Source organism: Niallia sp. FSL K6-0212, assembly GCF_038007605.1.
GTDB classification, from domain to species: Bacteria; Bacillota; Bacilli; order Bacillales; family Cytobacillaceae; genus Niallia; species Niallia circulans.
Genome location: NZ_JBBOXL010000001.1, coordinates 2,117,572 through 2,175,242 on the forward strand (window position 1 = coordinate 2,117,572; position 57,671 = coordinate 2,175,242).

Here is a 57,671-nt window from a genome sequence, read left to right on the forward strand (position 1 = left end):
GGTGAAAAGCACCCCGGAAGGGGAGTGAAATAGATCCTGAAACCGTGTGCCTACAAGTAGTTAGAGCCCATTTATGGGTGATAGCGTGCCTTTTGTAGAATGAACCGGCGAGTTACGATTACATGCGAGGTTAAGTTGAAGAGACGGAGCCGCAGCGAAAGCGAGTCTGAATAGGGCGAAATAGTATGTGGTTGTAGACCCGAAACCAGGTGATCTACCCATGTCCAGGGTGAAGTCCAGGTAACACTGGATGGAGGCCCGAACCCACGCACGTTGAAAAGTGCGGGGATGAGGTGTGGGTAGCGGAGAAATTCCAATCGAACTTGGAGATAGCTGGTTCTCTCCGAAATAGCTTTAGGGCTAGCCTCAAGATTTAGAGTATTGGAGGTAGAGCACTGTTTGGACTAGGGGCCCCCATCGGGTTACCGAATTCAGACAAACTCCGAATGCCAAATACTTATTCTTGGGAGTCAGACTACGAGTGATAAGATCCGTGGTCAAGAGGGAAACAGCCCAGACCACCAGCTAAGGTCCCAAAGTATACGTTAAGTGGAAAAGGATGTGGAGTTGCTTAGACAACCAGGATGTTGGCTTAGAAGCAGCCACCATTTAAAGAGTGCGTAATAGCTCACTGGTCGAGTGACTCTGCGCCGAAAATGTACCGGGGCTAAACGTATCACCGAAGCTGTGGATTGACATCTATGATGTCAGTGGTAGGAGAGCGTTCTAAGGGCGTTGAAGCTAGACCGTAAGGACTGGTGGAGCGCTTAGAAGTGAGAATGCCGGTATGAGTAGCGAAAGATGAGTGAGAATCTCATCCACCGAATGCCTAAGGTTTCCTGAGGAAGGCTCGTCCGCTCAGGGTTAGTCGGGACCTAAGCCGAGGCTGAAAAGCGTAGGCGATGGACAACAGGTTGATATTCCTGTACCACCTTTAAATCGTTTGAGCAATGGGGGGACGCAGGAGGATAGGGTAAGCGTGCTGTTGGATTAGCACGTCCAAGCAGTTAGGCTGGTAATGAGGCAAATCCCATTACCACATAAGCGGAGCTGTGACGGCGAGGGAAATATAGTACCGAAGTTCCTGATTCCACACTGCCAAGAAAAGCCTCTAGCGAGATTTAGGGTGCCCGTACCGCAAACCGACACAGGTAGGCGAGGAGAGAATCCTAAGGTGAGCGAGAGAACTCTCGTTAAGGAACTCGGCAAAATGACCCCGTAACTTCGGGAGAAGGGGTGCTCTTGCGGGTGCAAGCCTGCGAGAGCCGCAGTGAATAGGCCCAGGCGACTGTTTAGCAAAAACACAGGTCTCTGCGAAGCCGCAAGGCGAAGTATAGGGGCTGACACCTGCCCGGTGCTGGAAGGTTAAGAGGAGGGGTTAGTCGTAAGACGAAGCTCTGAATTGAAGCCCCAGTAAACGGCGGCCGTAACTATAACGGTCCTAAGGTAGCGAAATTCCTTGTCGGGTAAGTTCCGACCCGCACGAAAGGTGTAACGATCTGGGCACTGTCTCAACGAGAGACTCGGTGAAATTATAGTACCTGTGAAGATGCAGGTTACCCGCGACAGGACGGAAAGACCCCGTGGAGCTTTACTGCAGCCTGATATTGAATTTTGGTACAGCTTGTACAGGATAGGTAGGAGCCTTGGAAGCCGGAGCGCCAGCTTCGGTGGAGGCATTGGTGGGATACTACCCTGGCTGTATTGACATTCTAACCCGCACCCCTGATCGGGGTGGGAGACAGTGTCAGGTGGGCAGTTTGACTGGGGCGGTCGCCTCCTAAAAAGTAACGGAGGCGCCCAAAGGTTCCCTCAGAATGGTTGGAAATCATTCGTAGAGTGTAAAGGCACAAGGGAGCTTGACTGCGAGACCTACAAGTCGAGCAGGGACGAAAGTCGGGCTTAGTGATCCGGTGGTTCCGCATGGAAGGGCCATCGCTCAACGGATAAAAGCTACCCCGGGGATAACAGGCTTATCTCCCCCAAGAGTCCACATCGACGGGGAGGTTTGGCACCTCGATGTCGGCTCATCGCATCCTGGGGCTGTAGTCGGTCCCAAGGGTTGGGCTGTTCGCCCATTAAAGCGGTACGCGAGCTGGGTTCAGAACGTCGTGAGACAGTTCGGTCCCTATCCGTCGTGGGCGTAGGAAATTTGAGAGGAGCTGTCCTTAGTACGAGAGGACCGGGATGGACGCACCGCTGGTGTACCAGTTGTCTTGCCAAAGGCATCGCTGGGTAGCTATGTGCGGAAGGGATAAGTGCTGAAAGCATCTAAGCATGAAGCCCCCCTCAAGATGAGATTTCCCATAGCGCAAGCTAGTAAGATCCCTGAAAGATGATCAGGTTGATAGGTCAGAGGTGGAAGCATGGCGACATGTGGAGCTGACTGATACTAATAGATCGAGGACTTAACTAAAATGATTACTTGTTTCTTTTTTCTTACCATAATCTAGTTTTCAGGGAATAATTTTCTAAAATTATACTTGAAAAAATCTCAAAAACATGTATAATAAAATATGTCTTGAGAAAAGTCTGGTGACGATAGCGAGAAGGTCACACCCGTTCCCATACCGAACACGGAAGTTAAGCTTCTCAGCGCCGATGGTAGTTGGGGGTTCTCCCCCTGTGAGAGTAGGACGTCGCCAGGCATACCATTATTCCGCAGTAGCTCAGTGGTAGAGCATTCGGCTGTTAACCGAACGGTCGTAGGTTCGAGTCCTACCTGCGGAGCCATATTGGAGAGCTGTCCGAGTGGCCGAAGGAGCACGATTGGAAATCGTGTAGGCGGGTAACCCTGTCTCAAGGGTTCAAATCCCTTGCTCTCCGCCATTATAACTTTTCAAATATGGCCCATTGGTCAAGCGGTTAAGACACCGCCCTTTCACGGCGGTAACACGGGTTCGAATCCCGTATGGGTCACCAATACATACCATTATATTTTATGGAGGATTAGCTCAGCTGGGAGAGCATCTGCCTTACAAGCAGAGGGTCGGCGGTTCGATCCCGTCATCCTCCACCATTAATATTATCGCGGGGTGGAGCAGTCTGGTAGCTCGTCGGGCTCATAACCCGAAGGTCGCAGGTTCAAATCCTGTCCCCGCAATCTGGTCCGGTAGTTCAGTTGGTTAGAATGCCTGCCTGTCACGCAGGAGGTCGCGGGTTCGAGTCCCGTCCGGACCGCCATTTTTAAAAATAAATAGCATTAAGTTATGGCTCAGTAGCTCAGTCGGTAGAGCAAAGGACTGAAAATCCTTGTGTCGGCGGTTCGATTCCGTCCTGAGCCACCTTTTATGTCGGAGGGGTAGCGAAGTGGCTAAACGCGGCGGACTGTAAATCCGCTCCTTCGGGTTCGGCGGTTCGAATCCGTCCCCCTCCACCATTCATCTAGGGGTATAGTTTAAAGGTAGAACGAAGGTCTCCAAAACCTTTGGTGTGGGTTCGATTCCTACTACCCCTGCCAATTTCAAATGAATATTATGGCGGATATGGCGAAGTGGTTAACGCATCGGATTGTGGCTCCGACACTCGTGGGTTCGATTCCCATTATTCGCCCCATTTATTTTTGACACTTTTTTTATTTTATTGCATATATATAGTATTGGGCTATAGCCAAGCGGTAAGGCAACGGACTTTGACTCCGTCACTCGTTGGTTCGAATCCAGCTAGCCCAGCCATTCGCGGAAGTAGTTCAGTGGTAGAACACCACCTTGCCAAGGTGGGGGTCGCGGGTTCGAATCCCGTCTTCCGCTCCAATATATTTATGGCGGCATAGCCAAGTGGTAAGGCAGAGGTCTGCAAAACCTTTACCACCGGTTCGAATCCGGTTGCCGCCTCCATAATCGTTTATAATTTAAATTTGTTACATATCATGCCGGGGTGGCGGAACTGGCAGACGCACAGGACTTAAAATCCTGCGGTAGGTGACTACCGTACCGGTTCGATTCCGGTCCTCGGCATTACCCAAACAAATTATAAACGCGCCGGTGTGGCGGAATTGGCAGACGCGCACGACTCAAAATCGTGTTCCTTCTGGAGTGTCGGTTCGACCCCGACCACCGGTATCTTTTTAAACAGCTTGACCCTTGTGGTTAAGCTGTTTTGCTTTTGATTGTCCCCAATTTGTCCCATTTTAATTAAATTCATCTAGAACACTTCAGATTTTTTCTTTTTCTTTCTCCTCTAATTCCTTTAAAACATGACGATACGTATTAATTACTCTTTTTGTGTCTTTATACCCCATGTATTTAGCGACTACAAAAATATCAATTCCTTTTGCGAGCATGACAATACAATAGGTATGCCTACAGCCTGTTGCTGTAATAATTGGTTTTATCTTTAATTCATTGAGATAGCTTTTTAGTGCCTTATTTATTCCGTTATTGGTTGGCAAACCATTTCTTTCATCAAAAAATATGAATCCGTCAGATATATCATGAATTTTCAAGCTTTTTTGTTTTGCTTTTAAAGAGTCGAGCACTTCCAATACATCAGAACTTACCGGAACTTCTCTAACTGAAGTAGAGTTTTTTGGTGGAGCAAATACATGACGAGCAGAGTCTATTCTTCGATATGTCTTAATCATGCCATTTTTGAAACCTATCTCTTCCCATGTTGATGCCATCACTTCTCCCACTCTAAAACCAGTTTTTAATTGTACATACAGGAAGTAAGGAATTATGCTGTAGGGTAATTCATTTTTTTCTTTAAAAAAGAGAGTAGTGATTGATAGTCTGATAGAGATTCAATAAACTTCTCATTTTCTGTTTCACTTGTTTCTGTGAATTTATTTAACACTTAGTGTAAAATCCTTTATTAAAATGGAATCTTTTCTAGCTAAAAGAATTCCGTATAGCTCTGTTAAAGCGGACTGAGAGACTCCGCACCAACTTGTTTTCTATAATCATTTAGAATTTCTTGATACTCACTGTACTTCATTGTAGAAGCGACTTTATTACCAAACCATTTTTCTACTTGCTTGCCAACTTTTCTGTACTTATCTATAGTTCTTGTGCTTCTATTTTATCAATGACAGGAGCATAAGCTTCTAACTCCTCTTTTAAGCCATTCTCAGTGATAAAGAAGCGTTTTGTGCCATGACCATAGGATTTACATGCTTGATAATAAATTCGTCCTCTTATTTAGTAATTCGTAATGTTTGCATATTTTTTCAGTTCCTCGATAAAATCAAAATTTTTCATGTCAATAAACGGAGATTCCCAGTATTCAGCTGCTTCTTTTCCACTGCCTTGCATATATAACAATCCTGAACCTTTCACCTCAATTGGGGAATTTTCTCTAGGGTTGCAGAAACCCAAGACCATACGATAAGCCTCACTACTATTTGAGCCGAGGATAATTCTAAGGGCGAGATTACCGCGGTAGATCCGTAGAAAGAGTTTCAGACCTCATTTGTTGAGTAGCAATTAAAATAAAAACTCCTGATTGACGACCCAATAAAATTATTTGCTTTATTCCGTCCATAACCTCACTAACAACCCTGTTAGACTGCTTGTCTGTTCTACTAGCTTGGAAAGCTCCATTTCGTCAAATACGACCCAAACGGGTTTATAGCCATGGTCTAAGAATTTACTACCGTACTTGAAATTCTCATTCATGTAATCATAACATTCCTTCATTTCAGTTACCGCCAATCTGGACGACTCGAGCAATGTTATTCGGGTTGTTGGCACTCGTTCATCACTAAAGTAATGAGATAAATTTCCCAAATCTGAGTTTTTGGGTCAGCGATGTAAATAATATTTATGCTCTCGTTTACTTCTACACGACCTGTAGAAACCACATTTAATCGTTTAGGATGATTAAGAAAATAATGATATTCACAGACAAAAGGACGGTCTATCTTTTCTTCCAAAGAAAAATTCAGTAATGCTGATAGTTTAACAACTTTGATGGATATCTTTTCAAATTTGCGCTCAAGACACACAACCGAATAGTTATCATGAGAAATATTAGAATCTCTTTCGAATTTTCCATCTTTTTCAATTCTTTCATAAGCTGCTTGATATCCACTAAAAGTTAACTATTTCCGAGCGTTTCTGTAATATCGACTACTGGTTGATTGCCATGTTTACATTCCTCTTTTCTAATTTTCTTTTTGTTCAATTTTTTAATATGGATCAATGCATTTCTTATTCCTTTTCGAGCATACTCTTCTTGAAGAGTATCAAGCGATAGATAATATTTTATCGCTTCAATAATAGGTCTGTTTTCGTTTCTATCTATAGATTCATAATTTCGCTCCCTTTTTACATAGCTATTAATCTCATATAACCTTGAATATTAAGACCTCGTTTTTGATCAGACATAATTACTGTGTAAAACCATTTCTTTGTTGTAAGAAAAAGCTCAATGCTGAACCCTGGAGTCGTGTAAAATTTTTATAAGAGAGCTGGTAAATGATTTTAGACATGAATAAAAAGCGAATTAGCACAAAATAATTAGATGTGGTATATTTAGAAAAAAGTTCGAGATATGTATATTTATTATGATTGAATAAAGACTTTATAAAGGCAGTCTATGCTTAATTGAATAATTGCAAGAGGTGAAATAATGAATCAACGAGAAATAAAGCGTCTTACATCAGATATGATGAGAATCAATGATGATTTTTTTATCTATGGTACTGGAAGTGCTGCTAGCGAATTAGTAGCAAGAATAGGTTATTTTATTGTAAAGGTACCTTACTTTATTGACCGTATGGAAAGAGAGAGCATTCTGGGGAAAGAAGTAGTGAGCCTTGTCAATGTTGATTTTACGAAAGTGAAGAGGTTAATTATTGCAAGTGAATCGTATGAAGAAATATTACAAGTAATATCAAAATATACTTCCTTAGAGTCACTTCATATATATTTACCTTTTCGTCCAAAAGCAGATTTCAAAGATATTGTAGGGAAGTTTACATATGGAATTAATGATAAAACCGTTGAAAGTAAACATTATTTAAAGAGCGTGGGGAATTTTTGTTCGATTAATGCAGATGCAAATATAGGAACCTTAGGTAATCATCCCATAGATCTTGTTACAACCTCAAATATGCTGTGGAATCCAATGTGGAAAATGTTAGATCAATATGATCAAGAACTATTAGATAGATATAATAAGCCAATAGTTATAGAAAATGATGTATGGATTGCTACAAATGCAGTTGTATTGCCAGGAGTAACTATTCATAATGGAGCAATAGTAGCTGCAGGAGCGGTTGTCACTAAAGATGTTCCCCCATATGCAATTGTTGGCGGTGTTCCAGCTAAAGTAATCAGATATAGATTTGATTCCCATATCATTAATGAATTACTTAAAATTAAGTGGTGGGATTGGGATGATGAAAAAATAAAAGCTAATTTCGAATTATTTTTTGATATTGAGAAGTTTGTGAAAACACATTCTATAAATTGTAATTGACGAATACAGATTTTTTACTCTTTCCTTCAAAAACATCCGTGCAATTGGTCTGATGATTTACATGATTGGAATAGTAAATTCGATATTTGGCATTTGTGAGAAACATTGATGTAGCAACGAAGTAGACAACATATACGATATTGTTTACGACGTAACTTTTAAGCCATCAGCCACTATTGAGTGGGAGTAAGAAAAAATAAGCTTAGAATCCTTGTTTTATAAGGGTTCTAAGCTATTTAATTGTTTAATTGCTAACAATTTTCTAACAATGCACATTAATTCAAAATAATTTTATCTCTTAACATATATTATTTTTCTCTTGAATTTACCATGGTTAATACTTGTTCTAAACTGATTGGAGAAAAATTATTCACATCGACGCCAACGTTTATCACACTAGGACCTAATATATTCCGAAAATATTCTTTCTTGTTATGATGTACATGCCCGTAGAGATGTATAGAATTATTATAAAACGAATCCCACTCTAAAATAGTGGAACAATACAAATGTTTTGTTGTTGTACTTGAATGAAAAATAATCTTTTATCCATTCGAAATATGAGCTTTCAAACTCTGGATCGTCAAGATAGTATTCATAATTGCCTTTAATTAAATATTTCTTCCCATTCAATGGCTCTAATATTTCGTTTGCTTGTTTTCCAGTCCCACGGACTACAAAATCCCCTAAAATATAAACTTCATCTTTTTGTTTAATGACAGCATTCCTTTCTTATTTGTTTTATTCTAACCATATATCATTTTTCTCTATTTATATATGAATAATCAATTTTAAAACTGGGTATTAGTGTAGCCCTTGTATACAATTATTTTCAGTAGTGCAAAGAAGGAACTGCTATTTTCTTTTTTAGCTTTGCCCCAACTATGTCCCATAAAATAAAAAAGTGTGACTTAGTTAAAAAATCTTGCTCACTTTAAATGAAGTGAAAACAGATTTTTTACTAGTTTAACTATCCAAATAGATAGTAAAAATCAAAAAATATCCCGACACCGATATCATTAGATTAATTTATGTCTGGATTACCACTAAAGAAAGCTCACAAATGTTGTTAAATCAACGTTTGTGAGCTTTCTTTGTTTATAGAGTATACGATAGAAAACGATAAGATACGATATCTTTTCACAAGCTGTTATTCAAAATCGAGTGATCTGCCACTTTGTAGAGCTTTTTAACGGTAATATCAATAAAGGTATAATAAGTATGAAATGTTATCAATAACAGTTTAAAAGAAGCCTGCCGCTAAATAAAAAAATGTGAACTTATGTAGAATTATTAGTTGTAATTATACAATCTAGGTATATTTATCATTGCGCATTTATACATTTCTGTACCTTCATGGACCATAGACCCTACTGATTGTGATGGCTTTAATTCCTCTAATTCAACTTTTGAAAGTAGTATGAATCAGAAGGAATGGGTACAGTTAGTTTTACTAAAAATTGTTGCATTATATTTTTCCTCCATATAAATATAGTTTCAAAAGGTTTTTCTGTACTTGCAACTATTGGGAGATTATTTTTTATATCAATGTACAATAAAGCCCTAAACAAGTTGGCCTAGAAATCACTTGAATAAGCATAATTAGGTATCTACAATGAAAGGCTTTCCCTGATTAGCATTATTATATATATCACACATTATGAGCAGCAACAGGCCTCGTTTTAATAGTCTTTAAAAATTATCTTTTCTTTTTCAAAGTTATAAATCTACTAATTTTGAATTAGCCGGTATTCATATGCTGTTTCAAAAGATGTTTTATTGCGAATGATTTTATAACGATTGTAGACGATATTCCCCAAGGAATTTTGTCTAGTTAAGATTCTTTATTCGGCTTATTTTATAGACTTTATTCAGATTGCAGCCTTTACTCCATATATTCTGCTGTTGCACGATGATTGTTCATTTTAATTGTTAAAATGGCACACAATGCAGTTAGAATGGCTGCGTTGAATTAGGCACCAAATAATCCAAGTTGAAAAACAATAAATCCAGAGATAAAGGAGCCAAATAACAAACCTGCCATCATCAATGGCATAATTACGCTGTTCGTTCGTCCAATATATTCAGAGGCAACTTGTTTAATCATCAATGTACTAAAAACAACTTGGAAAAACGCCGCAGCTATGCCAGATAAAATTCTTAAATCGACCTAACTGATAGTACTTCTAACAGTGTTATCATAGCAAAAATTTAACAGACAAACGGTCATCATGATTTTGGTATGACGTTCTAAGAATGCAGTTAAAACAACAGCAATCCCTCCGCCAATGAGCATTCCAATCCATTCCAATCCTTTCAGCCGCAGCGAACCAATGTGCCTTCTCTTTTGCAAGACCTAATCTTTCCATAATGACAAAGACATCTAAAGGTTGTATAATGCCAAATGCTAAAACAGAAATTAAAAACTTTCCTGCAATTATTTTCAAATTTAATTGTGATAATATGTATTGAACCCCCTTCTTTAACTTTCAATTAGTACCGATTGTTGCTGCTCTTTTGAAATATTGCGAACGTTTTGGGATTCCATCGATTTTACGCTCCACCAAAAATGGCTCTTTGTAGAATAATTGTTTCTTATATAAGATTTATTCTCCTTTTTTTGTACACAAACTTTCCTTTTTGCTAATGCTGAGGTTTACCTTGGATTTGGCGGAATGACTTGTCCCTTTTGTTTTCTTCACATTGGAGAATCGATCCATCATTTTATCTTTATAGATATATCCGAGAATAAAACCAATAACAGCGATAACCGATATGATAATGGCTATGCTATATTGCTGCATATGAATGGTGGACCCCAAAGCGGCAGATGCAATAATCCACGGCAGACGACCAACTATAAGTATGGTGAAGAATCTTAATGAACTCATGGATGTAAGAGCGGCCACAAATACAAGCAGGTCTTTCGGCAAACCTGGAATCACGAAAAAGATAAATAAAAAGATAGAAAACTTTTTCTCATCCTGTATTAACGACATCCACTTATATTTTTTCTTTTGTAGTAGCTTTGAAATATAATCGCGCCCGATAAACCGAGTGAAATAAAAAGCAATCGCTGAGCCTATTATTAAGCCGATTGTAGTATATAAGGATCCTAATGTAACACCGTAAATATAACCGCCTGCAACCTGTACGACTTCTCCTGGAATAGGCGCAACCACGATTTGAAGAATCTGAAATAAAATAAACATGACCGGTCCCCAATTACCTGTTGAATGAATAAACGCCCTAAAATTGTTCATGGACGACATAATCTTAATAATGGTAGGAGAATAATAGATCAAACCAATAGACAATATGAGAGTTAGACCTAATAGTATTGTTACGATTGTTTTTTTCGAAAGTTGTGGCATAGCTTAAAACTCCTTTATGTAATTACTTCTACCTGTTTGTAGTATAGAATGGATAAATTAAGAGTTACATACATAATTTCTGAAGAATTCTTAAGTCGACTGTATTTACTGGTAGTTGCACAAAACGACTATTATACTGATATTAGACGAGGTGATCAGATGAACAAGCAAATCTTAATTGCTGATGATAACAGTGAAATCCGAGAAATTGTAAGGATTTTGTTAGAAAGTGAGAATTATGAAGTGATTGAAGCGATAGATGGTCAAGATGCGATTAATAAAGTAAATGAAGAGACAGATCTTATTATTTTAGATATGATGATGCCCAATAAATCAGGGCTGAAGGCGTGTTTGGAGATTCGTGAAAAAACAAGCGCACCGATCTTATTCCTTACTGCGAAAACGCAGGATTCGGACAAACAATTGGCCTTCTCTTCAGGCAGTGATGACTTTTTGTCCAAACCTTTTTCTTATACAGAACTTGTTTCGAGAGTGAAGGCTTTACTGCGGAGATATTATGTCTATCGTGGCAAGGAGAAGACTGAGGAAACGGAGCATATTATCATTAAGGATCTTACGATTCACCAGGATGCAAAGACTGTGTTTGTTGGAGAGAAGGAAATTACTTTGACTGAAATTGAATACCAGATTTTGCTGCTGTTAGCTAAGAAACGACGTAAGGTGTTTTCGGCAGAAAACATATATGAAAGTGTTTGGGGGCAACCCTACTTTTATACCTGTAATAACACAGTTATGGTCCATATTCGTAATTTGAGAAGTAAACTGGAAGATGACCCGCAGAACCCTAAATATGTAAAGACTGTTTGGGGAAAGGGGTACAAAATTGAATAGATTACTAATGGGGAAAAAACTTAAAATTAAGCTCGTTCTGGCAGTTTTAATTTCCTCAGCTATTTCTTTAAGTGTTTTCGGCGTTTTACAAGTCGTTGGCGAGAAAGTGTTAAATAGTTATTTAAGCAAATCCGCTTTTATGGAAAATAGGCAGCAAGACGCGCTTGAACGATTCGAAGAGTTTGTGAATAGCAAAAAAGTGTCCACACGTGATCGAGAGCAATTGTCTGAATGGATAAATAATGAGCGATATTTGAATCTGTATATTTTTGCAAAAGAGAAATTAATTTTCTCATCAAATAAAGAGGTTGATCCTGCTATAAACGAAGAGCTACTAACTCGATTTACGCCTTCGGAAATACCTACTACCGTCCATTTTGCAGATCAAGATGCCCAGATCTACTTGGTAGGCCTTTATGAGTATCAATACTATAATCTCATTTTGTTTATCGGTATTTTCATAGCAGCCATTATATTCATTATCTCCTTCTTACTGATAATTAATAAGAAAACATCTTATATTGGAGTACTTGAACAAGAGATCAAAATACTTGAAGGTGGAAATTTAGATTATTCAATTACTATTTCTGGAAAGGATGAATTATCCTCTTTGGCCCAAAGTATTGATGAGATGAGGAAATCATTTGCCGAGCGACTCGGCAGTGAGGAGAGGATGAGGATGGCCAATCGCGAATTGATCACGGCAATTTCCCACGATTTACGCACTCCACTTACAATTTTGCTGGGGTATATGGATATCATCGAGCTTAACAAGTATAAGACTCATGAGGATTTGCTGCAATATATCCATAATAGCCGGGAAAAGGCCTATCAAATCAAAGCGCTATCGGACAAACTATTCGAATATTTTACGGTGTCCTCTGCCGCTGAAGAAGAGGAAGTGGAATTTGAATTATATGAGGGCAGAGCGCTTATCGATCAACTCATTGATGAGCAACTGGTGGTTATGGATAATTTAGATATTCAAGTTCAAGCAGATCCATATGATGAGCAATTTTTACTGGAAATCAATTTGGTCGCGATACGCCGTGTATTCGATAATATATTTTCAAATATTCGAAAGTATGCCGATCCGACGCATCCCATTCATATTCAGGTTTCCTTGAAACAACAATGGGTCGATCTTAGGTTCGAGAATAAAATTTTACGTGAAGCCGAAAAGGAAGATAGCAACAAAATTGGGCTCGTTAGTTGCCAGAAAATAATACAGAAGCACAACGGGACGTTGAACGTATCGGTACGAAAAGATACTTTTTTGCTACAGGTAACGTTACCTGTCATTTTAAATAAAACAGCACAGACTTTTGAATGATTTTGGGGCATCCAACTTGTCACTGGAACCAAAATCAGTTGTTTCCGAGTCAAGGAGGGAATGGGGCTTCACTCTCCGCTGTTTGAATTTGTATCTAAATAAATTAATCTCTAACATAAGGAGTTAAACTATTTTTTTATTGAAGCTGTGTTTATGTTCTGTATGTTTTATCTCTATGTGTTGATATATTCAATGAATTATCAGGAGATTGTTATAAAGAATAATGGTGTGTTCTTGGTAGTCTTATTCTTATTTGTTCTATACTTGTTGATAAATGTAGTGTATATAGCTTCAAAGTAGATATATAGATCCATGATGATAAAGGTGCAGAAGAAAAACAATTGAGAAAATAAATCCATAAGGGACAGAACCGTGGTGAAGCAACAGGACGGCGATCTGGTTAAGATTGCAAATGGAGCGTTCGAGGTCATGGTTTATCAGCATCCTGGCATTAAGAATTATATAATCAATAAAAGCAGACTGGTTGATGGTCTGCTTTTATTATTTCTTTCATATCAATGCTCCTTTTCCATTTATCATTCAGTTGTACTAACAAGTTGTTAAATTAGCTACCCATAAAATGTAAATACTAAGCGACTTAAGAATTCTTAAGAATTATGAACCCCCCATCTTAAGAAATCCCCCATAATCTTATATATCATAAGCAAACAGGAAAGGGTAGATTACAGTGCGAAAACGATTTAACCAGATTACCAAATATCAATAAATGGGAGTCATAATAAAATTCATTATTAGTGAGGAGAACCTATGTTTATAAAGAATATTCCCAATCTGCTTACCTTTGTAAATTTGTCATTTGGGGTACTTTCAATTGTCGAGGTTATTAATCAAAATTACTTCGCAAGTGCCATATATATTATTATTGCAGCATTTATAGATCGATACGATGGAAGAATCGCTAGACGATTAGATGTTTGCAGTGAATTCGGTAAAGAATTGGATTCCTTGTCCGATTTGGTTTCCTTTGGGATTGCTCCAGCTTTACTTGTTTATTTTAAATTTAACTTTGATGATCTTGGCAAGCTGAGACTTGTAGGTATAGTTGCTCTATTGTTATACGTCGTCAGCGGTTCATATAGATTAGCACAATTTAATATCAAAGAGTTTGAGGGTATCTTTCGTGGAATTCCAATAACCGTGGCAGGTTTTATTCTGTCCATTTACTCGGTAATTGCACCAAGCACGAATAATTTAACACTTATATCGGTGATTTCATTATTTGCTTTTTCCTATTTAATGGTATCCAGTATAAAATTTAAAAAAATATAGTAAGGAGTAATTATGAGCAATCAAGAGAAATTTACAAATATTCGCGAGCGTGACAACTCTTTAAATAAAACCGGTCTACGCTATTTAGCGAAGCTTTTATTTTCTACAGAAGTTCCCAAGCTGGTTCTAAGCATAGCCCTTATTTTAAGCATTATCAGTTCATTTGTGGGGTTGATTGTTCCGATAGCTACTGGAAAAATAATTGACCAATTTCGTTTGGAATTAATAAATGCCACTACGATTATACAGCTTGTCTTTATCTTTATTTTGCAAGCCGTATCAAGTGGATTCTCATACTATCTGTTAGCTTATGTTGGAAATAGAATGGTCAATCAATTGCGTAAAAAGCTTTGGGAAAAGATGCTTCATTTACAGATGAGTTTCTTTGATCGCTACCGCTCTGCGGATCTTATGAGTCGCATCGCAAACGATACAAATGAGATTAAATCACTCATTACCGATCACTTCATCAACTTTATTTCCAACTTGATTACAGTTATTGGTGCAGTGGCCATGTTATTTTATTTAGATTGGCAAATGACGTTAATCATTATGTTGGTATTACCTATTAGTTTAGCCGTAATGATGCCGATGGGGAATAAGATGTATGCAAATTCCGTGCGTTTACAGGAACATTTGGCAGCACTATCCTCGACGCTGTCCCAAATCATTGGGGAAATGAGACTGGTTAAGGCTTCTAACTCGGAGAGAAAAGAACTAAAAAACGGTGAAGCTAACATGGATGATTTATTTCAATCGGAAATGAAAGAAGCTCGGGTTAATGCAGTATTGATGCCATTGATGACATTAATTATGATTGTGCTACTAGTTGTAATTATCGGTTATGGCGGAGTGCGTGTTTCTTCGGGAGCTCTTACTGCAGGGAAACTTGTAGCATATATCTTACTTTTGTTTCAAATTATGATGCCTGTTGAACAGTTTGGAGCATTTTTTTCGAATTTAAAAAAAGTAATGGGATCGACAGAGAGGCTAAGGCTTATCTTGGAACAGCCCCTCGAAGCTGACAACAAAAAGGATGTGATGCCGGACAAGCATAATATCTTAGAGTTTCGCGAGGTTTGCTTTGGTTATGAAAGAGATAAGCAAATCTTGCTAAATGCTTCTTTTACGATACCAGATCGTAAAGTAACTGCTTTTGTTGGTCCTAGCGGAAGCGGAAAAACAACCATTTTTTCGCTTATTGAGAGATTTTATGATCCGGAAACTGGAAACATATATTGGGGTGATACGCCAATCGACTCTTTTTCACTCCATGATTGGCGCAAAAAAATTGGTTATGTGTCTCAAGAAAGCTCTCTTATATCAGGTACAATCCGAGAAAATATTATCTATGGGCGAGAAGACGAAGTGAGTGAGTTGGAGATGATGAATGTAGCCCGACTTGCATATGCCCATGATTTCATTGACGCTTTACCAAGAAAGTATGAAACAGAGGTAGGAGAAAGAGGAATTCAGCTATCAGGCGGACAACGCCAGCGTATAGCTATTGCTCGTGCTTTGTTGCGACAACCGGATATTTTGCTGTTAGATGAAGCAACCGCTAGCTTGGACAGTGACTCAGAACATGAGGTCCAAAAGGCACTGCATTATTTGATGCAAGATCGTACAACCATTGTAATTGCACATAGATTATCGACAGTTGTACATGCGGATCAAATTATTGTATTTGAGTATGGACATGTTACAGGAGTTGGAAAACATGAAGAATTACTTCAGACACACCCTTCTTATGCTGCATGGGCAAATAAGCAATTTCAAGGTATACAGAGACTATAAACTATAAGCATGTTCGCTGAAATTTTCAAAAACCTATATTTTTACTTGGTGAAATTGCCACGGAAATCATCACTTCGCTGTTTAGGGCTGAATTAATTGATGAAAGGATTACCAAAGCCAAGAACAAGAATTTGTACTGATTACCCGAATGGATAAGAACGTGTTCTTATTGCCTATTAGACGTACTTTTGATCGTTATTTGCTTGTTAATTCATTAAACTTACGGGCAGTATTGTCAATTTGTAATTTATATTGGACATTCTTAAAACTCATTTTCCTTTAGAATAAATAAATAGACAAGAGCCGATAACTATGTAATAGTGCTATCGGCTTTGTGTCTGTACAGCTAGCTATTTGATAAGCGCTTAACTCAGCTTATCGGTTATGTCACTTATTGCTGGTCTTTTTGATTAAGTCCACGCCGTCGTATGCCAAATTTTCTAGATTCGCATCTTTCTGCAGTATGTAATGGTCAAAAAAGTTCTTAGTATAGTCTGTAACAAGATTTCGCATCTCCATAGCATCCCGTTTGCCTCTGAGTTCTTACCGATAAAATGTTCCGGGGTGCATAGACAAACTATCTAAAACCATCTTCATAGTAATATCTTCGTAAAGATTATCCTCAAAAAGATGCATAGCGCTATTAGATGCCTTGCTTCATTTAAACGAAAAATTTTTGGCATAGAATCCTCCATTATTACTTGATGTGTGAATCTATTCACACGTCAAGTAATAATGGAGTTTAGGAATTGTGTTGTAGACAAATTATTTATTCTGTTGTTTTTTCTCTAATCTAAAAGAATTCAAATTTCTATGGTAAAATATTCTCATTAATATAGAACTGTTTTCGGAGGTCCATAAATGATCGTCTATGAAGCTAATAAACAAGAATTTCTTGAACATGTTGATAAAGATGTTCTTGTTTCCCATATACTCACTCAATTTGAATTGAAACTAGGACATACAAGTGAGTCGGAAATTCGTTCTTGGGATAATTCGATGTTACATATGTATCGTGTTTTAAATGATCCATTAATCCCGAATGATGCAGGGATTGCAATTGAATATAAGATTCCCTATACATCCAAAAGAGTGGATTTTCTTTTATCTGGACATGATGGTGAGAAAGATTCTGTGGTTATTGTCGAATTGAAGCAATGGTCAGAAGTACAAAAGGTTGAGGGGAAAGAGGCTATTGTTAAAACGGCCTTAAACCGTGGTTTGCATGAAGTAACTCATCCTTCTTACCAAGCGTGGTCCTATGCTGCACTAATTGAAGATTACAATGAAAATGTACAAGAGCAATTCATTCAATTAAAGCCATGTGCATATTTACATAATTATCGAATTCGTGATAATGATCCATTAACAGATGAACATTATGATTATTATCTTAACCTTGCCCCTGTTTATGCCAAAGGGGAAGTGGAAAAGCTCCGAAATTTTATAAAGAAATATATAAAATTTGGAGATCAGAAAGAAATTCTATATCAAATGGAACAAGGGAGAATTCGACCTTCCAAATCACTTCAGGATTCATTATCGAATATGCTAAATGGTAACCCAGAGTTTGTGATGATTGATGAACAAAAGGTGTTTTATGAAACCGCACTTCAATTAGCAAAAAAGGCCATAAAGACGGATACAAAGCAAGTTATGATAATTGAAGGCGGACCAGGCACTGGGAAATCCGTATTGGCTGTCAACTTGTTAGTGGCATTGACGAATAAAACAATGACTTGTCAATATGTCACAAAAAATTCAGCCCCCCGCAATGTTTACTCTACTAAGTTGAAGGGTGACTTTAGAAAAACAAGAATTGATAATTTATTCAAAGGTTCTGGAAGCTATACAGAATCGGAAAAAGATGAATTGGATGTATTGATTGTTGATGAAGCTCATAGATTAAATGAGAAATCTGGGATGTTTCAAAATCTAGGGGAGAACCAGGTAAAGGAAATCATCCATACTGCTAGAATGTCTATATTTTTTATTGATGAAAATCAGCGAGTAACGCTGAAGGATATCGGAAGTGTTGAGATGATAATGCAATTTGCTAAAGAATACGGTGCAGAAGTTACAACAGGTGTATTATCTTCACAGTTTAGATGTGATGGCTCAGATGGATATATTGCCTGGCTAGATGATGTATTGCAAATACGTGAAACAGCAAATGCGAATGATATGGGATTAGACTATGATTTCAAAGTGTTCTCTAGTCCAAATGAAATGAAAGCAGAAATTGAGAAGAGTAATAAAATCAATAACAAATCTAGAATTGTTTCCGGATATTGTTGGGAATGGCCTAAGGATAATCGGATGAATTCCAACTTCCATGATATTAAAATTGAAGAGCATAATTTCGGAATCAGCTGGAACTTGGATAGCTCTACAACATGGGCTATTGATGAAAATTCTGTGCATGAAGCAGGATGTATACATACGTGTCAGGGATTAGAATTTGATTATGTTGGAGTTATAATTGGTGATGATTTGCGATATGAAAATGGAGAAGTTATAACGGATTATACAAAAAGAGCAAAAACAGATCAATCACTGAAGGGGATTAAGAAAATGCTTAAAGAATCTCCTGAAGAGGCTCGAGAAATAGCAGATAAAATTATTCGTAACACGTATCGCACATTAATGACTAGAGGACAAAAGGGCTGCTATATCTTTTGTACTGACAAGAAATTAGAAGAATACTTTAGAACTCGTTTGATGAGAGAAAGCGTATATAGTGAAGAGGCATATGGAAATATCAAAATTGCTGAGGAGAAGGAAAGTTATTAAAGAATAGGTAGTGGGTATCCAAAGGGCTATGGCTTTTTGGATATTTTTCATCAATCTTTTTAAACCACAGGATATGCCTGTATGCAAATGACTTGTAGAATTATACTAGAAAAAACTTCAAATAACGAGAGGAGTTCTGCTCATGTCGAGCGACAATAGTTTATTATATACAAGGTGGAACAGTAAGTATCGTATTTATTCCCAATATACAGAAAGAAAGTAGTGTATGGGAAATTTAGAAAAGATATAGGTGCTATTGTCAGAAAACTATGTGATATGAAAGATGTAGAAATGATGGAAGCACATGCAATCCATTATCATATACACACCAAAATGTCTGTATCGTATTTTATAGGATATTTAAAAGGCAAAAGTTCATTGATGATCCATAATGACATGCGAATTTAGAATATAATCATGGAAACCGAACGTTTTAGGAGAAAGGATATTACGTGAGTATGATTGAATGAAATGAATAAACAATCGCAAAGTATATTCGGAGCAAGAAACATGGGTTTATTGAATAGAACGATGATTTAAATTTTGTAGTTAAAGTTATAAAGCGTCTGGGAGACTATTAATCCTACTCTCATAACTTTTGGAAGAAAAAAAGAGACTCAAGAAAGTTGATAGAAGAACATTCTTAAGTCCCTTTTGGTACTTTTATACTAGTAGTATCTTTAAATAGCTTAATTTTAGTAAAGTGATTCAGCACTTTTTTTCATAAATCTATAAACATCTTTGTGCTCAAAATCATTTTCGTTATAATTTAAGCTGTTACAAGCAAAAAATAAATGCTCTAACCAGTCTAAATCCTGTTGTTTAGTTGCTGAAATACACTCATTTTCTATATAAGGGATAGCAATTTCTTTTCCAAGTTCACGGAAAATTTCAATTGCTTCTAAAGAACCTGGCCAATTTCTGTCCTGTAACAGTCTGGCTAATTTTGGCAATGCTTTCTTATTTTTAGGATAGCCAATTTTTTTTATAACATGTACACCATTTTCCCAGCACTCTTTCCCGTATTTAGGTAAAATCATATCGGTTTTGTCTGGGGGTAAGTTAGCGAGAAAATCAATAGCTACTTCTTGATTTTCTTTTGGCAATAGCCAATTTAAGTTATATACGTAATATAAAATTTCTTCATCCTCTATTTCATAACTTTTAGACATAATATATTACCCCTCAATTTTTTGATGAAACAGAAATAGCTTGTAATATACGAGTGAATTTATGTGGTTTCTCATTAGCATTATCTTTCGACTTTATCCACCCAGCCATATCTGCTGAATTTTTTGGTTTTACTGAAACATGGTTGCTACCATCAACTACTGCTTTTAATACTTTAGTATTATTCACTGCTTCTTTTGTAGTGGCAGTGAATTTTCCAGAAGGCATTTTGAGATAATATGAAAGTCCACCTGTATCGGTTTTTCTAGGCGTTAAGTTATAAGCTGTCGAAGAGCCACCTCTATATATAATAGTTGGGTTCTTTTTTTTCAATCTAGTTTCTAATTCGGCTTTTACTTTATCTTTAGATACAGCAACCACTGTTACGATTGTTGCTGCAATAGCCATAGCTACGAGGTGTTCAAAAACCCATGCTGCTACTGGAACTAAAACAATAGGAAGAGCCATAGTAGTTATACCACCAGATTCAGGAGTACTTGGTTTAATAACAACTTGTCCATTTTGCTCTTGTTTTGTCTCTAATTCTTGAATATTTAATTCGCTCCCCGAAACTACATCATAAGCATTTGCTTGATATGTACCATCTTCTTTGTAATAGGTTAGTATATATTCAATATTATCATGAATGCTAGAAAAGGTAAGAGTATTATCTTGATCCTTAAATTCAATATTGTTTTCATCTAAATATAGCTCTAATTCTTCTGTTACCTTGGTATTTTTTACTAAAGAGTCAGCCGAAACTTGAGGTACATTTTGAAATATACCCAGAAACAATATGCTAAAAACTGATAAAAATATGGCAGACCTTTTTAATATTTTCATAGAAATTCCTCCTAATTTCCTTTTTTTGTAAATTATATTACATTTTTTAATGTGTTTGTAAATTTTATTTCGACATTATTCAGCATTTTATTTGTAAATGGAGGGTTCAAATTGATACGTTTAAAGAGAAGGGTATGAATGTTACTGTTTTTAGTATATAAACGATGTGAATCAAGAGGCATAAGGACAGCAAAAAATAAGGGGAAAAATATAGAAAAGAATTATGACTATTTTTTTGCAAACATAGCCATATCATGATGAATTCATCACCAGAACGTATTTGTTAGTAAATTTATTGTTTTTATCGCCTAAATATAGATCCATTTAAATGAATTTTTATTAAAGTAAAGTAATGATATTATTTATAAAATATAGAATAATGATGCTTGTAGTGCCTTTTTTTCTTTAAAGGTTTATAGTTCTAAAAGTAACCATCTTTCCAACCTCCCCCTTCATCTTTCACACCAAACTTAGTATAGTAGATATATATTTTCCATTATATATACAATAAAACGGCTGGAGGATGAGTACAATCAAAAACGAACCATTATATCAGCAGATTCAAAATAAGATAATAGAGCGGATAAAGGACGGGAAATGGAGAGTAGGAGACAGGGTTCCTTCTGAGAAGGATTTGATGGATGAATTTCATGTAAGCCAGATTACTACCAAGAATGCGTTGGCTGGCTTAGCGGATCAAGGAATTGTGGAGCGGATTAAGGGGAAAGGGACGTTTGTTATTGAAAGTAGTTTTACAGGTTCAATGGCACGAAACCAAACTTCAAGTGGGTTGATTGGATTAATTATCCCAACGATGAAGACAAAGGTGGAGCAGGATTTTGTCAATTTCCTTGAACAATATGTGACGGAGCAAGGGTATAATTTAGTCATTAAGATTTCTAGAGAATCACAACTAAAAGAAGCGGAAGCTATTGAGACTTTTCGTGTGATTGGTGTGGAAGGAATTATTATTTTTCCGGCAGAAAAGGAAATGTATAATGAAGCGGTTCTTCGACTGTCACTAGACAAGTTTCCCCTCGTATTGATTGATCGATATATGAAAAATATTTCTACCTATAGTGTCAGTTCCGAAAATACTCAAGGGGCGTTTGCGGCTATTTCTTATTTGTTGGATAAAGGATATGAACAGATTGGACTTATCTCTCCCTTAATAACAAACACGGTTACGGAAGAAAGAGCAAAAGGATTTGAACAAGCTTTTTTTAGAAAAGAAATTACAATTGATAAAAACCTTTGGCTAACACTGCCATTTGATAAAATCTCCGTTCAGGAAACGCCTGCAATAATTAAACAATTTTTATTAGAAAACCCGAAGCTAGCTTGCCTATTTACGATGAATGCGGAATTGGCACAGTATGCGCATCGTGCTATTTTAGAAGTTCAAAAAGAGTCCTTGCGTCAAATAGAGTTGGTTACTTTTGATTTTCCTGGAATAGAAGGGATTACCTTTGTTCAGCAGGATATCCAGCAGTGCAGCAAGGATGCGGTGAAGTTATTAATGCAGCAAATGGCTGGAGAATACGAACCAAAACGAATATTTATCCCAGTAAATGTAGTGATTGCCGAAGAAAATAGAAAGTAAGAATGCTACCTGACTATGGTAGTTTTTTTGTTGGGAAAATATCCTCCTCACCTTTTTTCCACTTGCAGTTCTTTCCTTTTTCTTCTAATAAGTAGGACTTTTCCATCAAAAAAAGTGTAAAAGATATATTATATACTAAATTTAGTATATTTTTACGAATGTGGATAATATAAGATGTTTGTAAGCGTTTTTATTTTAAAAGAACAACATTAAGTAGATAATTTTTAGATGATTGTTTTCCTCTCTTCCTATATGATTTCTAAACAATGAGATGGTAATAGTAGATTACATTATCCAACAAAATTTAAGAGAACAGTATTTTACTAGAATATAGGTATTCAGGGTGTACAAAATCAACTTATAACTGATCAGGTATGCCCTTTTTATATAGATGGTATTTCAACAAATATGGGGAGGGGATTATCCTGAAGAAGTTAGTAAAAGTCTTACTGTGTATGAGTTTATGGCTTTCTTTACCGTATGCAGCATTGGCCTACAGTAACCCGATGGATTTACCAGAATCTTGGACATGGGATAGCGGGGAGTATTATGGAGAAGGGGATCCATATATCCTAAAGCATAATGGTATTTATTATCTCTATGTTAGTACCGTAGATGATAAAAGCGGTGTGAAGGCGTGGACATCCGAAGATTTAATGAATTGGACATATGCTGGTCTTGTTACAGAAGAACCTACTACGAAGGCTGCTTATGCCCCGGAAGTTGTTTACTGGAATGGCGATTTCTATATGTATACATCTCCAGGTGGAAATGGGCATTATGTCTATAAAAGTTCAAGCCCTCTTGGTCCTTTTAAAAAACAAACCGATAACCTTGGGATGGGGATTGATGGACATGTTTTTATTGATGATGACGGCAAATGGTATTTTTATAGTACAGGATCAAATAGAATAGATGCACGCTCTATGCCAACGCCGACAGAATTTGGCAAGGCAACGGATACAGGCGCAAAAATGAATGGCTGGACAGAAGGGGCAACCGTACTGAAAAGACATGGCAAATACTATATGACTTATACAGGGAACCATATTTGGAATAAAGCATACCGTATTGACTATGGAGTAAGTGATTCTCCTAATGTTGGTTTTACAACGAATAAAGAACAGAACCCACTTTTACTAAACACAGAAGGGGAAAATGTAGGTTTAGGTCATAACACAGTTGTGCGAGGACCAGACCTTGATTCCGACTATATCGTCTATCATAGTCATGCGAACCCAGGGCGTAACATAAACTTCGACCGCATTGCATGGAATGGCGAGAAAATGCTCGTGTTAGGGCCGACAACTTCTGAACAGTCTGATCCTGCTTTACCGGATTTTAGTGATCGTTTTAATCGAACCGAACTTGGAGCAGATTGGAAAAATGTAAATGGAGGGAAATGGAGTATCACGAAAGATACTTCTAATTGGCTGGAACAGAAGAAATTGGGTGATGCAAAATGGTCACGACAAGTGAGTAAGACATCTACAGATAAGGAATATACGGCAGAATTCAATCTGAAAATGGTAGAAAAAGGGGAGAGTGAAAATCCGCGACTTGGTGTAGTTTTCTCCTATAAGGATGAAAAGAACTACGGAACAGCTGTCCTAAGCTCGAAGCATAATCGATTGGAAACTAATTTTGTTGTGGATGGTGAGGAACAAGGCTGGGAGTATGCAGATCTGCCAGAAGGCTATGATTACACAAAGCTACATCAATTGAGAGTAGAAAGGTCGGGAGATACATTTAGAATCTATGTTGATGGCATGCAAAAGCAAACACGAGAAGTTCGAAACATTGGGGCTGGCAGCATCGGCTATGCCACATCAGATGTACATGGAGCATTTGCCTATACAGCTTTTAGAAATAAAGTTGACGGCAGCAATGTCTTTGATGCGTACAAGCCTTTACCGGGGACAATTGAGGCTGTTCATTATAATGCTGGAGGTGAAGGTATCGGCTATCATGATAAAACAAGGAAAGAAGCAGTTAATGCCTACCGCCAAGATTATGTAGATATTGCTGACGATTCTGACGGCAGTTATTATATTGAATCAAATGAAAAAGGCGAATGGCTGAAATATAATGTGAATATTGCCGAAGAAGGCTTATATAATCTGGATTTACGAGTTGGCGAATCCTCCAAAGATGCCAAGATAAGGATCTTGTTAGATGGAAAGTCGGATATAACGGGGGATGTAAGTATTCCGCAATCAACGGATTGGAGAATGTTCTCGATCGAAAAGCTGAAACTACCAAAAGGAAAGCATACGCTAACGATTGAAGTGGTAAAGGGTTCGTTTGATTTTTCAAGCTTTAAAGTACAAGGCTATAAAGCAGTTGATGTATTATATGACGATTTTAATGATGGGGATGCTGAAGGATGGGATGAAGTCGAGGGGACATGGAAAGTTGGTCCTTTTGAAGAGCAAAATATTGATTTCGATGAGTATAAACAGGTTCCTGGGGTAATAAATGCAGCCTATTACAATACTGGTGGGGAAGGAGTTGCCTATCATGATACGACACCAGAAAATATTGGTGGAGTATTTAGAAGAGATTCAGTAGATATCCGAACCAATCCAGAAGGCGGCGGCTATGCTGTTGGGTGGAATCAGACTGGTGAATGGCTGAAATACAATGTAAATGTTCAAGAAGCTGGCACATACAATCTTAAGCTTTATGCTGCAACAACTTTTACAAGTGCAAAGGCGCGTCTATGGTTAGATGATAAAATAGATTTAACCGGCGTATTTGATGTTCCTGCTACTGGCGGCTGGAACAATTGGCAGGCTGTCATTAAAAATGGAATTACGTTGCCTAAGGGAAATCATACTTTGAAACTAGAATTCGTAGAAGGGGAATTTGACTTTACGAAAATGGAATTGTCTTCATTTGATGTTCATCGGCCGCTACCTGGGCTCATTGAAGCGGAAGACTATAACAACGGTGGGCAAAATGTAGCTTATTATGATAAGTCGGAAGGAAATAGTGGGGGACAGTACCGTAATGACGATGTGGACATTCGAAAAACTACCTCAGGGGATTATGCAGTTACCTCGATTGAGACGGATGAATGGTTAACATATGATGTGAATATTTTAGAAGAAGGAAGTTATGGTCTTGATTTATTTGTTTCCTCTGTAAAGGATGGATCGAAAGTAAAGCTTCTGTTAGATGATAAGCTAGATTTAACGGGAGAAATTAATCTGCCGAAAACGGGCAGCGTGGACAGTTGGAAGACTGTATCACTAGAGGATATAACCTTGCCAGCAGGGCAGCATACGTTAAAAGTAGTTGCTGTAGAAGGTGGCTTTGAGCTTTCGAAATTTATGTTCCACCAATTTGATCAGTATAAAAAGCTGCCAGGCAGAATAATGGCGGCAGATTATATTACTGGTGGTGAAGGGGTTGCCTATCACGACAACACCATTGAAAATATTGGGGGAGAGTATCGCCAGGATGCAGTCGATATCCGTGTGAATCCGGAAGGTGGCTACAATGTTGGCTGGAATCAAACAGGAGAATGGCTGAAGTATAATGTCGATATCGCAGAAGAAGGCAGCTATGATTTAGCCATAAACGTAGCTACAACATTTAAAGATAGTCAAATCCGATTATGGCTTGATGATTCGATTGATTTGACAGGTGTTATTGATGTCCCTAGCACTGGCGATTGGAATAATTGGCAAAGCGTTATTAAGAAAAATGTTTCCTTACCAGCAGGACAGCATACGATTAAAGTAGAAATAGTAAAAGGCGAATTTGACTTCTATTATTTTGAATTCCTAGAGGAAATCGAAGTACCAGAGCCACAAATAATAGGCGAGTACAATGCAAGTAGCGAAACCTTTGCAAAATCAGTTATCGGTGAAAAAGAGTGGAAGGATTACATTATCGAAGCAGATGTTAAAGTGGCTGAAGGATCCGGAGACGGAGGAGTCATTTTCCGAGTAAATAATCCAGCAAACGGAATTGAGTATAGCCAAAATAATGCTGATTTTATGCAAGGATATGTGGCCTATATAAATGAAGACGGCGTCCATCTTGGAAAGCAAAATTATAATTGGGAGTATCTTGATGGTGCCTCGATCACAGACCCACAAGCTGCTTGGCATCATATGAAAATTGAAGTGATTGGGACAACAATTAAAGTATATGTGGATGATATGGCGACACCAAAGATTAATTTTACGGACAATAGCCGTACTGCCTTTACGCAAGGGAAAGTAGGGGTAAGGTCCAATTATAATAATACCAAGTTTGATCATTTCTTAGTTAGACCGTATCAAGCAGATCATACGTCCATTCAAACATTACTGGATATGTACAAGGAATCAGGTGAATTAAAGGATAGTCTTTATAAGAGCTTAAGCAATAAATTAAAGCAATCCCAAAAACACCTAGAGAAAGGAAAAAACGATCAAGCGATTAAATTTCTCCAAGATATGATCAAGCTGCTTCATAACGATAAAAAGGAAGTATTGAAGGCGGATATAGAAAGATTGATAGAGCAATTGTAAAGTGTGAAGTGGGTGTCAGGCACCGTCAAAAGACAATTGTCTTTTGATGGTGCCTGACACCATTTTATAAAGAAGAGAGGGAACATAGGTGCAAGATAAAATGAATACAGAAAGAAAATTACAACATTTTTTTTCGGAAATAGAGTCTCTGGCTATTATTGACTTGAATATTAATTACCTGAAAGAAACTATTACCCTTAAATTAATGGGTGATAGAAATCGCAATTTGATTAATATTACGTTTAAACAAGTGTTGTCTTATTATGTATTTCAGGAACCAGCTTATGATACTTTTAGATTAAATGAGTTTGATGAAGAGTCCCATTTATTATTAACAGAATCAAGCTATTTTCCTCAAGGCTTTGGTAAAATAATGATTGAAAGCCTTCATAGTGAATTAAAAGCAATAGAAACACTATCTTCCACTACAAATTTTTACTTTCAAGTTAATGATAAAGACTATTTCTTTATTGAAGCTAACGCATTAATTATTAATGATGAAGAGTATAAAAACTTGATTATTGATGATTCAGAATTAAAAATACCAATTGATTGAAATTCTTATCCATCGAAGCTAAGAATACTAATGGTATTTTGGCCACGTACGGTGTATGAAAGGTTGGTGGAAAATTAATTGGATTGACTTTGTTGTCAATGCGCTTTAAGTCATGATTTCCGAAGACATAGGTCAAATTAAGAGAAGGTAGATATTTTGATGGAGATAAATTTATACATAAATATTATCTTTACGCACGAGCGCATTGTTACATTGGGACTTTTTGTTAGCCATCTTTGTTGAATTTTCGTTATTCCCCAATTATTTTTACGTTTTCTCCTTTTGAAGAGAAATATAATAAGACCCGGATGGGCAGAACCAAATTAGCGTGAGTATTAGAAAATAACTAAAAATTCAAAATGATTGATATATTATATTTAAGATAAGGGTGAGATGATTAAATGGATTACGAATTAATTAGATATAGAATTGAGGCTATTACATCTAAGATTAAAGAAATTGGTGGAGAGGTTCAAGAAGTTATTATTGATGAGCCAGCTTCGCTTGAACAAATAATCAAAACAGAGGAACAACTTGGGAGAAAGTTACCTGAAAGTTTCAAGAAGGTTCTTAATGAGTTCTCAAGTAATTTCAGTTTGCGGTGGTTTTTACCTGACAATATGGAGCAACCAAAAGAATTCAGAGAAATATTCTCTGGTACTCCTCACTGGAGCTTAGAACTTCTTTCTCAGTGTGAAGAAGATCGTATGGGATGGATTGAAAATGTTTTTTCTGATCCCGAAGATGAATATGATGTAGTTTGGCATAATAAATTAGCCTTTAGTGAAGTAGGGAATGGGGATTATTTAGCATTTGATATGAGTAACACGGAAGATGCCCCAATCGTATATCTTAGTCACGATAATGGTGAAGGGCACGGTTATATATTGGCAAATAACTTTATTGAATTCCTCAATAATTGGTCAAGAATAGGGTTTGTAGGGTGTGAGGACTGGCAATGGCTACCTTTTACAACAAGTCCTGGCAGTGGAATAGTTGCGGATGGAGAGGAAGCAGGGCTTTTTAGAACTTGGCTAGGATTAGATATATAAATAGTAATAAGAGCATTAAAGCCTAACTCAATGCTCTTTCCTATATTTATTTAATGTTATAATTTACTAAATTAATGGTGAATTTAAATATTTAACTTTCCACCGTAAAAAAGTTCCCCATAAGATTATTCAAAGGCCAAAATAACTTCTTCAATCACAAATAAATCCAGAGAAGCATATACCAACTAAAAGGGGTTTTTTAAAGTAAAGCTTGGATAAGACGTTCATCCTATATTGTACAATAAACGTCACAAGGAATCATATAATTTAATTAAAGAAGGTTATGTATATATGAAAATACTTTTGAGGCTTCATTTAGTATTTTATATAAGTCTATTCGCATTTATGTTGGCAATTCCATATAATTCTATGGATGCTAATATATTTAAAATGATCTTATTTTTAGTAACTCTTAGTGTATTTATACTAATCCTGACTTGCTATATTGTACTTTCTTTTAATAAAGAGATTAAAGCTATTAAAAAGTATATATATGCAAATATAGTAATGATGATCAATGGAATTATTGGTTTCCTTACACTGGGACATGTGTATTACTCAGAAAATCAGGAGCAAATTTTTATGATAATTATTATTGGCGTTCTTTTTATTATATCGCACGTACTGAATCTTCAAATGAAGAGGATAGTTGAGCATTATAATATTGATGTTATTTCAGAAGTAAAATTATTCTACAAAATGGGGAAAATAATAGAAAATACACCAATTTCAAATGCGGCTACTAAGTTAGACCGGATCTCTTACGGTTTCTGTATAGTCGTTTTTATAGCAGAGAATATGGTTATCTATATTTGTGCAATAGGAATCATCTTATTGTGTTCAATAAAGTATCTTAATCAATTAAGAAGGGAGTTTCTAAAAAGTAATTTAGTATCAAAGGCAGAGACTTATTTCTCCATAGTTGCCTATGTTCTTTGCTATCTGATATCCATCTTGTGGCACTATTATTTTCAAAACATTTCTACTATTATTGTTGGACCATTAGGACTGCTTTTCTTAAAAATTTATATACAAAGAATTGCTGTCAAAATATATAGAAGTGGGTGTCAGGCACCGTAAAAAGACAGTTGTCTTTTTGTGGTGCCTGACACCCGTTTTTATGGTAATGGTTTCCGTTGCGCAAAGGAAAGAGTTTAAATTAACTTTAAATTAAATTAGGTATAGTATGAAGTTAAGCAGTTGATAACAAAGGATGAAATCGCTAACAAACCATTTTTAGTCATCCAGATTAGTCTCTTAATCTTTTAAGCTAGCAATCGATAGAGACTTAAGTCGAATGTACTGTTAGCTTTATCTTTACTGCTAATAGGAGAATTGGTGCACATATTTTTTTACGTAAGGGTGGATTAGCATGAACTTAGAGGAAATTAGTTTTCAAATTATTTTAAATGGAGGAAATGCTCGAGGTTTAGCAATGGAAGCAATAAATGATGCTAAAAGTGGCGACTTTTCTTTAGCAGAGCAAAAACTGGATGAAGCAAATGAAGCAATGCGCGTAGCTCATCGCTTTCAAACAGATTTGATTCAAGGGGAAGCTCGTGGAGAAAAATTTGAAATTCGGTTATTGCTTATCCATGCGCAAGATCATTTAATGAATGCTATGACTGTTGTCGATATGGCAAAGGAATTCATAGAACTTCATAAGAAACTACCTAACTAAGCTGGGAATTTGTTTGATTTTAATCAAAAAATCTTATTAATTATTGGAGGAATATAAAATGAAAAAAGCCCTAATTATTTGTGCAGCTGGTATGTCATCATCACTAATGGCCAAAAAAACAACGGAGTTTTTTAAATCAAAAGGTCAGGATATTGTATTAGATGCTATATCTGCAAATGAAGGCGGTAAGATGATTGAGAAGGGTGAATTTGATCTATATTTAGTAAGCCCGCAAACAAAGATGTATTTCAATAAGCTGAAAGAAACAGGGGATCGTGTAGGAAAGCCGGTTGTTAACATACCACCACAAGCATATGTTCCAATTCCGATGGGGATTGAAAAATTAGCAAACGTAATTTTACAAGAACTTCCGAACTAAGGTGCTAATGGATAGAAAGAGAAGGAAGCTACTTTAGTTTTTCCCTTTCTACGATGGAGTCCGTTCGATCTAATTTTCACCACAAAAAATGAAAGCGGTATCTATTAGTGGTTTGATAATAAAAGAAGAAGCAAGTAGCGAAGAACAAGAGAAGGGGGGATTAATATGAATGATGAACAAAGAGCCTTGCTAGAAAAGCAAAGAAAGAAACAAAGTATAAAAACGATGTATTTTAATCGGTATTTACTTGTTCGTTATGTAACTGCCCTATTCTTTTTTACCAATTTATATTGGTTTATTTCGTTGGTGCTAAGTGATTCAAAGCTGTTTTTTATTCCTTTCGTATTATTGGTCTTTATGGTAGCTAGTATTGTGGAGCAAGTGAAGATTTACAGCAGTCCTAGCCATCATCCCAAATTTACAAAATACAGTTTTACGGCATTGCTCGCTGCAAATGTAATTTGTATAGTGCCTGCTTGTTTTTCTTCTCCTTTTGCTTTGCTTTATCCGTTCCTAATTAATCAAGATGAATCAAGAATGTTCATTCTAACTATTTTAATTTCGGGTATATTATTAGCTGCTTTCATGCTAAAACGTTTGCACAAGATTTGTCTAAATGAAGATAAACACTATAGCCGCATTAAACTATATGAGAAAGTTATTAATTAACCATGGAAAAGAGGAGTTTATATGTCAGGAGAAAATAAAGTATTTGCTCTTTTTGAAAAATATCTCATGGGTCCAATGGGGAAAGTTGCCTCCTTCCGCTTTGTGCGGGCAGTAATGGCAGCAGGGATGGCTTCCATTCCCTTTACTATCGTTGGTTCTATGTTCCTAGTATTGAATGTATTGCCGCAGACACTTACTTTTTTAGAAGGATTTTTCAATAGTACTTTCTTTAAGATTAGTGATTTGTATATGTTAGCGAATAAATCAACAATGGGAATATTAGCACTCTATTTTAACCTTGTCATCGGATATGAGTATACGAAAATTATTGCTGAAGAAGATAACTTAAATTTAAACCCGTTAAATGGTGCTTTACTATCTATGTTTGCCTTCTTTATGACCATTCCTATGCTAGTAATAGACGGTGGGAAAATCTCGCTCATTCATCAAATAGATGATGAAACAACCATTGTAAATGGCTGGCAGATGGTTGGGGATGGTGTGAGTCGGTTAGGTACTACAGGTATTTTTGCAGCAATTATTCTCGGGATTATCGCCGTACAGTTATATAGATTGTGTGTTAAACAAAATTGGGTGATTAAAATGCCTGAAGCAGTACCGGAGGGGGTATCTAGATCCTTTACAGCATTAATTCCAGCCTTTTTAGTGGCTATTGTGATCTTAGTTATTAACGGTATTCTAGTAGCATTAGGTACAGATATTTTTAAAGTAGTAGCTGTTCCATTTAGCTTCGTTGTGAATTTAACAAACAGCTGGTTAGGAATCATGGTGATTTATTTCTTAATCCATGCCCTTTGGATTGTAGGAATTCATGGCGCCAATATTATCGGCGCATTCTTAACGCCTATTGTTCTATCTAATATGCAGTCAAACTTAGAGGGAAGTAATATTCCGTTTGCTGGAGAATTCTCAAACTCATTTGTCATTATGGGAGGATCTGGAGCAACTATTGGATTAGTGTTCTTCGTTGCCTTTTTAGCTAAGTCCCAACAACTAAAGATATTAGGGAAAGCATCGCTTGCTCCTGGTATTTTCAATATTAATGAACCATTATTGTTCGGACTGCCAATTGTTTATAATCCATATTTGGCAATCCCATTCTTCTTAGCACCAATGGCTTCGGCTTCGATTGGGTATTGGGCGATCAAGCTGAAATTTGTTGATGCGATTATTGCACAAGTACCTTGGCCTTCTCCAATTGGTATAGGAGCATTTATTGGTACAGCGGGAGACTACATGGCTGTTATTGTAGCGATAATTTGCGGTGCTGTAGCATTTCTGGTTTGGTTCCCATTTATTAAAATGTATGATAACAAGTTAGTGATACAAGAAAAAGGCGGAGAATCAGTATTATAATCTAATAATTAAATTTGGAGAAACGGATGCTTACACGAAAGTAGTTGTCCATCATAGCTCTAAGCATTTAACAGGAAGAAGGCGGTTCTCCAAGAAACGATAGACCGCTTTCTTTTTTTTATTAATAACTTAATATCTTAAATGGAGGAAACTCATTATGTCAAAAACAGCATTGTCAGAGAATTTCTTATGGGGTGGAGCAGTTGCGGCTCATCAGCTTGAAGGTGGCTGGAATAAAGGCGGAAAAGGTGTAAGTGTTGCGGATGTAATGACAGCAGCAAGACATGGTGTCGCTCGTCAGATTACAGATGGTGTGCTAGAAGGATACAATTATCCAAACCATGAAGCAATTGACTTTTATTCGCGCTACAAGGAAGATATTAAACTATTTGCAGAAATGGGATTTAAATGTTTCCGTACATCTATTGCTTGGACAAGAATTTTTCCAAATGGAGACGAGGCAGAACCAAATGAAGATGGGCTGCAATTCTATGATGATTTATTTGATGAGTTATTAAAACATAATATTGAGCCAGTTATTACGCTCTCTCACTTTGAATTACCTTATCACCTTGTAAAAGAATATGGTGGATTTAGAAATAGAAAGTGTATCGATTTCTTCGTTAAATATGCGGAAACGGTATTAAAACGCTACAAAGAGAAAGTAAAGTATTGGATGACATTTAATGAAATCAATAATCAAGCAGATACAAGCATGGATTTCGCGAGCTTCACTAATTCAGGAATTAAATATGAGGAAGGGGAAAATCGAGAGCAGACGATGTATCAAGCCTCTCTTTATGAACTAATTGCAAGTGCAAAAGTAGTGAAGATTGGCCGGGAAATCAACCCTGATTTTAAAATTGGCTGTATGCTTGCCATTGTACCTGTTTATCCATATTCCTGTCATCCCGATGATGTTATGTATGCAGCGGAAGCAATGCATAATCGCTGGTTCTTTGGCGATGTACATGTTAGAGGAGAGATTCCTAACTATACGAAGAAATATTGGGAACGCAATGGATTTGAAATGGATATCACGGAAGAGGATGAAGAGATTCTCAAAGAAGGTACCGTAGATTATATTGGTTTTAGTTATTACATGTCTAAAGTAGTGAGTAGTCGTGAAGTAGAAGGCAGTGAATCTGATGGCGAATTCGGCCACGTTGTTCGCAATCCTTATGTAGAAGCGAGCGATTGGGGCTGGCAAATAGATCCCGTAGGACTTCGCTATTCATTAAATGCTCTATATGAAAGATATAATATTCCCTTATTTATTGTGGAGAATGGTCTAGGAGCAAGGGATACGGTGGAAGAAGATGGATCAATTAATGATGAGTACCGAATTCAATATTTCCGTGATCATATTGCTGAAATGAAAAAGGCAGTCGAATTAGATGGTGTTGACTTAATCGGCTATACACCATGGGGCTGTATTGATTTAGTTAGCGCGGGAACAGGTGAAATGGAAAAACGTTACGGCTTTATTTATGTAGATAAAGATAATGAAGGAAAAGGTTCCTTAGCAAGAAGTAAGAAGAAATCATTTGATTGGTATAAACACGTTATTGAAACAAATGGGGAAGAACTTTGATCTTTTTCGAAGGCATGCCTTCTGTTGTACCTATTAATCTAGCTAGTAGGTCAGGATTTGCTTTCATAGTCTAAATGGAGTTTGCTTTAAACTCCATTTTTTCCTATGTACTGAGCTTAAATGTATAATTTAGTAAGTTGAGTAAAAATGGTCCAATGAATGGACAATGAAGGGAGCTGATTGAAATTGGCTTTACTATCAAGCCGGCAGAAAGATATCTTATTTCTTTTATCAGAATCAAAGGAGCCTGTAACATCAGACTGGATGGCTAAAGAATTGGGTGTCAGTGATCGGACTATTCGAAAAGAAATAAAATTGATGCAGGACACGACAGAGTCATGCGGGACCATAATAGATTCCATTAGAGGAAAAGGCTATGTACTGAATATCGTTAATCCTGCCTTATTTTCCAATACTATTCAGGAACATTTTAATGATAAAAAAAAGCTAGTGGATGATTTTGCCGATAAAAATACGAGAGTCCTCTATATTTTAAAGCGTTTATTTCTAGAAAAGGATTTTATTAAACTAGAAAACTTTACAGATGAGCTGTTTATATCGATGTCTACCTTGAATAATGATTTAAAAATAGTGAAAGAGATTCTAGATAAATATAACTTGAAATTAATAAACCGGCCACATTATGGCTCTAAAGTGCATGGTGATGAATATATGAAACGGTTATGTTTATCCAATTTCTTATTAAGTCGTAATCAAGAGACATTTGTTAAAGAAGACTCTCTGCAGCTTATTGATCAGAGTCTTTTAAAAAAGATTAAAGAGGTTATCATACAAAAGGTGATTAAATATAAGATTGATATATCTGATATCTCTTTGGAAAACCTAGCTACACATATAGCGATTGCATGCAGAAGAATTCAGGAAGGCTTTGTAATAGAAGAGTTAACAGATGTTCTAGTGGAAGAGTATCCATTTGAAAAGATAGTAGCGGATGAGATTATTAGTAAAGTAGAAGAGTTTACTGGTCTAACGTTTCCTAATACAGAAATAAATTATATTATTGTTCATTTACTTGGAACGAAGCTCTTGCATAAAAGAGAGCTAGTCGAATTTAGTAAGTTTGATGAGGCGGGGACGATCATAAATGAGATGATAGAAAGACTACGCACTGAATTGAATTGGGACTTTCGCCAAGATCGTGAGTTTATCCAAGCTTTAACCTTGCATATCCGCCCTGCCATGAATCGATTGCGTAATAAAATGAGTATACGAAATCCTTTACTAAACGATATAAAGAGGAAATACCCTGCTGCCTTTGAGGGAGCTATCATAGCCAGCAAGTGTATAGAAGAGTACTTAGGGATGGAAGTGGTAGAAGATGAAATTGCTTATATCTCTCTTCATATAGGTGTTGCGCTCGAACGATTAGAATTAGAGAAGAAGAAAAGGAAAAAAGCAATCATCGTTTGTGCATCAGGTGTTGGGAGTGCTAAGTTACTGTACTATCGCTTGCAAAATAGATTTGAACAAGAACTGGAAATAATAGATACCATTAATTATTATAATTTATCCTCATATGACCTGACGGATATTGAGTTAATTATTAGCACCATTCCGATAAGGGAAGATTTTGGTATACCAGTCCAAGTGGTGAATACTTTCTTAGAGGACAAGGATATACGATCTATTCATGACCATCTAAAAGCTGCTTCTTATAAAGTTGGGAATTATTTGGATGCATCTAGAATTTATCTTCAATTAGACTTGCCAGATAAAGAAAGCATCATAGAATTTCTAAGTAAGGAGTTATACCAATTAAATCTTGTACCAGCAGACTATATGAATCTTGTTTTAGAAAGAGAGGCAATAGCCCCGACTAGCTATGGGAATCTCGTGGCTGTTCCCCATCCCTTGGTTCCCGTAACGCAAGAGACCTTTTGGACAGTGTGCACATTGAAAAATCCAATCCAATGGAATGAGCAGCAAATGGTTCAATTTGTCTGCCTATTAAATATTAAAGAAGGAACACATAGTGAATTGGATGGCATGTTTAAAAAGTTAATTTCTATTATCGAAAATAAGTCGATTGTGCAAAAAATCATCAAAAGTAAAGATGCAGATGAGTTAATAGAGTTACTAAATTGACGAATAAGATCATACTTTGTATTGGTTAATTAAAATTAATATGACGTTTAAACAAGTCATGTCTTATTATATTTATCAAGAACCAGAATCATGATACGTATAGACTGAATAACTAATTTTGATGAGTCTCATTTATTATTAACAGAATTAAGCTATTTTCCTCAAGGATTTGGAAAAAATTATGATTGAAAGCCTAAATAGTGCATTAAAAGAAATGGAAACACTTTCATCTACAACAAATTTCTATTTCCAAGTCAATAATAAAGACAACTTCTTTATTGAAGCAAGCTGTTTAAGTATAAATGGGAAAGAGTATAGAAACTTGATTACAGATGATAAAGAATTAAAGAAACTATTATATTGAATTTTTATCCTTCAGAGCTGAGATTTTCAAAATAATCTTAGCCTTTTCTTTTCATATGACATACCATCATAAAGAAATCTCTTTGCGTCTTGACAAACAAATCTAATATGTATTATTATATACCAGTAATAAGTAATACTTGATATCTGTAACACAATGTACTGATGATGCATAGTATTGAAATATAAAATAACTGTAAGTGAGGTGGAAATGTGGAAAATATTACAGAGATGTTGAAAGGAGTGCTTGAGGGGTGCGTGCTTGAGATTATAAGCCGTGGGGAAACTTACGGATATGAAATCACGCAGCAGCTGCGAGAGCTTGGTTTCACGGATGTAGTGGAAGGGACTGTTTATACGATTACCATGCGGCTGGAGAAAAACAATTTAGTTGATATCGAGAAGAAGCCGTCCACTATGGGGCCGCCAAGAAAATTTTACAGGCTGAATGCAGATGGCCAAGAGCAGCTTAAAATGTTTTGGGAAAAATGGGAGTTTGTATCAAGCAAAATTAATGAACTTAAAACAAAAAAAACAAAGGAGATGTTGTAATATGAGTATATTTGAAAAAATAATTGGTAGTCTGGAAGAAAAACGGGAATGGAAGGCGATGGAGACACGTGCAAAAGCACTTCCAGGTGAATATAACAGCGCTTATAAAGCGATCCAAAAATATATATGGAATGCTGGTGGTGGTCCCACTGACTGGGAGGGCAGCAGTCGCATTTTTAACGGTATTCTCGATCTCTTCGAGGCAGGAGCAGCTGAAGGAAAGAAAGTTACTGACCTTACGGGTGAGGATGTGGCAGCTTTTTGCGATGAGCTAGTGAAGGGTGAACAAACTTGGAATGATAAGTATCGTAAAAAATTAAATGATACTATTGGTCGCGGATAACCGCAACTGCCTATTGAAGTTTAGGTCCAATGATGTAAATCCCAAAAATTTGGTTGAATTAGCTCCATCCGCAGTATCATGAATAAATGCAACATGAAACGTTTAAGCAAGAGTAAACGAAAAAGCTAGTATCGACTGAATGGTTGTTGCCAAGGTGAATTATTAACGATTCAGTTATTTTTTTGCTTTGGTAGTAAGTATTACAGAATATCAGTTAGACTAAGTAGATGTATGTAGACAAGATAGTTTTAGGAGAGCACTTCTATAAGGAGGGAAAAGCATGAGCAAAACAGTAATTTCTGTAAAGGGTTTAAAGAAATCCTTTAACGACAAAGAAGTATTAAAGGGGATAGATTTTGAGGTGAGGCGTGGCGAAATTTTTGCATTGCTAGGTTCAAATGGAGCGGGCAAAACGACGATAGTCAACATTCTCTCCACGTTGATGAAACCTGATGATGGAAAAGGAAGTATAGGTGGTTTTGACATCCAGCGTCAACCAGATAATGTTCGTCAAAGCATCAGCCTGACAGGGCAGTTTGCAGCATTAGACGGCATGCTTACTGGTCGTGAAAATCTAATCATGGTTGCAAAGCTGCGGGGAGTTTCTAATCCAGTCCAAGCTGCTGACCATCTTCTTGCTAGGTTTAGCCTGACCGACACAGCCAACCGGCGGGCAGACCAATATTCGGGCGGGATGAAGCGTAGACTTGACATTGCCATGAGTTTAATCGGAAAGCCGTCTGTCATTTTTCTTGACGAACCAACGACAGGTCTTGATCCTGAGGCGCGGATGGAAGTTTGGGATACAGTCAAGGAGCTTGCGGGCGGTGGTACGACCATCTTGTTAACGACTCAGTATTTGGAGGAAGCGGAACAGCTGGCAGACCGTATTGCCATCTTGCATGGCGGAAAGATTATCACTACTGGTACTCTGACTGAACTTCAAGAGATGTTTCCATCAAGAAAAGTGGAGTATATCGAGAAACAGCCGACGTTGGAGGAAATTTTCCTCGCAATAATTGGAAAAGGAGAGAAATATAAATGAAAAGTAAAACATGGGTATTACTAGGACGGTTAATGCGCAATATTATGCGCAGCCCAGACACGATAATCACAGTGGCGCTTACGCCGATTATGATGATGCTGCTGTTTGTCTATGTATTTGGTGGTGCAATAGAAACTGGTACGGATAACTACGTCAATTATTTACTGCCAGGCATTCTGCTGATGGCAATCGCATCCGGTGTGGCTTACACTTCGCTGCGGTTGTTTACGGATGTGAAAAGCGGGCTGATGGCACGCTTTGTTACAATGCCTATTAAACGTTCTTCGATATTATGGGCGCACGTATTGACTTCAATTATTTCCAATATGCTTACTGTCGCGGTCGTTATCCTCGCTGCGCTTTTGATGGGATTTCGTTCCAATGCGGCTATTATAGATTGGGTTGTGATAGCTGGAATACTTGGACTATTTACACTTGCACTAACATGGCTAGCAGTCATTCCTGGCTTAAGAGCAGGAACTATGGAAGGAGCTACAGCTTATTCATACCCGCTGATTTTCCTGCCGTTTATCAGTTCAGCCTTTGTCCCTACCGAAACCATGCCTAAGCTTATCCGTATGTTCGCAGAGAATCAGCCTGTTACCTCCATTGTAAATGCCATTCGTGCTCTTTTGTATGAAGGCACCGTTAGAAATGATATCTGGATAGCTCTTGGCTGGTGTGTCGGTATCATGGCTATGGCTTATTTTTTCGCTAATAGAGCATTTAAACGTCAGTTAGGGTAACTAACCTAGGGAAGGGATAATGGCTGCTTGCGATTAATTAACCTTAAGAACGATGAATTCACATTAATGATTAAATGTGGTTCATCGTTTTTGTTTTTGAAAAAGAGGTTTCTTTCATATAAAAATATAGAGAAATTGGAGTCTGAATAAATAATGGTTATAGCATTTACTATTTGTGGTATAACAACCATGAATACATATTTAATTTTCGGAATTCAATTGAGAATCATTTTCAACAGTTGGGATTTAGTGTATAATCTTCGTGGGGAAGCGGAACCTAACAGTATGCTCATTTACGCTCATTAAATACAAGGAGTTTGATTGCATGGAAAATAAACATAATCAAGATGAAAACGATAATATTGAGGTCTGGGAGGATCTCATCAATATAAAAGATTTAGTGATCGCACTAATAATTTGTAGTATAACGACTATGGGTGCTTATTTTATTGCGCCAAATGAGGCACCAAAGCCATTGTTTTTCGGACTCGGCGGTGCCATTATCGGTTTTATTATCTGTAGTTATATCATTAAACCAAAAAGAAATTTCGAAAGAACGGGAGAAAAGTAATGGATATCGTATTAATTATTGAGATGATTGCTGCAGCCGTTTTAGCAGCTGTATTATATACCATAATTGGTGTAGCACCGGGGACAGACGAAACGGCTGTTTTAGCACCGGTAACGCTGGCAATTGTCCTTGCGGGGGTAGAGCCTATTGTGGTTTTAACCTTTTTTATGTCTGCAATTGTTGCCAATAAAGTAACAGATTCCATTCCAGTCGCACTTGCTGGAATTCCAGGGGGAGTGATGGCGACCCCGATGGTAGAGCATGCCCTCGTGTTAAAAAAACATGGCATGCCAGATATCAGTATCCGCAAAATGGCATCTGGTTCTGTAATTGGGACGCTTGTAGCGGTTCCAGTGAGCCTATTGATGGCGCAAATCTTAATTCCATTTGCGGATGTTATCAAAGAATACGCAAATCCCCTCTTTTTCATTGGAGCTGTTTTACTGGCATTAATGACGAAAAATAAGCTGTTATCACTTCTAGTGATTCTGCCATTTGCCCTCTTAATAGAAGGCTTACGCTATCTTTATTGGGGAATCGGGGTTGTGCCTGAAGGAACGAATGTCTTCATATCCTTTTTCTTAGGAATTACCATTGGCCCTGTTATTTTGACATTGTTTGAACTATTACATAAAGAAAAACGAGCTAGTATGCCAAGATATCCAAAGAAAACGATTCGTTTTGCGGAAACGAATACCTCTAAAGGTTTTCCAAATCCTTTTAAAATATTGACCAAACAGGAAACGGGAACAAGTATGCTTGCCAGCTTTATTGGCTCTATTACCTTTATTATGAGCCCTGTCGGCATGACGATTTTTCTTGGAGAAGTATTTTCAAGTCGCATCAAGGATCCTGTGAAAAAAGCGTCAGTAGCAATCGCTTCAATGGAAGGATTGACAAATGCTACCTATATTTCTGGAACATTGATTCCTTTGATTGCGCTCGGTATCCCGTTGTCTCCGATGGCGATTGGCCCAGCAAATGCTCTCTTTAACGCACCGCCAGTGTTTACACCAGAGCATAATTTGCATCACCTCTTATCTAATGCAGACTTTGTGTGGGCAACATTAATCGGGGCCACGATTGCTCTTGTAATCACCTATTTTGTTTCAGTGAAGTATGCCAACCAAATCTGTGCCTTTGTGTTTCGCTGGGTTCCCCATGAAGCAATTCTAGGACTATTTTTTGGACTTGTGTTATTATTAGCTTTTATGGACGCTGGTTGGATAAATATCATCGGTGTACTTGTTATCGGTTTATTTGCTGGTATGCTGCACCGCTGGGGCGTCAATTATGGCGTTCAGTTTATGATTCTTTATTCAGCACCGTGGATCATTAGTTGGTTTTAAAAATTCCTGACAGATATATATATTTCGATGAAAGTGGGGATATCGATGCTTGAAACTCCACAAAAAATTGCGGTAGGCCGAGCACATAGTAAGTTAATTTTAATTGGGGAGCACTCGGTTGTTTATGGACAGCCGGCCATTGCTTTTCCGTTTAAACAAATAGAAGTAAAAGTAACCGTTAAGAATATCGGGGGAAGCTCGTTACAAATCGAAAGCCCTTTTTATCAAGGACCAATAGAGCAAATTCCTGAAAAAATGGAGGGAATTGGTGATTGTATTATCCAAACATTAAAGGTTTTGGAGCAGCAGTCTTGCGGTTTAGAAATTAAGATTTCCTCCACGATTCCGATTGGACGAGGACTAGGTTCAAGTGCGGCAATTGCGATCGCGCTTGTTCGCGGTCTTTTTGCCTTTTTCAATCAAAAGCTAAGTAACAGTCAATTAATGATCTTGGTGGAGCGGGCGGAAAAATTTGCGCATGGAACGCCAAGTGGGATTGATATGATGACAGCTTCCAGCGCCACTCCGATTTGGTTTCAAAAACAGCAAGAGGTTGAACATGTGCAAATTGGCGCGCCATTTCATCTGGTTATAGCAGATAGTGGCAGGATTGGCGATACCTTTGCAGCAGTTAAATCAATCCGAGATAAGTATGAAATCAAGCCTGAGCAAATAGAGCAATCTATCACACTACTTGGCATATTAACACAAGAGACGCGAGTAGCACTGGCTGCAGGAGATTTTCAACAGGTTGGCGATAAATTAAATCAAGCACACCAGCATTTAGGTTTGTTAGGTGTCAGTGATTCAGGATTAGATGCTTTAGTAGACACAGCTCGATCTGCAGGAGCAGTCGGTGCAAAATTAACAGGCGGCGGCCGCGGCGGCTGTATTTTAGCATTAGTAGAAAGTGAGCAAATCGGAAAAAAAGTGGCTGATGCCTTACTGGAAGCTGGTGCTGCCCAAACATGGCAATACACAATAGCGGAATGCTAGTAATAATGGAGGAGTGTGGTTAATGGAAGCGATCGCTCGAGCTCACACGAATATTGCATTAATCAAATATTGGGGAAAGCGGAATACCCAATTGTTTTTACCGACAAATAGTAGTTTGTCGATTACATTAGATCATTTTTACACAGAAACCAAGGTTCAGTTTTCTGACCAGTTTGAAAAGGATAGCTTGATATTAGATGGAAGCCAAGTTTCCGATCAGGAAATGGGGAAAATAACAGCCTTTCTTGATCATGTCCGGAACATTGCAGGCACAAAAGTTTTTGCAAAGGTAACATCGGTGAACTATGTGCCGACAGCTGCTGGCTTTGCTTCCTCTGCTTCGGGATATGCAGCGTTAGCTGCCGCAGCAAGTAAAGCATTACAGCTAGATTTAACAGGGACAGAACTCTCTGCTTTAGCCCGTCAAGGCTCTGGCTCTGCCTCACGCTCTATTTTTGGAGGATTTGTGGAATGGCAGAAAGGCGAGAAGACAGACGGAACGGATTCGTTTGCAACGCAAATTTTAGACGAAAAAGCGTGGGATATTAGTGTCCTTTCTGTTGTAGTGGAAGCTGGTCCTAAATCGGTATCCAGCCGAGACGGCATGCAGCGGACAGTGGAAACCTCTCCTTTCTATGCGGGCTGGTTAGCGACAGTAGCTGAGGATTTACAGCAGATGAAAGAAGCGATAAATGCACGTGATTTTACAAAGCTAGGTGAAATTGCCGAAGCAAATGCGATGAAAATGCATGCTACAACGTTAGGCGCAAAGCCGCCGTTTTTATATTGGCAAAGTGCAACGCTCGATGTTATGCAACAGGTGATGGAATTGCGTCAACAAGGGCTAGAGGCTTATTTCACCATTGATGCCGGACCGAATGTAAAAGTCCTCTGTAAACCAGAGCAAGAACATATAATCAAAGAAAAACTGGCAGCGGTAGCTTCTGTTCGTGATGTAGTTGTATGTCATCCAGGACCTGGAATTCAATATTTATCTGAATGGGTGGGATAATGGTAAAATAAGAAGGAAAAAGGATCGTTAAAGAAAACTTATCTCCTTCACGGAGGAAAGTGGCATTTATCGAGTCTTTACGGACAATTTATCCATACCAGCTCTTGGAGTTACGTCCAGTTCAGCGTGGTATAAATGAGGACTTTTAAAAGGAGTGAGTCCAGATGCATGAAATAAAAGTTCCGGGCAAGCTGTTTATTGCTGGGGAATATGCAGTGCTAGAACCAGGCTATCCAGCAATCGTTGTAGCAGTTGACCGATTTATTACAGCGAAAGTGACATTTAGTGAAAAACAGATGCTGTCCTTGCCGCAAATAGGTCTTCCCCATGTTGCTTGTCGATTCGAGCATGGCCAAGTTGTTTTGGAAGATACTAATGCAAAATTGGAATTTATCGAAAACACATTGGCTGTGGTTCATCAGTATTTACGAGAAAAGTCTGTTCATACGAAGCCTTTTTCACTTAGTGTTACTAGCGAATTAGATGATGTTTCCACAGGTCGGAAATATGGCCTAGGATCTAGTGCAGCAGTAGTAGTTGCGGTCGTATCCTCCATTTTAGCACTGTATCAAGATCAACTAATTGTTACGAAAAAACATATTTATAAGCTCGCTGCAATCGCTCATTATCAGACACAAGGCAGTGGATCCTGTGCAGATGTAGCAGCATCGACATATGGCGGCTGGCTTCACTATGCAGCATTTAAAGCAAGCTGGTTAAAAGGAAAGCTCGCAGACCAAGGTCCTGTTTCTGAATTGGTGGAAGAGAATTGGCCCTATCTCCAGATAGAAAAACTAGAGGCGCCCGAAGAATTAGTGCTTGCTGTCGGCTGGACAGGCAGTGCTGCGAAAACGGCTTCTTTAATAAAAAAGATTGAACCATTAAAGCAGCAAGATTCCCATATCTATCAAGGATTCCTTCAGAAAAGTCGCGATGCTGTTTCCGCGATGGTGGAAGGCTTTAAACAAAACGATATAACGATGGTGATGGCGAGTTTATCCGCTAACCGTTCTGCTTTATTAGAGCTAAGTCGAGAAACTGGCGGGGCAATTGAAACGACGGAATTAGAAAAGCTAATTCAGATTGCTGATCGTTTTGGAGCTGGAAAATCATCTGGTGCTGGCGGCGGCGATTGTGGAATTGCTTTTACAAGCATGAACAAGCTGGAACAATTACATAAAGAATGGCAGGAGGCTGGTGTCGTACCTTTAGATATCCTCCCTGCAGCCAAATATAATGAGACTGGAGTTTAGAGAATGACTGATTCAATTGACAAAAGAAAAGCCCAGCATATTGAGTTGGTTTTAAATGAAAAAGTCACAGGAGATAATATTACGACTGGCCTTGAAACGTATCGCTTTTTACATAATGCCTTGCCGGAAATTAACTTTGATGACATTACATTAAACACAGAGTTTCTAGGTAAAAAGCTGAAGACTCCTTTTTTAGTCAGTTCAATGACTGGCGGGGCTGCGATGGCGGAGACGATTAACCGAAACCTCGCAATTGCGGCAGAAGAACGAGGATGGGCCTTTGCATTAGGTTCCACAAGAGCACTGATTGAAAATGAAAAATATCGGGAATCCTTTCAAATCCGAAAATATGCACCATCGATACCCATCATCGCCAATTTAGGAGCGGTGCAGTTTAATTATGGTTTTGGAATCGACCAGTGCAAACAAATTATCGAGATGACAGATGCAGATATGCTTGTGCTCCATTTGAATAGTATCCAAGAAATTGTGCAGCAAGAAGGTGATCGCAATTTTAAAGATCTGCTTGGAAAAATCGAGCAAGTATGCACACAGCTAGATATTCCTGTTGGCGCAAAAGAAGTTGGTTTTGGAATCGATGGCACCACCGCGAAAAAACTGACTGATGTTGGCATCTCCTTTATTGATGTCGCAGGTGCAGGCGGTACATCGTGGAGTCAAGTAGAAAAACTACGCTCCAAAGAGAAAATCAAGAAAATAGCAGCCGAAGCATTCAGCAGCTGGGGAATCCCAACGGCTGAATGTATTGTTTCCGTTAAAGAAGCAATTAATCAACCGATTATCGCCAGCGGGGGAATCAAAAATGGAATGGATGCCGCTAAGGCAATCGCACTAGGATCAGATATGGTTGGTTTTGCTCGTTCCATTTTAAAAGAAGCTACTGAATCACCTGAAGATCTAATCGAATTGTTTGAGACGCGAGAACTGGAATTACAGATGACAATGTTCGGAATTGGTGCAGCTACTGTTGGGGAATTGAAGGGAACAGATCGGATTAAGTAGGGAAGCAGGGGATATTTCTTTTGCTTCTTTTTTACTGTAGGAGGGACAAGGGGTTTGTCCCCTTGTCCCTCTAATTAAATAGATAAATACCCAAAAACCCTTGACATAAAAGTGGTGTAAATGGTAGGTTATAAAACGTAATGGTTACGATTTATAAAAATACATAGAGAAGAGGGGAAAAATGAAAAAACTGCTATTTAGCGTTTCGTGCTTATTATTATTAAGTGTGTTCTTAGCCGCGTGTCAAGGAACTAAAGAAGAGAAAGCGAATAAAGAGGAAAAAGATGCAGTACAGCTTGTGCATGAAGCTCCGGAAAGTATAAAAGTGGAAGGAATTGCTGATCACTATCATACTGGAGATAAGATTGAGTTAACAGCGGTATTAGATAAAGAAACAGATGCTGATTCTTGGCATTGGTATAGTCGAGAAAGTACCAATGACGAATGGAAAGTTGTTTCTGGTCAAGAAACAGCAACATTTACAGGTGAAGCAGCAGTTAATGGTTTAGAAATAAAAGCAGGCTTATTCGATAGTGATGATAAGGCAGTTGCCCAATCAGTGCCAGCTCAAATTGTCATTGATGATCATCATGGACATGATGAAGCAAGTAAAAAAATATATCAAGGGTATTTTGATGATAACCAAGTAAAGGATCGCGAACTATCTGATTGGGAGGGAGATTGGCAGTCTGTTTATCCGTATCTTCTTTCTGGAGATTTAGATGAAGTGTTTGCACATAAAGCGGAAAATGGCGATATGACAAAAGAAGAATATAAGGAGTACTATACAGTAGGCTATAAAACAGATGTAGATCGCATTACCATTAAGGATAATGTTGTGACCTTTTTCGAAAAGGATAAAGAATATTCAGGAGAGTATAAATCAGATGGTTATGAAATACTCACCTATGAAAAAGGAAATAGAGGTGTACGCTTTATTTTTAAATTAGTAGATGGATCCAAGGAGATGCCTCGATATATCCAATTTAGTGACCATAATATTTTTCCAGTTGATTCCGCCCATTACCATCTATATTGGGGAGACGACCGAGAGAAACTGTTAGAAGAAGTGACGAATTGGCCAACGTATTATCCATCTGAATTAGATGCTGATGGGTTAGTCCGGGACATGTTAGCACATTAATATTTATTAAAAGTAACGATGTTTATTTGATTTAAATAGAATGAGAAAATACTAGTTTTTAAATCGTAATCATTACGCTTTGTTTAGGCAAATGAAAGGAAGAATAAGATGAAAAGGAATTGGTTACTAGCTATTTTTCTAGGTGTAATAATGAGTGTAGTTCTTTTAGGGTGTCAAAAGGGAGAAAGTAGTTCGGATGATAAAATTTCAGTTGTGACATCCTTTTACCCAATGTATGAATTTACTCAGCAAGTGGCAGGAAATCGGGCAAATGTGTCGTTAATGGTCTCAGATGGGCAAGATGCCCATCACTATGAACCAAGTGCTAAAGACGTAGCAAAGGTTAATAAAGCAGATGTTTTCGTTTATAGTAGCGAAGAAATGGAGTACTGGGTAAACAGCTTATTAAAATCGATAGATAACGATAATCTTGTAATAGCACGCACGGCGGATGGAATAGATGTAGAGGGGACGAATGAATCAGGTCATCGTCATGAACACGGCCATGGAGATACCGATGGAGAAGCAAAACATGAAAGTGATGAAAAAATAACGATTCAAGGGAAAGCGGACCACTATCACACTGGTGACATGATTGAATTAACGGCAAAGTTAGCGGAAAAAGTAGATTATGATCACTGGCATTGGTATACAAGAGAAAGTGCGGACAAGGAATGGGTAACTGTTCCGAATCAAGGCGGCCCTAAGTTTAAATATGAAGCAGCAGACGAAAGCTTCGAGGTTCGAGCAGTATTATATGATGATAATCATAATGAATTTGCCGTGTCAGCTCCGGTAGAAATAGTTGTTAATAATCATGGCCACGATCATGGGGAGGAAGCTAGTCATGAGCATGCTGATGGAGAAGAAGGCCATGACCATGGTCATGAAGCTGACAAAGATCACGATCATAAAGGTGATGCAAATGCTCAAAAGATTGAAATTGTTGGATTAGCGGATCATTATCATACAGGGGATGTTGTATCACTTGTTGCCGAGCTTAAAGAAAAGACAGATTACGATCACTGGCATTGGTATACACGAAGCAGTGAAGAGGAAGACTGGGAAGTTGTATCTAGTCAAGGAAGTGACCATTTTGAATACAAAACGACTGGGGAAAGCTTTGAAGTGAAAGCCGCACTATTTGACGAGGAGCATCATACATTTGCCGAATCCGAGCCTGTAACTGTTTTTATTAATGATCATAACAATCACGATCCACATATTTGGTTAGATCCAGTGTTAGCCCAAGAGCAAGTGAAGATTATTCGTGATGCATTGATTAAGGCTGATCCAGATGGAAAAGTCATCTATGAAAAAAATTCAGAAGCTTTCATTAAAGAACTTCAAGCATTGGATAAAGAATATGAAACTACTTTAAAAGATGCCAAGAACCGTGCTTTTGTCGTACAGCACCAGGCATTCGGATACCTTGCAAAGCGCTATCATCTAGAACAAATTGCCATTGGCGGCTTATCTACAGAAGTAGAACCAAGCCCCTCTCGTATGGCAGAGATCGGAACGCTTGTTAAGGAACATAATGTTCCAGTAATCTATTATCAACATGGAGCAAACTCGGCAATTGCAAAAACAGTTGCTAATGAAACAGGGACAAAGACAGTTGTTTTGTATGATTTAGAGGTTTTATCTAAGGAACTGAAAGAAAAGGACTTAGGTTATCTAGATGCAATGCGCGAAAATCTGAAAGCATTACAGTTAAGTGTTAAGTAATAGAAGTTGAGTCAAGTTAAATAGACGCTTGTTAATATGGAGAAAAATGTAAATAGTAAAACGTCTCAAGGTAGAGGCGTTTTTTTATTTTTTGTTCACTTAAAACACTCGATAGTTGAAGTAATATTACTCATATTCTACTACTTTATAATATAAAAAAGAATGTCTTGTTTTAATAGTAAGATAATTATCCTTCAATTATCGAGTATCGAAAGAAAAGGCCTATTAAAAAAGTAAAGCGGACTTGACGTATCATCAAATTTTATGTAAAGTAAACTTTACGTAAAGTTTACTTTACATATGGCGGTGATTATATGAAAAATAATATTAAAATCTTGCGTACTAAGTACAATTATACGCAAGATGAATTAGCTGAATTATTAGATGTATCAAGACAAACGATTATTTCATTAGAAAAAGGTCGTTACAATCCCTCGATTAATTTGGCATTCAAGGTTTCACGAGTTTTCAATTGCAGCATTGAGGATATTTTTATCTATGAGGAGGATTAAGAATGGCAAGTAAAAAAAGTGCTAAAGAAAATCAAATCATCTACATTTTCTCCGGGTTAATAGGAGTCTCAATGGGGGGCTATCTGAACTATCAGGATATTATAGCAGGCGAATTTCCTAATGCAATAATGATTCTAGCACTCGGTATCAATCAATTGCTTCTAGCTTATTTATCACCACATATCTTCCCTAAAGATGAGCGAGCAAAAGAAATAGTGGGGAAGGCAATGACAATAAACTACTTTGTACTTTTTTTATCGTTATTAGTTTTATTTCTAGCAACAGGCTCTTTAGGATTCTTGACATTAGATGCAACGCAGGTGCTGATTATCCTTTTTTGTATCATGGTAATCACTATTCCTAGTACTATGGTCATTTATTCAAAAATAATATAGGTAATTGGTTTGGATTATATGTTAGTCTGCATTCTAATATAGTTTTGTCCTTTTTTATCCTAAAATACTACCCTTTAGCAATATAATTTCAGCAAATCCGAGTGGGGAATATTGGGATTATTAATTTCGAAAAAATACTCTAATTGCCACTTTTGCGTCTTAATAGCTTGTTTATTAGTGGGTTTATCCCATAGAGGGTAAACTCTCATGGCCATTTTTCCTTTAGTAGTAGCTGTTTTAAGAATATTATGTTTCAGGAGTACTTCCTTTGGAAACACAAATTGTCCTAATCTATTTCTACTAGAAAATGTATTGATTACCAATAAATCGGTTGCTTTGTCACATGAAAAGGCTTGGTTTTTATTAGCATCATCTTTTTCCCAGAAGGCAACAAACTGACCTATCTTATTGGGGGTAGTCTTTGCCACTCTAAATCTAACAGATTTTGCATTCAACTGAAATCTTCCTGCCCCATACTCAGAATTTTGAGCTTCTTCTTGGATAGATTTTATAATAAAATGATTTGGTTCATAAAAATTTTCTTTTACAAAGGATAATGCTTTATAAAATTCATTCACAATCTGTTTCCCCCATATAATTATTGTTACAATCTTTTTTGTCATTTTTCCCTTAGCTTTATTATCCTGAATTTCCTAATATTAGAAGTTGAATTATATCATGTTGAATAACTTAATGGAACATCTATTCTCTTTTGTATATATTAACTTACATATATTTGCAAGCTGTCCTGTTAAAAATATGAAAAGCTTTCCCTTCTATTTAAGGAAAGCTTCTGTTGCTTCAATGCCTTTTAGAAATATTTATTTAAGATCTGTTTAGAAAGTGTCTAATATCGGCATTTGAAGAGTCAGAGAAAAATAGATTTTCTCGTTAATAATCGAATAAAGGAAGATGCGTTTTTTAGATTTTTCATCTGTTTAGCAAGGCTGAGGGGGATTACCACAAGCTTTCGTTTAAATTAATAAAGCCCAATCAATTATACGATATCTCGTTAGTATCTCCGTATAATTGTCGGGCTTTATTGGGGTTGACTTATCGCGTCTTTCTTCAGGGTAGTTATTTATTTATCATGATCTCTTCCAGTTCATCTAGCATTTGATTGGCTGCGATAACACCGCCTGCTGTATTCCATACTGCATCGCTTACTTCATAAGCATTTCCTTTTTTGACGACATCTAGGTTCTTCCATAGGGAGTCGCTTGTCCATTCTTTTGCCGTATCTAAGGCTTTTTGGTCATCTTGTGGAGCATAGGTAAAGTAGAAAAGGATATCTGCATCCATTTTCGGGATAGCCTCTTTTCCTACTTCAATAGCAAGATTACCAAGCTGATTATCTGCAGTGAAAAGCGATTTTTGCTGTTCCGCACGTTTGAATCCTAATTCATCCAAAATTACACCTGAAAAAGAGTCCGTATAATATATCCGGGAAGTTCCAGCCATAAATCGGACCACAGAAACTTCTTGATTTACTTTATCCCCTAATTTTGCTTTTACTTCTGCAACATGGTCTGCAAATGCGCTAAGCACTTTTTTTCCTTCTTCTTCTTTGTTCAGTGCTTTTGCATATAATTCAAAGTTATCCTTCCAATCACCTCTTAAAGTTTCGGAAAAAACAGTTGGAGCGATAGCACGTAGTTTGTCATAGATAGCTTCTTGGCGTATCTTTGTTCCAATAATTAGATCTGGTTTTAATGAAGCGATTTTTTCTAAATTTACTTCGTGTTCTACTCCAACTACTTCCACACCATCCATATCTTTTTTGATGTGATCGTACCATGGATTTCCCAGCCATGATTGTACGGCCCCAACTGGTTTAATCCCTAAAGCCAGAAGTGCTTCTGTTCCTTCATTCGTCAATACGACAACACGCTTTGGTGTCCCTTTAATTTCCGTTTTTCCCATTGCATGTTCAATTGTATAAGGTTTATTATCCGATGTGTTTGTATCGCTGGAGGTTTCTTTATTTCCTGATACTTCTTTTTCGTTATTTCCGCATCCTGCCAGCACAACAAATATAATTACCAATAATGATACCAGCATTGGAGTAAATCGTTTTTGTTGAAAATATGTAAGCATATTTGCCTCCCCTTTTTATTTGATAATGATTTTCAATAACAATTAGATAATATTTTATAATGAAAAATATGTCAATCATTAATTGAAAATGATTCTCATAGTCATTGACAGTCCCTATGACTTCTCCTAAACTAAAAATAGAAACTATTAGAGAGGGAAAACTACATGTTACTATTGAATAACAGAAGGAGAATCATTGGGCTTATTATTGGTTTACTATTATTATGTACTATTTTCATTTTTAGTATTGTACTAGGTTACGCCGATACGAGCTTTAAGACAGCCATACAAGCTTTTCAGCAGTTCAATGGTTCGAATGAGCATATTATTATTAAAGAAGTTCGCCTTCCTAGAGCATTAATTGGAACTATCGTTGGCAGCAGTTTAGCGATTACAGGGGCTTTATTACAGGCACTGACTAAAAATCCCTTGGCTTCTCCGGATATACTGGGCATTAATTCAGGAGCCAGTTTTTTTGTCATTATAGGACTTTTCTTTTTTTCTATTAATTCATTACAAGCATTTGCTTGGCTTGCCTTTTTAGGTGCAGCCGCCGCTGGATTAATTGTTTATTTTCTAGGATCTTTAGGTAATGAAGGACTGACACCAATAAAATTAACACTAGCCGGCGCAGCCATGGCAGCCATGTTTTCATCGTTTGCTCATGGATTTTTAGTTATGAATGAATCTGCCTTAGAAGAAGTTTTATTTTGGATGGCTGGTTCCGTCCAAGGAAGAAGCTTGGAGATTTTATTTTCTGTTCTACCCTATATGATTATCGGAACTTTGCTAGCTTTTTTAATTTCTAATAAAATGAATGTTTATAGCATGGGAGAAGATGTAGCAAGAGGGCTTGGCCAGCGTACAGGTACCGTCAAATTGCTGATTGGCATCTCGGTTATCCTGCTTTCGGGCTCGGCGGTTGCAGTAGCTGGTCCCATTGGCTTTATTGGTATAGTTGTTCCTCATATAGTAAAATGGCTGGTCGGTAATGACTACCGCTGGATACTACCCTTTTGCGGCATTACAGGAGGAATCTTGTTATTGTTGGCCGATATTGGTGCTCGATTAATCCTTATGCCCCAAGAAGTACCTGTTGGAATAATGACTGCCATCATTGGCACCCCTTTCTTTATATACATAGCACGAAATGGAGGAAAGTCTTCATGAAGAAATATTTATCGTTTAGAACGGCCAATGACAAGATTTCCTTTTTAATGGATCGTAGAGCATTATTCCTTACATCTATATTCCTTATCATTCTGCTAGTAGCTTTTTTCATAAGTGCAGGTATCGGGGAAGATTACATTTCTCCTTGGCAGATCATAACTATTTTATCTGGGCATGGTTCGGATTTTGACACTTTAATTGTCCAGTCGTTCCGAATGCCGCGAATTCTCTTAGCTATATTAGTGGGGATGAGTTTGGCAGTTGCTGGGGCTATAATACAAGCTGTTGTACGAAACCCTTTGGCTTCTCCTGATATTATTGGAATTACAGGTGGTGCCTCAGTAGCTATTGTCCTATTTTTGGCTTTATTTAGTGACATGAATCACTCATTAACGATAAGCATTAAGTGGATGCCTTTAGCAGCTTTTATCGGGGCATCCTTTGTAGCGTTTCTACTATATGTACTTGCATGGAAAAAAGGTGTTTCACCTGTACGTCTCGTCCTAGTTGGAATTGGTTTATGGTCGTTAACAAAGGCATTGACCAACTTGTTCATGATCTTAGGGCCTATTTATCAGGCTAGTCAAGCAAATATTTGGCTTACTGGTTCTGTCAGTACTGCCGATTGGAAAAAGATTCAGATTGCTGCACCTATTATTCTTCTATTATTGATACTATCATTTATTATGGTAAGGACTTTAAACATTCAAGATTTCGGAGAAGAAATAGTAATTGGCTTAGGTTCTAAAGTACAGCAGCAGCGCCTTTTTTTATTGCTGATTAGTACAGCTTTAATTGGCACAGCTGTAGCGTTTGCAGGTGGAATTGGCTTTGTTGGACTGATGGCACCTCATATAGCTAGAAAATTAGTTGGTTCTTCTTTTGGTGCGCTATTGCCTTTATCTGCTTTAATTGGCGCAATTCTAGTCCTCATAGCAGATACAATCGGTCGAACTCTATTCCTTCCGATTGAAGTTCCTGCGGGAATATTTACTGCTTCTATTGGAGCGCCCTATTTCATTTTTCTTTTATATAAGCAGCGAAAAGTATAGGAAGGAGAAGTTAAACAATGGTTCTTTTAGAGACAAATTCCTTGACATTATCTTATGGAGATACAGTCATTATAGATGATTTATATATGAAGATTCCTAAAGGAGAAATTACTGTGTTTATTGGCAGTAATGGCTGTGGAAAATCAACACTGTTACGTTCATTAGCTCGTTTATTAAAACCACAATCTGGATCCATTTTAATTGAAGCACAAAAAATTTCTGAGCTCTCCACCAAAGAAATCGCCAAGCAATTAGCAATTCTTCCGCAAGGCCCTGTTGCTCCAGAAGGGTTAACGGTTTTGCAATTAGTAAAACAAGGCCGTTATCCATATCAAAAATGGTACAGACAATGGTCGGAGGAAGATGAACAAATCGTTCATAACGCTCTTGAGGCGACTGGTATGTCTGCACTGAGCGATCGTCTGGTTGATTCGTTATCTGGAGGACAAAGACAACGTGCCTGGGTTGCAATGACCCTTGCACAAAATACCAATATTATCTTGCTGGATGAACCGACAACCTACCTGGATATGACCCACCAAATCGAGGTTCTGGACTTATTATTCGAATTAAATGAAAAAGAAAACCGTACGATTGTAATGGTTCTTCATGACTTAAATCTAGCCTGCCGCTATGCCAATAATCTGATTGCAATTAAGGATAGATCTGTTTATATACAGGGAAAACCGGAAGAAGTAATTACAGCGAAGATGGTTAAAGACGTTTTTAACCTAGAATGTGAAGTGACTGAAGATCCTCTCTTTGGGACGCCATTATGTATCCCTCATGGCAAAGGTCGCAATATTAAAAAATTGCATAGGGAGGCGCTTATTAATAGCTAATTTGTCCGAAATTGCTAAAACGCGTTTAGGGTAGCTATGAAAGTCAATCGCAATTTAGTCGAGATTATCCTCGGATGTTTGGTCTTCCACCAAGGGAGGATTTTAATTGATTCAGAGAAAAAACAGACAAAAAATTCCGGGAGAAATAGGAGGGGGGAATTATCATTAAATAGAAGGGGCAATCGATAAGGATTGCTTTTTTAAGCGGAAAAATTGCCCCTCCATTTTTATCTTGTCGCTTGCTGACCTAAAGCATGGTTCATTTCGACACACATGAGAATAAAAGCACCTGCGCCATGTAAATCGTTCTCGCTAGTAGGACGGGCAATATAGTGTTGATAGTCCCCGATTCCTGTACCAATGCAGATATTACCAATGATTAGATTTCCATTCGTATCATATTTTAATGTATCAATCACACCTTGATAGCCTTTCTGAGCAAATGGCAAATACTTGTCTTCTAGATAGCCTAAACGGACTGCTTTAGCGATGGCATGAACAAACAGGGAAGAGCAAGAGTTTTCCAGCCAGTTGTCGGATAAATGTCCTTTATCAATTACCTGATACCATAAACCGCTGTTCGAATCTTGGTATTTGGTTAAAGCAATTAACAGGTCTTGAAGCATACTTGTTAATGCTTTTTTATCTTTATGGTCTTCAGGGAGGTATTCCAATATTTCCAAGAGAGCTGCAGGGACCCAGCCAATTGCTCTGCCCCAAAATTCTGGAGCGGCTCCAGTAATGGGATCTGCCCATTCGGCAGCTTTGGTTTCATCCCAGCCATGATATAATAAGCCAGTATCTGGATCCTTCGTATGTTTCTCCAGTAATAGTGCTTGGTGTGTGATCATGTCTGCATATTCTGTTTCTCCGAAGGCTTTTGCAAATTGGACGGCAATAGGACCTCCCATATACAAACCGTCCAGCCACATTTGATTTGGATAGTGTTCTTTATGCCAGAATCCTCCAGAGGGATTGCACTTTAAGGTCTTTAATAAGGGAACAATATGATAAAGTGCTTTTTTGTATCGTTCATCGCCTGTTTGTTCATAAAGATTGAAAAGAAGCACACCTGGCTGCATATCATCGAGTTCATCTGTTTTTAATTTGGTGACGCTTCCATCTTCGCGAACATGGCTGTCGACCCATTTCTTAATATAAGTAAAATACTTATCCTTTTTCGTTTCTTTCCAGCATTTCTCCATCCCAGATAAAAAGACTCCTTGATGATAATGAAATCGTTCTGGTGGAAGTTGTTCAGCTTCAAATTTAGTCATTATTGTTTCGCAAGCCTTCTCCGCCCATTGGATAGGGGTTAAAGTTTCATTTGCCTTCACATAAGTGCTAGATTCAGAGAATGTCAACCTGATATTCCTCCTTCCTAAATATAAGACTAGGGTAGCACAGAATTATGTACTATTTTTGCGAGAAAATCTATAAACTTCTTATATCTTGCAATTTTGGATACGTATAATAAAGAGGAGCAATGGGGAAGGGAGGGGAATAAACTGAGAGATATTTTATTTCATAATGCGGAGGAAACATTCATAGTGTCCCAGCGAAAAGCATTAAGCCATCATATGCCAGCTAATCATTTCCATAGTACATTGGAAATCTACTATTTAATCTCTGGCAAACGGGAATTTTTTATTAAGGATCGTACTATAGTAATTCACCAAGGAGATATTGTTATTATTTCTCCTAATATCCTCCATCGGACAACAAATACAGAAAAGCCAAAACATGAGCGGTTTATAGTTAATATTCATGAAAAACATCTTGCGCAAATAAGTCCTTCTTATCTAGATATTTATCAACCCTTGTTTGAGAATGATTACCTTATTGTTAGGTGCCCGCTGAATGAGTTACTTGCCATAGATAGTCTTTCGCAAAAGGTTATTGAAGAGATTCAAGAGCAAAGACCAGGCTATGAAATATATATCCAAACATTGGTCCTACAGATGCTTATTATTTGCTGCCGGCATATTAAACAGAATAACACGCAGCCATTAGAATCGCCGAGCCCGATGCATGAGAGAATCTCGGAGGTTGTACGTTATCTCAACAGCCATTATATGAATAAACTTTCGCTTCAATCAGTGGCAGAGAAATTCTATATTAGTCCATACTACTTAAGTCGTTTTTTTAAAGAGGCAACAGGGTTTACCTTTGTAGAGTACTTGAACAGTGTGCGGATTAAAGAGGCGAAGAAGCTATTGGAGAGTTCTTCAATGAAAGTAAACTTAATATCCAAAAAAGTTGGCTTTGGAAGTGTTACCCATTTTGGCAGGGTATTTAAGGAAGTGACTGGGTATGTTCCATTGTATTATAGAAAAATGAAGAGATAGGAAAGGCGATGATACCATCGAAGGAAGGGAGACATTTTATGAGGCTAAATAAATTAGAATTTTTCTTGCGACGGATTCAACTATCCAGAAATTGGAAGATAACAACTATCAAGGAGGCTTGGGAGAGTTCCTTCAAGATTATTTCACAAAGAATGTTCAAATAATGAATCAGGAAATCGGAGGAAAAAGCTCGAAAACCTTTGTCGAGGAAGACAGATTAAAAAGAATAACGGAGGACATAGGTGCAGAAACAATATGAAGCAGCGATTGTCGATGGTGCAGGAGGATTTCAGTGTATCAGCTTTGAGGCAGGGAGGCAGAAGTCCTTTTGCTTCTTTTTTTGTTTTCTCCCTTCCCTTCTACAAAACCTAATCTTGAACAGAATCTCCTCTTAAATTAAACTTAAACTAAATCATCAAGTCCTAGGAGAAACTAACAATGCAAAAAATCATGATTATCGAAGACGATGTAAAAATCGCAGAACATCTCAGTGCCTACATAAAGAAATATCAATATGAAGTTATCACCGCAATTGATTTTGAAACTATAATGGAGACATTTAGAAGGGAAAAACCAGACCTTGTTCTATTAGACATTAACCTTCCAAGCTTCGATGGTTACTATTGGTGCCGGCAAATTCGCAAAGAATCCCTTTGCCCGGTCATTTTCATTTCAGCAAGAACGGGCGAAATGGATCAAGTAATGGCAAT

Annotated in this window: 48 protein-coding genes, 15 tRNA genes, 2 rRNA genes and 4 pseudogenes (2 of these 69 only partly in view); 57 read left to right on the forward strand and 12 right to left on the reverse strand. The window is 37.5% G+C overall.

Annotation, left to right across the window (positions count from 1 at the left end; translation table 11 throughout):
- From MHH96_RS09960 to MHH96_RS10040, 17 genes are all read left to right on the forward strand, one after another.
- Positions 1 to 2,416: ribosomal RNA gene (locus tag MHH96_RS09960) — 23S ribosomal RNA — on the forward strand (it extends 518 nt beyond the left edge of the window).
- 115 nt (positions 2,417 to 2,531) lie between these two features.
- Positions 2,532 to 2,648: ribosomal RNA gene (rrf, locus tag MHH96_RS09965) — 5S ribosomal RNA — on the forward strand.
- A gap of 10 nt (positions 2,649 to 2,658) precedes the next feature.
- Positions 2,659 to 2,733 (forward strand) — tRNA-Asn (locus tag MHH96_RS09970).
- A 4-nt stretch (positions 2,734 to 2,737) separates the two neighbouring features.
- Positions 2,738 to 2,829 (forward strand) — tRNA-Ser (locus MHH96_RS09975).
- Positions 2,830 to 2,847: 18 nt separating this feature from the next.
- Positions 2,848 to 2,922, forward strand: a tRNA-Glu gene (locus MHH96_RS09980).
- A gap of 21 nt (positions 2,923 to 2,943) precedes the next feature.
- Positions 2,944 to 3,019 (forward strand) — tRNA-Val (locus MHH96_RS09985).
- A gap of 10 nt (positions 3,020 to 3,029) precedes the next feature.
- Positions 3,030 to 3,103 (forward strand) — tRNA-Met (locus tag MHH96_RS09990).
- A 3-nt stretch (positions 3,104 to 3,106) separates the two neighbouring features.
- A tRNA-Asp gene (locus tag MHH96_RS09995) sits at positions 3,107 to 3,183 on the forward strand.
- A 28-nt stretch (positions 3,184 to 3,211) separates the two neighbouring features.
- Positions 3,212 to 3,284, forward strand: a tRNA-Phe gene (locus MHH96_RS10000).
- An 11-nt stretch (positions 3,285 to 3,295) separates the two neighbouring features.
- A tRNA-Tyr gene (locus MHH96_RS10005) sits at positions 3,296 to 3,379 on the forward strand.
- A 7-nt stretch (positions 3,380 to 3,386) separates the two neighbouring features.
- Positions 3,387 to 3,460: transfer RNA gene (locus MHH96_RS10010), tRNA-Trp, on the forward strand.
- 19 nt (positions 3,461 to 3,479) lie between these two features.
- Positions 3,480 to 3,555, forward strand: a tRNA-His gene (locus tag MHH96_RS10015).
- A gap of 44 nt (positions 3,556 to 3,599) precedes the next feature.
- Positions 3,600 to 3,674: transfer RNA gene (locus tag MHH96_RS10020), tRNA-Gln, on the forward strand.
- 3 nt (positions 3,675 to 3,677) lie between these two features.
- A tRNA-Gly gene (locus MHH96_RS10025) sits at positions 3,678 to 3,752 on the forward strand.
- 10 nt (positions 3,753 to 3,762) lie between these two features.
- Positions 3,763 to 3,836: transfer RNA gene (locus tag MHH96_RS10030), tRNA-Cys, on the forward strand.
- 34 nt (positions 3,837 to 3,870) lie between these two features.
- Positions 3,871 to 3,956, forward strand: a tRNA-Leu gene (locus MHH96_RS10035).
- Between the two features lie 23 nt (positions 3,957 to 3,979).
- Positions 3,980 to 4,061 (forward strand) — tRNA-Leu (locus MHH96_RS10040).
- 92 nt (positions 4,062 to 4,153) lie between these two features.
- Here MHH96_RS10040 and MHH96_RS10045 read toward each other — a convergent pair.
- On the reverse strand, positions 4,154 to 4,723 hold the full coding sequence (locus tag MHH96_RS10045; RefSeq protein ID WP_336045488.1) for a site-specific integrase: 570 nt from the start codon (positions 4,721 to 4,723) through the stop codon (positions 4,154 to 4,156).
- Between the two features lie 745 nt (positions 4,724 to 5,468).
- Positions 5,469 to 5,636, reverse strand: coding sequence for a hypothetical protein (locus MHH96_RS10050; RefSeq protein ID WP_336045487.1), 168 nt, complete (start codon positions 5,634 to 5,636; stop codon positions 5,469 to 5,471).
- Between the two features lie 934 nt (positions 5,637 to 6,570).
- Here MHH96_RS10050 and MHH96_RS10055 point away from each other — a divergent pair.
- The gene (locus tag MHH96_RS10055) at positions 6,571 to 7,422 is read left to right on the forward strand and encodes a CatB-related O-acetyltransferase (RefSeq protein ID WP_082810131.1); all 852 of its coding nucleotides are present in this window, start codon (positions 6,571 to 6,573) and stop codon (positions 7,420 to 7,422) included.
- A gap of 121 nt (positions 7,423 to 7,543) precedes the next feature.
- Positions 7,544 to 7,612 (forward strand): annotated as a pseudogene (locus MHH96_RS25605) (hypothetical protein); the annotation flags it as partial.
- Between the two features lie 278 nt (positions 7,613 to 7,890).
- Here MHH96_RS25605 and MHH96_RS25610 read toward each other — a convergent pair.
- The 4 genes from MHH96_RS25610 to MHH96_RS10070 form a co-directional block, all read right to left on the reverse strand.
- Entirely contained in the window at positions 7,891 to 8,139 is a 249-nt protein-coding gene (locus MHH96_RS25610) for a metallophosphoesterase (protein ID WP_213088003.1), read from the reverse strand.
- Positions 8,140 to 9,394: 1,255 nt separating this feature from the next.
- The gene (locus MHH96_RS10060; protein WP_328282703.1) at positions 9,395 to 9,532 is read right to left on the reverse strand and encodes a hypothetical protein; all 138 of its coding nucleotides are present in this window, start codon (positions 9,530 to 9,532) and stop codon (positions 9,395 to 9,397) included.
- A gap of 60 nt (positions 9,533 to 9,592) precedes the next feature.
- Positions 9,593 to 9,775, reverse strand: coding sequence for a hypothetical protein (locus MHH96_RS10065; protein WP_336045023.1), 183 nt, complete (start codon positions 9,773 to 9,775; stop codon positions 9,593 to 9,595).
- A 253-nt stretch (positions 9,776 to 10,028) separates the two neighbouring features.
- Complete coding sequence (locus MHH96_RS10070; protein WP_336045024.1) at positions 10,029 to 10,796, reverse strand: TVP38/TMEM64 family protein; 768 nt, start codon at positions 10,794 to 10,796, stop codon at positions 10,029 to 10,031.
- 159 nt (positions 10,797 to 10,955) lie between these two features.
- Here MHH96_RS10070 and MHH96_RS10075 point away from each other — a divergent pair, with 159 nt between their 5' ends.
- The 5 genes and pseudogenes from MHH96_RS10075 to MHH96_RS10090 all read left to right on the forward strand — a co-directional run bounded on the left by MHH96_RS10075 (position 10,956) and on the right by MHH96_RS10090 (position 16,068).
- A complete protein-coding gene (locus MHH96_RS10075) occupies positions 10,956 to 11,648 on the forward strand; it encodes a response regulator transcription factor (protein WP_144581237.1) in 693 nt (230 codons plus the stop codon).
- Entirely contained in the window at positions 11,641 to 12,981 is a 1,341-nt protein-coding gene (locus MHH96_RS10080) for a HAMP domain-containing sensor histidine kinase (protein ID WP_336045025.1), read from the forward strand. Before MHH96_RS10075 ends, MHH96_RS10080 begins: the two co-directional genes overlap by 8 nt.
- Positions 12,982 to 13,334: 353 nt before the next feature.
- Positions 13,335 to 13,449: pseudogene (locus MHH96_RS25615) on the forward strand (protein rep); the annotation flags it as partial.
- A gap of 300 nt (positions 13,450 to 13,749) precedes the next feature.
- Positions 13,750 to 14,271: a CDP-diacylglycerol--serine O-phosphatidyltransferase gene (pssA, locus tag MHH96_RS10085; RefSeq protein ID WP_047943311.1), complete on the forward strand. Its 522-nt coding sequence runs from the start codon at positions 13,750 to 13,752 to the stop codon at positions 14,269 to 14,271.
- Positions 14,272 to 14,283: 12 nt separating this feature from the next.
- Positions 14,284 to 16,068, forward strand: coding sequence for an ABC transporter ATP-binding protein (locus MHH96_RS10090; RefSeq protein WP_047943310.1), 1,785 nt, complete (start codon positions 14,284 to 14,286; stop codon positions 16,066 to 16,068).
- Positions 16,069 to 16,455: 387 nt separating this feature from the next.
- On the opposite strand, the pseudogene MHH96_RS10095 reads toward MHH96_RS10090, so the two are convergent.
- Positions 16,456 to 16,611, reverse strand: a pseudogene (locus MHH96_RS10095) (choline esterase); the annotation flags it as partial.
- A gap of 318 nt (positions 16,612 to 16,929) precedes the next feature.
- Here MHH96_RS10095 and MHH96_RS10100 point away from each other — a divergent pair.
- Both MHH96_RS10100 and MHH96_RS25620 read left to right on the forward strand, forming a co-directional pair.
- Positions 16,930 to 18,861, forward strand: coding sequence for a DUF2075 domain-containing protein (locus MHH96_RS10100; RefSeq protein WP_047943309.1), 1,932 nt, complete (start codon positions 16,930 to 16,932; stop codon positions 18,859 to 18,861).
- Positions 18,862 to 19,003: 142 nt separating this feature from the next.
- Positions 19,004 to 19,295: pseudogene (locus MHH96_RS25620) on the forward strand (transposase); the annotation flags it as partial.
- A gap of 261 nt (positions 19,296 to 19,556) precedes the next feature.
- Here MHH96_RS25620 and MHH96_RS10110 read toward each other — a convergent pair.
- Both MHH96_RS10110 and MHH96_RS10115 read right to left on the reverse strand, forming a co-directional pair.
- The gene (locus MHH96_RS10110) at positions 19,557 to 20,033 is read right to left on the reverse strand and encodes a hypothetical protein (protein ID WP_047943308.1); all 477 of its coding nucleotides are present in this window, start codon (positions 20,031 to 20,033) and stop codon (positions 19,557 to 19,559) included.
- Positions 20,034 to 20,046: 13 nt separating this feature from the next.
- Entirely contained in the window at positions 20,047 to 20,874 is an 828-nt protein-coding gene (locus MHH96_RS10115) for a hypothetical protein (RefSeq protein WP_047943307.1), read from the reverse strand.
- Between the two features lie 523 nt (positions 20,875 to 21,397).
- Here MHH96_RS10115 and MHH96_RS10120 point away from each other — a divergent pair.
- The 26 genes from MHH96_RS10120 to MHH96_RS10245 all read left to right on the forward strand — a co-directional run bounded on the left by MHH96_RS10120 (position 21,398) and on the right by MHH96_RS10245 (position 49,452).
- Positions 21,398 to 22,477, forward strand: a complete 1,080-nt coding sequence (locus MHH96_RS10120) for a GntR family transcriptional regulator (protein WP_328282708.1) — start codon at positions 21,398 to 21,400, stop codon at positions 22,475 to 22,477.
- Between the two features lie 455 nt (positions 22,478 to 22,932).
- A complete protein-coding gene (locus tag MHH96_RS10125) occupies positions 22,933 to 27,003 on the forward strand; it encodes a carbohydrate-binding protein (RefSeq protein ID WP_341117216.1) in 4,071 nt (1,356 codons plus the stop codon).
- Between the two features lie 88 nt (positions 27,004 to 27,091).
- Positions 27,092 to 27,559 carry a YxiG family protein gene (locus MHH96_RS10130; RefSeq protein WP_047943306.1) on the forward strand — a complete coding sequence of 156 codons (468 nt, stop codon included), beginning with the start codon at positions 27,092 to 27,094 and terminating at the stop codon, positions 27,557 to 27,559.
- Between the two features lie 401 nt (positions 27,560 to 27,960).
- Positions 27,961 to 28,611 carry an SMI1/KNR4 family protein gene (locus MHH96_RS10135; protein ID WP_047943305.1) on the forward strand — a complete coding sequence of 217 codons (651 nt, stop codon included), beginning with the start codon at positions 27,961 to 27,963 and terminating at the stop codon, positions 28,609 to 28,611.
- A 582-nt stretch (positions 28,612 to 29,193) separates the two neighbouring features.
- A complete protein-coding gene (locus MHH96_RS10140; RefSeq protein WP_141231366.1) occupies positions 29,194 to 29,691 on the forward strand; it encodes a hypothetical protein in 498 nt (165 codons plus the stop codon).
- Between the two features lie 292 nt (positions 29,692 to 29,983).
- Positions 29,984 to 30,292 carry a PTS lactose/cellobiose transporter subunit IIA gene (locus MHH96_RS10145; protein WP_047943303.1) on the forward strand — a complete coding sequence of 103 codons (309 nt, stop codon included), beginning with the start codon at positions 29,984 to 29,986 and terminating at the stop codon, positions 30,290 to 30,292.
- A 58-nt stretch (positions 30,293 to 30,350) separates the two neighbouring features.
- Entirely contained in the window at positions 30,351 to 30,671 is a 321-nt protein-coding gene (locus MHH96_RS10150; protein WP_047943302.1) for a PTS cellobiose transporter subunit IIB, read from the forward strand.
- 165 nt (positions 30,672 to 30,836) lie between these two features.
- Positions 30,837 to 31,340, forward strand: coding sequence for a hypothetical protein (locus MHH96_RS10155; RefSeq protein ID WP_047943301.1), 504 nt, complete (start codon positions 30,837 to 30,839; stop codon positions 31,338 to 31,340).
- A 21-nt stretch (positions 31,341 to 31,361) separates the two neighbouring features.
- Positions 31,362 to 32,717 carry a PTS cellobiose transporter subunit IIC gene (gene celB, locus MHH96_RS10160; protein ID WP_047943300.1) on the forward strand — a complete coding sequence of 452 codons (1,356 nt, stop codon included), beginning with the start codon at positions 31,362 to 31,364 and terminating at the stop codon, positions 32,715 to 32,717.
- A gap of 157 nt (positions 32,718 to 32,874) precedes the next feature.
- A complete protein-coding gene (locus MHH96_RS10165) occupies positions 32,875 to 34,311 on the forward strand; it encodes a 6-phospho-beta-glucosidase (protein ID WP_047943299.1) in 1,437 nt (478 codons plus the stop codon).
- Between the two features lie 180 nt (positions 34,312 to 34,491).
- The gene (locus MHH96_RS10170; RefSeq protein WP_336044652.1) at positions 34,492 to 36,417 is read left to right on the forward strand and encodes a BglG family transcription antiterminator; all 1,926 of its coding nucleotides are present in this window, start codon (positions 34,492 to 34,494) and stop codon (positions 36,415 to 36,417) included.
- Positions 36,418 to 36,586: 169 nt separating this feature from the next.
- Positions 36,587 to 36,781 (forward strand): YxiG family protein, encoded by a 195-nt coding sequence (locus MHH96_RS10175; protein ID WP_418789598.1) that lies wholly within the window; start codon positions 36,587 to 36,589, stop codon positions 36,779 to 36,781.
- A gap of 212 nt (positions 36,782 to 36,993) precedes the next feature.
- A complete protein-coding gene (locus MHH96_RS10180; protein WP_047943296.1) occupies positions 36,994 to 37,332 on the forward strand; it encodes a PadR family transcriptional regulator in 339 nt (112 codons plus the stop codon).
- A gap of 1 nt (position 37,333) precedes the next feature.
- Positions 37,334 to 37,675, forward strand: coding sequence for a DUF1048 domain-containing protein (locus MHH96_RS10185; RefSeq protein ID WP_047943295.1), 342 nt, complete (start codon positions 37,334 to 37,336; stop codon positions 37,673 to 37,675).
- 280 nt (positions 37,676 to 37,955) lie between these two features.
- Positions 37,956 to 38,720 carry an ABC transporter ATP-binding protein gene (locus tag MHH96_RS10190; RefSeq protein ID WP_047943294.1) on the forward strand — a complete coding sequence of 255 codons (765 nt, stop codon included), beginning with the start codon at positions 37,956 to 37,958 and terminating at the stop codon, positions 38,718 to 38,720.
- The gene (locus MHH96_RS10195) at positions 38,717 to 39,466 is read left to right on the forward strand and encodes an ABC transporter permease (RefSeq protein WP_047943293.1); all 750 of its coding nucleotides are present in this window, start codon (positions 38,717 to 38,719) and stop codon (positions 39,464 to 39,466) included. The genes MHH96_RS10190 and MHH96_RS10195 overlap by 4 nt, the downstream gene beginning before the upstream one ends.
- A gap of 325 nt (positions 39,467 to 39,791) precedes the next feature.
- Complete coding sequence (locus tag MHH96_RS10200) at positions 39,792 to 40,037, forward strand: hypothetical protein (protein ID WP_095322940.1); 246 nt, start codon at positions 39,792 to 39,794, stop codon at positions 40,035 to 40,037.
- A complete protein-coding gene (locus MHH96_RS10205; protein WP_251688551.1) occupies positions 40,037 to 41,386 on the forward strand; it encodes a tripartite tricarboxylate transporter permease in 1,350 nt (449 codons plus the stop codon). Before MHH96_RS10200 ends, MHH96_RS10205 begins: the two co-directional genes overlap by 1 nt.
- 45 nt (positions 41,387 to 41,431) lie before the next feature.
- A complete protein-coding gene (gene mvk, locus MHH96_RS10210; RefSeq protein WP_341117225.1) occupies positions 41,432 to 42,382 on the forward strand; it encodes a mevalonate kinase in 951 nt (316 codons plus the stop codon).
- Between the two features lie 22 nt (positions 42,383 to 42,404).
- Positions 42,405 to 43,394, forward strand: a complete 990-nt coding sequence (gene mvaD / locus MHH96_RS10215; protein WP_341117228.1) for a diphosphomevalonate decarboxylase — start codon at positions 42,405 to 42,407, stop codon at positions 43,392 to 43,394.
- A 164-nt stretch (positions 43,395 to 43,558) separates the two neighbouring features.
- Positions 43,559 to 44,647, forward strand: coding sequence for a phosphomevalonate kinase (locus MHH96_RS10220; RefSeq protein WP_171509368.1), 1,089 nt, complete (start codon positions 43,559 to 43,561; stop codon positions 44,645 to 44,647).
- Positions 44,648 to 44,650: 3 nt separating this feature from the next.
- A complete protein-coding gene (gene fni / locus MHH96_RS10225) occupies positions 44,651 to 45,670 on the forward strand; it encodes a type 2 isopentenyl-diphosphate Delta-isomerase (RefSeq protein WP_144546619.1) in 1,020 nt (339 codons plus the stop codon).
- Between the two features lie 181 nt (positions 45,671 to 45,851).
- Positions 45,852 to 46,814: a ZinT family metal-binding protein gene (locus MHH96_RS10230; protein ID WP_144546621.1), complete on the forward strand. Its 963-nt coding sequence runs from the start codon at positions 45,852 to 45,854 to the stop codon at positions 46,812 to 46,814.
- A gap of 108 nt (positions 46,815 to 46,922) precedes the next feature.
- Positions 46,923 to 48,545: a metal ABC transporter solute-binding protein, Zn/Mn family gene (locus MHH96_RS10235; protein WP_341117234.1), complete on the forward strand. Its 1,623-nt coding sequence runs from the start codon at positions 46,923 to 46,925 to the stop codon at positions 48,543 to 48,545.
- A 314-nt stretch (positions 48,546 to 48,859) separates the two neighbouring features.
- On the forward strand, positions 48,860 to 49,057 hold the full coding sequence (locus MHH96_RS10240; protein WP_061799961.1) for a helix-turn-helix transcriptional regulator: 198 nt from the start codon (positions 48,860 to 48,862) through the stop codon (positions 49,055 to 49,057).
- Positions 49,058 to 49,059: 2 nt separating this feature from the next.
- Complete coding sequence (locus MHH96_RS10245; protein ID WP_061799963.1) at positions 49,060 to 49,452, forward strand: hypothetical protein; 393 nt, start codon at positions 49,060 to 49,062, stop codon at positions 49,450 to 49,452.
- 74 nt (positions 49,453 to 49,526) lie between these two features.
- Here MHH96_RS10245 and MHH96_RS10250 read toward each other — a convergent pair whose 3' ends face one another.
- Together MHH96_RS10250 and MHH96_RS10255 are read right to left on the reverse strand one after the other, a co-directional pair.
- On the reverse strand, positions 49,527 to 50,030 hold the full coding sequence (locus tag MHH96_RS10250) for a MepB family protein (protein ID WP_047943277.1): 504 nt from the start codon (positions 50,028 to 50,030) through the stop codon (positions 49,527 to 49,529).
- 499 nt (positions 50,031 to 50,529) lie between these two features.
- Entirely contained in the window at positions 50,530 to 51,549 is a 1,020-nt protein-coding gene (locus tag MHH96_RS10255; RefSeq protein WP_341117236.1) for an ABC transporter substrate-binding protein, read from the reverse strand.
- Between the two features lie 165 nt (positions 51,550 to 51,714).
- Here MHH96_RS10255 and MHH96_RS10260 point away from each other — a divergent pair, with 165 nt between their 5' ends.
- Genes MHH96_RS10260 through MHH96_RS10270 form a run of 3 tightly spaced genes read left to right on the forward strand, consistent with a single transcriptional unit; the run spans position 51,715 to position 54,613 of the window.
- Entirely contained in the window at positions 51,715 to 52,719 is a 1,005-nt protein-coding gene (locus tag MHH96_RS10260; protein WP_144546626.1) for a FecCD family ABC transporter permease, read from the forward strand.
- The gene (locus tag MHH96_RS10265; RefSeq protein ID WP_341117237.1) at positions 52,716 to 53,771 is read left to right on the forward strand and encodes a FecCD family ABC transporter permease; all 1,056 of its coding nucleotides are present in this window, start codon (positions 52,716 to 52,718) and stop codon (positions 53,769 to 53,771) included. Before MHH96_RS10260 ends, MHH96_RS10265 begins: the two co-directional genes overlap by 4 nt.
- Before the next feature lie 17 nt (positions 53,772 to 53,788).
- Complete coding sequence (locus tag MHH96_RS10270; protein WP_095320991.1) at positions 53,789 to 54,613, forward strand: ABC transporter ATP-binding protein; 825 nt, start codon at positions 53,789 to 53,791, stop codon at positions 54,611 to 54,613.
- A gap of 227 nt (positions 54,614 to 54,840) precedes the next feature.
- Here MHH96_RS10270 and MHH96_RS10280 read toward each other — a convergent pair whose 3' ends face one another.
- Entirely contained in the window at positions 54,841 to 55,977 is a 1,137-nt protein-coding gene (locus tag MHH96_RS10280; protein ID WP_321198354.1) for a glycoside hydrolase family 88/105 protein, read from the reverse strand.
- 186 nt (positions 55,978 to 56,163) lie between these two features.
- Between MHH96_RS10280 and MHH96_RS10285 the strand changes: the two genes are divergently transcribed.
- Positions 56,164 to 56,961 carry a helix-turn-helix transcriptional regulator gene (locus MHH96_RS10285; RefSeq protein ID WP_309325770.1) on the forward strand — a complete coding sequence of 266 codons (798 nt, stop codon included), beginning with the start codon at positions 56,164 to 56,166 and terminating at the stop codon, positions 56,959 to 56,961.
- 438 nt (positions 56,962 to 57,399) lie between these two features.
- On the forward strand, positions 57,400 to 57,671 hold the beginning of the coding sequence (locus MHH96_RS10290) for a response regulator transcription factor (RefSeq protein WP_095259454.1). Its footprint extends 433 nt past the window's final position; only the first 272 of its 705 coding nucleotides appear in the window; it begins with the start codon at positions 57,400 to 57,402; its stop codon lies beyond the right edge, outside the window.

Excerpts from the sequence above, each read along its gene's own strand:
- MHH96_RS10135 (WP_047943305.1), top strand. The coding sequence starts at position 27,961 with ATGGATTACGAATTAATTAGATATAGAATTGAGGCTATTACATCTAAG.
- MHH96_RS10190 (WP_047943294.1), top strand. The coding sequence starts at position 37,956 with ATGAGCAAAACAGTAATTTCTGTAAAGGGTTTAAAGAAATCCTTTAAC.
- MHH96_RS10195 (WP_047943293.1), top strand. The coding sequence starts at position 38,717 with ATGAAAAGTAAAACATGGGTATTACTAGGACGGTTAATGCGCAATATT.
- MHH96_RS10070 (WP_336045024.1), bottom strand. The coding sequence starts at position 10,796 with ATGCCACAACTTTCGAAAAAAACAATCGTAACAATACTATTAGGTCTA.
- MHH96_RS10055 (WP_082810131.1), top strand. The coding sequence starts at position 6,571 with ATGAATCAACGAGAAATAAAGCGTCTTACATCAGATATGATGAGAATC.
- MHH96_RS10265 (WP_341117237.1), top strand. The coding sequence starts at position 52,716 with ATGAAGAAATATTTATCGTTTAGAACGGCCAATGACAAGATTTCCTTT.
- MHH96_RS10125 (WP_341117216.1), top strand. The coding sequence starts at position 22,933 with ATGAGTTTATGGCTTTCTTTACCGTATGCAGCATTGGCCTACAGTAAC.
- mvaD (WP_341117228.1), top strand. The coding sequence starts at position 42,405 with ATGGAAGCGATCGCTCGAGCTCACACGAATATTGCATTAATCAAATAT.
- MHH96_RS10120 (WP_328282708.1), top strand. The coding sequence starts at position 21,398 with ATGAGTACAATCAAAAACGAACCATTATATCAGCAGATTCAAAATAAG.
- MHH96_RS10205 (WP_251688551.1), top strand. The coding sequence starts at position 40,037 with ATGGATATCGTATTAATTATTGAGATGATTGCTGCAGCCGTTTTAGCA.
- fni (WP_144546619.1), top strand. The coding sequence starts at position 44,651 with ATGACTGATTCAATTGACAAAAGAAAAGCCCAGCATATTGAGTTGGTT.
- MHH96_RS10115 (WP_047943307.1), bottom strand. The coding sequence starts at position 20,874 with ATGAAAATATTAAAAAGGTCTGCCATATTTTTATCAGTTTTTAGCATA.
- MHH96_RS10185 (WP_047943295.1), top strand. The coding sequence starts at position 37,334 with ATGAGTATATTTGAAAAAATAATTGGTAGTCTGGAAGAAAAACGGGAA.
- MHH96_RS10165 (WP_047943299.1), top strand. The coding sequence starts at position 32,875 with ATGTCAAAAACAGCATTGTCAGAGAATTTCTTATGGGGTGGAGCAGTT.
- MHH96_RS10260 (WP_144546626.1), top strand. The coding sequence starts at position 51,715 with ATGTTACTATTGAATAACAGAAGGAGAATCATTGGGCTTATTATTGGT.
- MHH96_RS10090 (WP_047943310.1), top strand. The coding sequence starts at position 14,284 with ATGAGCAATCAAGAGAAATTTACAAATATTCGCGAGCGTGACAACTCT.
- MHH96_RS10155 (WP_047943301.1), top strand. The coding sequence starts at position 30,837 with ATGAATGATGAACAAAGAGCCTTGCTAGAAAAGCAAAGAAAGAAACAA.
- celB (WP_047943300.1), top strand. The coding sequence starts at position 31,362 with ATGTCAGGAGAAAATAAAGTATTTGCTCTTTTTGAAAAATATCTCATG.
- MHH96_RS10100 (WP_047943309.1), top strand. The coding sequence starts at position 16,930 with ATGATCGTCTATGAAGCTAATAAACAAGAATTTCTTGAACATGTTGAT.
- MHH96_RS10110 (WP_047943308.1), bottom strand. The coding sequence starts at position 20,033 with ATGTCTAAAAGTTATGAAATAGAGGATGAAGAAATTTTATATTACGTA.
- MHH96_RS10245 (WP_061799963.1), top strand. The coding sequence starts at position 49,060 with ATGGCAAGTAAAAAAAGTGCTAAAGAAAATCAAATCATCTACATTTTC.
- MHH96_RS10075 (WP_144581237.1), top strand. The coding sequence starts at position 10,956 with ATGAACAAGCAAATCTTAATTGCTGATGATAACAGTGAAATCCGAGAA.
- MHH96_RS10050 (WP_336045487.1), bottom strand. The coding sequence starts at position 5,636 with ATGAAGGAATGTTATGATTACATGAATGAGAATTTCAAGTACGGTAGT.
- MHH96_RS10240 (WP_061799961.1), top strand. The coding sequence starts at position 48,860 with ATGAAAAATAATATTAAAATCTTGCGTACTAAGTACAATTATACGCAA.
- MHH96_RS10145 (WP_047943303.1), top strand. The coding sequence starts at position 29,984 with ATGAACTTAGAGGAAATTAGTTTTCAAATTATTTTAAATGGAGGAAAT.
- MHH96_RS10270 (WP_095320991.1), top strand. The coding sequence starts at position 53,789 with ATGGTTCTTTTAGAGACAAATTCCTTGACATTATCTTATGGAGATACA.
- MHH96_RS10230 (WP_144546621.1), top strand. The coding sequence starts at position 45,852 with ATGAAAAAACTGCTATTTAGCGTTTCGTGCTTATTATTATTAAGTGTG.
- MHH96_RS10255 (WP_341117236.1), bottom strand. The coding sequence starts at position 51,549 with ATGCTTACATATTTTCAACAAAAACGATTTACTCCAATGCTGGTATCA.
- pssA (WP_047943311.1), top strand. The coding sequence starts at position 13,750 with ATGTTTATAAAGAATATTCCCAATCTGCTTACCTTTGTAAATTTGTCA.
- MHH96_RS10235 (WP_341117234.1), top strand. The coding sequence starts at position 46,923 with ATGAAAAGGAATTGGTTACTAGCTATTTTTCTAGGTGTAATAATGAGT.
- MHH96_RS10220 (WP_171509368.1), top strand. The coding sequence starts at position 43,559 with ATGCATGAAATAAAAGTTCCGGGCAAGCTGTTTATTGCTGGGGAATAT.
- MHH96_RS10140 (WP_141231366.1), top strand. The coding sequence starts at position 29,194 with ATGATAATTATTATTGGCGTTCTTTTTATTATATCGCACGTACTGAAT.
- MHH96_RS10150 (WP_047943302.1), top strand. The coding sequence starts at position 30,351 with ATGAAAAAAGCCCTAATTATTTGTGCAGCTGGTATGTCATCATCACTA.
- MHH96_RS10200 (WP_095322940.1), top strand. The coding sequence starts at position 39,792 with ATGGAAAATAAACATAATCAAGATGAAAACGATAATATTGAGGTCTGG.
- mvk (WP_341117225.1), top strand. The coding sequence starts at position 41,432 with ATGCTTGAAACTCCACAAAAAATTGCGGTAGGCCGAGCACATAGTAAG.